Origin of the sequence: Limibacillus halophilus, from assembly GCF_014191775.1 — a bacterium.
In the GTDB taxonomy this organism is placed as follows: domain Bacteria; phylum Pseudomonadota; class Alphaproteobacteria; order Kiloniellales; family CECT-8803; genus Limibacillus; species Limibacillus halophilus.
Map to the genome: position 1 here is coordinate 1 of NZ_JACHXA010000007.1, position 57,296 is coordinate 57,296.

The 57,296-nt window shown below is 57.8% G+C and carries 53 protein-coding genes and 1 pseudogene (1 of these 54 running past the window's edge); 27 read left to right on the top strand and 27 right to left on the bottom strand.

What is annotated here, in order from left to right:
• Window positions 1-329 precede the first annotated feature (329 nt).
• From FHR98_RS12060 to hutC, 7 genes and pseudogenes are all read right to left on the bottom strand, one after another.
• Window positions 330-1,940 carry an amidohydrolase gene (locus FHR98_RS12060; RefSeq protein WP_183416959.1) on the bottom strand — a complete coding sequence of 537 codons (1,611 nt, stop codon included), beginning with the start codon at window positions 1,938-1,940 and terminating at the stop codon, window positions 330-332.
• Window positions 1,941-2,442: 502 nt separating this feature from the next.
• A complete protein-coding gene (gene lhpI / locus FHR98_RS12065; protein WP_183416960.1) occupies window positions 2,443-4,119 on the bottom strand; it encodes a cis-3-hydroxy-L-proline dehydratase in 1,677 nt (558 codons plus the stop codon).
• A gap of 88 nt (window positions 4,120-4,207) precedes the next feature.
• A complete protein-coding gene (locus FHR98_RS12070; RefSeq protein WP_183416961.1) occupies window positions 4,208-5,140 on the bottom strand; it encodes a dihydrodipicolinate synthase family protein in 933 nt (310 codons plus the stop codon).
• 96 nt (window positions 5,141-5,236) lie between these two features.
• Window positions 5,237-5,848: pseudogene (locus FHR98_RS12075) on the bottom strand (amino acid ABC transporter ATP-binding protein); the annotation flags it as partial.
• Window positions 5,849-5,892: 44 nt separating this feature from the next.
• Complete coding sequence (hutU, locus tag FHR98_RS12080) at window positions 5,893-7,590, bottom strand: urocanate hydratase (RefSeq protein WP_183416962.1); 1,698 nt, start codon at window positions 7,588-7,590, stop codon at window positions 5,893-5,895.
• Between the two features lie 85 nt (window positions 7,591-7,675).
• The gene (gene hutH, locus FHR98_RS12085) at window positions 7,676-9,205 is read right to left on the bottom strand and encodes a histidine ammonia-lyase (RefSeq protein WP_183416963.1); all 1,530 of its coding nucleotides are present in this window, start codon (window positions 9,203-9,205) and stop codon (window positions 7,676-7,678) included.
• Window positions 9,206-9,459: 254 nt separating this feature from the next.
• Window positions 9,460-10,152, bottom strand: a complete 693-nt coding sequence (gene hutC / locus FHR98_RS12090) for a histidine utilization transcriptional repressor HutC (RefSeq protein WP_183416964.1) — start codon at window positions 10,150-10,152, stop codon at window positions 9,460-9,462.
• A gap of 214 nt (window positions 10,153-10,366) precedes the next feature.
• Between hutC and FHR98_RS12095 the strand changes: the two genes are divergently transcribed.
• The 7 genes from FHR98_RS12095 (at window position 10,367) to FHR98_RS12125 (ending at window position 17,868) form a co-directional block, all read left to right on the top strand.
• A complete protein-coding gene (locus tag FHR98_RS12095; protein ID WP_183416965.1) occupies window positions 10,367-10,933 on the top strand; it encodes a HutD/Ves family protein in 567 nt (188 codons plus the stop codon).
• A gap of 137 nt (window positions 10,934-11,070) precedes the next feature.
• Entirely contained in the window at window positions 11,071-11,223 is a 153-nt protein-coding gene (locus FHR98_RS12100) for a hypothetical protein (protein WP_183416966.1), read from the top strand.
• A gap of 38 nt (window positions 11,224-11,261) precedes the next feature.
• Window positions 11,262-12,785: an HAL/PAL/TAL family ammonia-lyase gene (locus FHR98_RS12105; RefSeq protein WP_183416967.1), complete on the top strand. Its 1,524-nt coding sequence runs from the start codon at window positions 11,262-11,264 to the stop codon at window positions 12,783-12,785.
• Window positions 12,786-12,905: 120 nt separating this feature from the next.
• The gene (locus FHR98_RS12110; RefSeq protein WP_183416968.1) at window positions 12,906-14,006 is read left to right on the top strand and encodes a TRAP transporter substrate-binding protein; all 1,101 of its coding nucleotides are present in this window, start codon (window positions 12,906-12,908) and stop codon (window positions 14,004-14,006) included.
• A gap of 75 nt (window positions 14,007-14,081) precedes the next feature.
• Window positions 14,082-14,585, top strand: coding sequence for a TRAP transporter small permease subunit (locus tag FHR98_RS12115; RefSeq protein ID WP_183416969.1), 504 nt, complete (start codon window positions 14,082-14,084; stop codon window positions 14,583-14,585).
• A gap of 17 nt (window positions 14,586-14,602) precedes the next feature.
• Window positions 14,603-16,132, top strand: coding sequence for a TRAP transporter large permease (locus FHR98_RS12120; protein ID WP_322091255.1), 1,530 nt, complete (start codon window positions 14,603-14,605; stop codon window positions 16,130-16,132).
• Window positions 16,133-16,239: 107 nt separating this feature from the next.
• Window positions 16,240-17,868, top strand: coding sequence for an MFS transporter (locus tag FHR98_RS12125; protein WP_183416970.1), 1,629 nt, complete (start codon window positions 16,240-16,242; stop codon window positions 17,866-17,868).
• A gap of 44 nt (window positions 17,869-17,912) precedes the next feature.
• On the opposite strand, the gene FHR98_RS12130 is transcribed toward FHR98_RS12125, so the two are convergent.
• Window positions 17,913-18,593, bottom strand: coding sequence for a TetR/AcrR family transcriptional regulator (locus FHR98_RS12130; RefSeq protein ID WP_183416971.1), 681 nt, complete (start codon window positions 18,591-18,593; stop codon window positions 17,913-17,915).
• 751 nt (window positions 18,594-19,344) lie between these two features.
• On the opposite strand from FHR98_RS12130, the gene ftcD reads away from it, so the two are divergent.
• The 4 genes from ftcD (at window position 19,345) to FHR98_RS12150 (ending at window position 23,467) form a co-directional block, all read left to right on the top strand.
• Complete coding sequence (gene ftcD, locus FHR98_RS12135; RefSeq protein ID WP_183416972.1) at window positions 19,345-20,286, top strand: glutamate formimidoyltransferase; 942 nt, start codon at window positions 19,345-19,347, stop codon at window positions 20,284-20,286.
• A gap of 128 nt (window positions 20,287-20,414) precedes the next feature.
• Window positions 20,415-22,025, top strand: coding sequence for a trimethylamine N-oxide permease (locus FHR98_RS12140; RefSeq protein ID WP_221205878.1), 1,611 nt, complete (start codon window positions 20,415-20,417; stop codon window positions 22,023-22,025).
• Window positions 22,026-22,114: 89 nt separating this feature from the next.
• Window positions 22,115-22,741 carry a cyclodeaminase/cyclohydrolase family protein gene (locus FHR98_RS12145; RefSeq protein WP_183416973.1) on the top strand — a complete coding sequence of 209 codons (627 nt, stop codon included), beginning with the start codon at window positions 22,115-22,117 and terminating at the stop codon, window positions 22,739-22,741.
• Between the two features lie 144 nt (window positions 22,742-22,885).
• A complete protein-coding gene (locus FHR98_RS12150) occupies window positions 22,886-23,467 on the top strand; it encodes an XRE family transcriptional regulator (protein WP_183416974.1) in 582 nt (193 codons plus the stop codon).
• A 7-nt stretch (window positions 23,468-23,474) separates the two neighbouring features.
• Here the strand turns inward: FHR98_RS12150 and FHR98_RS12155 are convergent, their stop codons facing one another.
• The 5 genes from FHR98_RS12155 to FHR98_RS12175 form a co-directional block, all read right to left on the bottom strand.
• On the bottom strand, window positions 23,475-24,242 hold the full coding sequence (locus FHR98_RS12155) for an SDR family NAD(P)-dependent oxidoreductase (RefSeq protein WP_183416975.1): 768 nt from the start codon (window positions 24,240-24,242) through the stop codon (window positions 23,475-23,477).
• Between the two features lie 77 nt (window positions 24,243-24,319).
• Window positions 24,320-25,834: a sodium/proline symporter PutP gene (gene putP, locus FHR98_RS12160; RefSeq protein WP_246377806.1), complete on the bottom strand. Its 1,515-nt coding sequence runs from the start codon at window positions 25,832-25,834 to the stop codon at window positions 24,320-24,322.
• A 45-nt stretch (window positions 25,835-25,879) separates the two neighbouring features.
• The gene (locus FHR98_RS12165) at window positions 25,880-26,581 is read right to left on the bottom strand and encodes an acetoacetate decarboxylase family protein (protein ID WP_183416976.1); all 702 of its coding nucleotides are present in this window, start codon (window positions 26,579-26,581) and stop codon (window positions 25,880-25,882) included.
• A gap of 253 nt (window positions 26,582-26,834) precedes the next feature.
• Window positions 26,835-27,386, bottom strand: a complete 552-nt coding sequence (locus FHR98_RS12170) for a redoxin domain-containing protein (RefSeq protein ID WP_183416977.1) — start codon at window positions 27,384-27,386, stop codon at window positions 26,835-26,837.
• Between the two features lie 20 nt (window positions 27,387-27,406).
• Window positions 27,407-28,156, bottom strand: a complete 750-nt coding sequence (locus FHR98_RS12175; RefSeq protein WP_183416978.1) for a hypothetical protein — start codon at window positions 28,154-28,156, stop codon at window positions 27,407-27,409.
• A 91-nt stretch (window positions 28,157-28,247) separates the two neighbouring features.
• On the opposite strand from FHR98_RS12175, the gene FHR98_RS12180 reads away from it, so the two are divergent.
• Entirely contained in the window at window positions 28,248-28,811 is a 564-nt protein-coding gene (locus tag FHR98_RS12180; protein WP_183416979.1) for a MarR family winged helix-turn-helix transcriptional regulator, read from the top strand.
• Between the two features lie 140 nt (window positions 28,812-28,951).
• Here FHR98_RS12180 and FHR98_RS16800 read toward each other — a convergent pair whose 3' ends face one another.
• From FHR98_RS16800 to FHR98_RS12195, 3 genes are all read right to left on the bottom strand, one after another.
• Window positions 28,952-30,811, bottom strand: a complete 1,860-nt coding sequence (locus tag FHR98_RS16800; RefSeq protein WP_183416980.1) for an adenylate/guanylate cyclase domain-containing protein — start codon at window positions 30,809-30,811, stop codon at window positions 28,952-28,954.
• Between the two features lie 91 nt (window positions 30,812-30,902).
• Window positions 30,903-32,216 carry a type I glutamate--ammonia ligase gene (locus tag FHR98_RS12190; RefSeq protein ID WP_183416981.1) on the bottom strand — a complete coding sequence of 438 codons (1,314 nt, stop codon included), beginning with the start codon at window positions 32,214-32,216 and terminating at the stop codon, window positions 30,903-30,905.
• A gap of 15 nt (window positions 32,217-32,231) precedes the next feature.
• Window positions 32,232-33,089: a MurR/RpiR family transcriptional regulator gene (locus tag FHR98_RS12195; protein ID WP_183416982.1), complete on the bottom strand. Its 858-nt coding sequence runs from the start codon at window positions 33,087-33,089 to the stop codon at window positions 32,232-32,234.
• Window positions 33,090-33,271: 182 nt separating this feature from the next.
• Here FHR98_RS12195 and FHR98_RS12200 point away from each other — a divergent pair, with 182 nt between their 5' ends.
• The 9 genes from FHR98_RS12200 (at window position 33,272) to FHR98_RS12240 (ending at window position 41,465) form a co-directional block, all read left to right on the top strand.
• A complete protein-coding gene (locus FHR98_RS12200) occupies window positions 33,272-34,066 on the top strand; it encodes an N-formylglutamate amidohydrolase (protein ID WP_183416983.1) in 795 nt (264 codons plus the stop codon).
• 12 nt (window positions 34,067-34,078) lie between these two features.
• Window positions 34,079-34,732, top strand: a complete 654-nt coding sequence (locus tag FHR98_RS12205) for a cysteine hydrolase family protein (protein ID WP_183416984.1) — start codon at window positions 34,079-34,081, stop codon at window positions 34,730-34,732.
• Between the two features lie 134 nt (window positions 34,733-34,866).
• Window positions 34,867-36,039 (top strand): ABC transporter substrate-binding protein, encoded by a 1,173-nt coding sequence (locus tag FHR98_RS12210; RefSeq protein WP_183416985.1) that lies wholly within the window; start codon window positions 34,867-34,869, stop codon window positions 36,037-36,039.
• 53 nt (window positions 36,040-36,092) lie between these two features.
• Window positions 36,093-36,827 carry an ABC transporter ATP-binding protein gene (locus tag FHR98_RS12215; RefSeq protein ID WP_183416986.1) on the top strand — a complete coding sequence of 245 codons (735 nt, stop codon included), beginning with the start codon at window positions 36,093-36,095 and terminating at the stop codon, window positions 36,825-36,827.
• Window positions 36,820-37,527, top strand: coding sequence for an ABC transporter ATP-binding protein (locus FHR98_RS12220; RefSeq protein WP_183416987.1), 708 nt, complete (start codon window positions 36,820-36,822; stop codon window positions 37,525-37,527). The genes FHR98_RS12215 and FHR98_RS12220 overlap by 8 nt, the downstream gene beginning before the upstream one ends.
• A 4-nt stretch (window positions 37,528-37,531) precedes the next feature.
• Window positions 37,532-38,422 carry a branched-chain amino acid ABC transporter permease gene (locus FHR98_RS12225; protein ID WP_183416988.1) on the top strand — a complete coding sequence of 297 codons (891 nt, stop codon included), beginning with the start codon at window positions 37,532-37,534 and terminating at the stop codon, window positions 38,420-38,422.
• Window positions 38,423-38,429: 7 nt separating this feature from the next.
• A complete protein-coding gene (locus tag FHR98_RS12230) occupies window positions 38,430-39,458 on the top strand; it encodes a branched-chain amino acid ABC transporter permease (RefSeq protein ID WP_183416989.1) in 1,029 nt (342 codons plus the stop codon).
• On the top strand, window positions 39,455-40,123 hold the full coding sequence (locus FHR98_RS12235; RefSeq protein ID WP_183416990.1) for a cysteine hydrolase family protein: 669 nt from the start codon (window positions 39,455-39,457) through the stop codon (window positions 40,121-40,123). The genes FHR98_RS12230 and FHR98_RS12235 overlap by 4 nt, the downstream gene beginning before the upstream one ends.
• 25 nt (window positions 40,124-40,148) lie before the next feature.
• On the top strand, window positions 40,149-41,465 hold the full coding sequence (locus FHR98_RS12240; protein WP_183416991.1) for an aspartate aminotransferase family protein: 1,317 nt from the start codon (window positions 40,149-40,151) through the stop codon (window positions 41,463-41,465).
• Between the two features lie 22 nt (window positions 41,466-41,487).
• Here FHR98_RS12240 and FHR98_RS12245 read toward each other — a convergent pair whose 3' ends face one another.
• Together FHR98_RS12245 and FHR98_RS12250 are read right to left on the bottom strand one after the other, a co-directional pair.
• Entirely contained in the window at window positions 41,488-42,588 is a 1,101-nt protein-coding gene (locus tag FHR98_RS12245; RefSeq protein WP_183416992.1) for a WD40/YVTN/BNR-like repeat-containing protein, read from the bottom strand.
• A 2-nt stretch (window positions 42,589-42,590) separates the two neighbouring features.
• On the bottom strand, window positions 42,591-42,860 hold the full coding sequence (locus tag FHR98_RS12250) for a MoaD/ThiS family protein (protein WP_183416993.1): 270 nt from the start codon (window positions 42,858-42,860) through the stop codon (window positions 42,591-42,593).
• Window positions 42,861-42,971: 111 nt separating this feature from the next.
• On the opposite strand from FHR98_RS12250, the gene FHR98_RS12255 reads away from it, so the two are divergent.
• A complete protein-coding gene (locus FHR98_RS12255; RefSeq protein ID WP_183416994.1) occupies window positions 42,972-43,310 on the top strand; it encodes a hypothetical protein in 339 nt (112 codons plus the stop codon).
• Here FHR98_RS12255 and FHR98_RS12260 read toward each other — a convergent pair.
• The 4 genes from FHR98_RS12260 to FHR98_RS12275 form a co-directional block, all read right to left on the bottom strand.
• The gene (locus FHR98_RS12260; RefSeq protein ID WP_183416995.1) at window positions 43,307-45,976 is read right to left on the bottom strand and encodes a sensor histidine kinase; all 2,670 of its coding nucleotides are present in this window, start codon (window positions 45,974-45,976) and stop codon (window positions 43,307-43,309) included. The genes FHR98_RS12255 and FHR98_RS12260 overlap by 4 nt on opposite strands.
• Entirely contained in the window at window positions 45,976-46,254 is a 279-nt protein-coding gene (locus tag FHR98_RS12265; RefSeq protein ID WP_183416996.1) for a hypothetical protein, read from the bottom strand. Before FHR98_RS12265 ends, FHR98_RS12260 begins: the two co-directional genes overlap by 1 nt.
• A 20-nt stretch (window positions 46,255-46,274) precedes the next feature.
• Window positions 46,275-46,652 carry a response regulator transcription factor gene (locus tag FHR98_RS12270; protein ID WP_183416997.1) on the bottom strand — a complete coding sequence of 126 codons (378 nt, stop codon included), beginning with the start codon at window positions 46,650-46,652 and terminating at the stop codon, window positions 46,275-46,277.
• 127 nt (window positions 46,653-46,779) lie between these two features.
• Window positions 46,780-48,171, bottom strand: coding sequence for an XRE family transcriptional regulator (locus FHR98_RS12275; RefSeq protein ID WP_183416998.1), 1,392 nt, complete (start codon window positions 48,169-48,171; stop codon window positions 46,780-46,782).
• 234 nt (window positions 48,172-48,405) lie between these two features.
• Here FHR98_RS12275 and FHR98_RS12280 point away from each other — a divergent pair, with 234 nt between their 5' ends.
• The 5 genes from FHR98_RS12280 (at window position 48,406) to FHR98_RS12300 (ending at window position 53,600) form a co-directional block, all read left to right on the top strand.
• Window positions 48,406-49,755 (top strand): substrate-binding protein, encoded by a 1,350-nt coding sequence (locus FHR98_RS12280; protein ID WP_183416999.1) that lies wholly within the window; start codon window positions 48,406-48,408, stop codon window positions 49,753-49,755.
• 71 nt (window positions 49,756-49,826) lie between these two features.
• The gene (locus FHR98_RS12285; RefSeq protein ID WP_183417000.1) at window positions 49,827-50,855 is read left to right on the top strand and encodes a branched-chain amino acid ABC transporter permease; all 1,029 of its coding nucleotides are present in this window, start codon (window positions 49,827-49,829) and stop codon (window positions 50,853-50,855) included.
• A 3-nt stretch (window positions 50,856-50,858) separates the two neighbouring features.
• Window positions 50,859-52,037, top strand: coding sequence for a branched-chain amino acid ABC transporter permease (locus FHR98_RS12290; RefSeq protein WP_183417001.1), 1,179 nt, complete (start codon window positions 50,859-50,861; stop codon window positions 52,035-52,037).
• An 11-nt stretch (window positions 52,038-52,048) separates the two neighbouring features.
• Complete coding sequence (locus FHR98_RS12295) at window positions 52,049-52,804, top strand: ABC transporter ATP-binding protein (protein ID WP_183417002.1); 756 nt, start codon at window positions 52,049-52,051, stop codon at window positions 52,802-52,804.
• A gap of 40 nt (window positions 52,805-52,844) precedes the next feature.
• Window positions 52,845-53,600 carry an ABC transporter ATP-binding protein gene (locus FHR98_RS12300; RefSeq protein WP_183417003.1) on the top strand — a complete coding sequence of 252 codons (756 nt, stop codon included), beginning with the start codon at window positions 52,845-52,847 and terminating at the stop codon, window positions 53,598-53,600.
• 160 nt (window positions 53,601-53,760) lie between these two features.
• Here FHR98_RS12300 and FHR98_RS12305 read toward each other — a convergent pair whose 3' ends face one another.
• The 5 genes from FHR98_RS12305 to FHR98_RS12325 form a co-directional block, all read right to left on the bottom strand.
• Window positions 53,761-54,633: a DUF2189 domain-containing protein gene (locus FHR98_RS12305; protein ID WP_183417004.1), complete on the bottom strand. Its 873-nt coding sequence runs from the start codon at window positions 54,631-54,633 to the stop codon at window positions 53,761-53,763.
• Between the two features lie 347 nt (window positions 54,634-54,980).
• Complete coding sequence (locus tag FHR98_RS12310; protein WP_183417005.1) at window positions 54,981-55,346, bottom strand: cytochrome C oxidase subunit IV family protein; 366 nt, start codon at window positions 55,344-55,346, stop codon at window positions 54,981-54,983.
• An 11-nt stretch (window positions 55,347-55,357) separates the two neighbouring features.
• Window positions 55,358-56,083: a heme-copper oxidase subunit III family protein gene (locus tag FHR98_RS12315; protein ID WP_183417006.1), complete on the bottom strand. Its 726-nt coding sequence runs from the start codon at window positions 56,081-56,083 to the stop codon at window positions 55,358-55,360.
• A gap of 15 nt (window positions 56,084-56,098) precedes the next feature.
• Entirely contained in the window at window positions 56,099-56,752 is a 654-nt protein-coding gene (locus FHR98_RS12320; RefSeq protein ID WP_183417007.1) for a cytochrome c oxidase subunit 3, read from the bottom strand.
• A gap of 71 nt (window positions 56,753-56,823) precedes the next feature.
• On the bottom strand, window positions 56,824-57,296 hold the 3' end of the coding sequence (locus tag FHR98_RS12325; protein ID WP_183417008.1) for a cytochrome c oxidase subunit I. It continues 1,309 nt past the right edge of the window; only the last 473 of its 1,782 coding nucleotides appear in the window; its start codon lies beyond the right edge, outside the window — the gene reads right to left on this strand; it ends in the stop codon at window positions 56,824-56,826.

The following is a 57,296-nucleotide window of genomic DNA, read 5'->3' on the forward strand; positions in this document are numbered from 1 at the left end:
CTTCATGTGGATGGCTCCTTCCCTCTGTTGGTTCCAAACAGCACCAGCATGGCACATTGCGATGCCGTTCGGGTGGAGCCGTCCACACCATCAGATAAACGCGAACCAGTCTCGATAGAGCACGACTGAGCTATTTTTCAAGCAGCGATGAGGCCGCGCCACTCGGCTAGAGCAGCAGCACGGCTTAGCTTGAAAGTGGCTCGAGAGGAGAGGCTGCGTTCCCTTGTTGTAGAGGTTGTAGAAGGCGGCGTGGATGTCGGTAAACTTCTGCAACTTTCACATTCGTCTGAAGCGGGCCATTGCTCTAGCTGCGGACAGAGTTCGGAGGGCTAAGCTGAGTAGATGACTTTGCCGTCCATCATCACGAGACGAACGTCGGTTCTCAGAAGAGCCCCCGGGCCTTCGGCAAAGAAATCTCGATCAAGCACGACAATGTCCGCAGCCATTCCCGCTTTCAATGTGCCGGTGATGGTTTCAAGGTGTGCCGACCAGGCGGGTTCACGCGTGCCGTGGCGGATCGCCTCCTCCATAGGCAAAGCCCAATCGGGCCGATGCGGCTTGATCGCATCGTCACTAGGAGACTTGCGGGTCGACGCGATGTACATGTTCGGTAACGCCTCGTACGGTGCCGTCGGCGTGTCCGTACCAAATGCCAGCGGCGCACCGGCCTTCAGGTATAGCGGCCACGCGAACCCGTTGGCGCCTCGTTCAGGGCCCAACTTCTCTAACCAGTTGTCTAGGTAAGCCGGGTCGACATGAACCGGCTGCATCGACGCGGTGATGCCCAGCCTGCCGATCCTCACAATCTGGTCTTCCCGAGCGTACTCCAGGTGTTCGATCCGGTGGCGTCGACCGGACGTTCCGTTGACCTTCGCTGCGTTCTCGATCGCATTGATGGCATCGTCGATCGTCGCATCGCCGATGGCGTGGATGGCAACTTGCAATCCTTCTTTGTCGGCTGCCGCGACCATCGACGTCAGAGCCTTGGCAGGCCAGATTGCTTCGCAGTTGGTGCCGTCGGTATAGGGTTGGCTCAGCGCTGCCGTGCAGCCGTCGATGGTTCCGTCGCCAATGAACTTGATGCCGGTGACCCGCAGTATGTCTCCCTGGTGCTGCCCGGCGAGTTCCGCAGCACGCGCTACCTGCGCCAGCTCCTCGTCCAAGTTCCCAGTCCGCCACATGATGATATGGCCGATGACCCGTGCCGAAAGTTTGCCCGCCGCCTGCAACCGGGCCACGGATTCAAGCACCTGCTCTTCGAGGGCCATCTCGACAATTGAAGTGATTCCAGCCCGCGCGAACGCGCTGAGAGCTTCCAATACCTGCTGGTCGAGTTCATCTTCCGACACGGTGTTCAGGAGCGGCCAAACCATGTTCGACGTCACCGTCTCCTGCAGCCAGCCGGTAGCCTCGCCGGTTTCGGGATCGCGCACGATCTCGCCGCCGACAGGATTGGGCGTCTCGTCATTGATGCCGAGTTCCTCAAGCGCCGCCGAATTCACCCAAGTCGAGTGGAAGTCAAACGCGTCTAGGTATACCGGCCGATCCGGGACAATATCGTCGAGCATTGTCTTGTCAGGCCGACCGTTTGGCACATCGCCATGAACCCAGGCGGTGCCAAGAACTCTTGGCGCATCGGGGTTCTCGTAGGCCCATTGGCGTACTCGACGGCGAATCTCTTCAAGGCTTCCCGCGCCACGCAGCTGCGCCTTGCGCATCGCCGCGCCGGTCATCGCGAGATGAGCATGGCCATCCACGAACCCCGGTAAAATCAGACCGCCCGCTGCATCGATCCGTTTGCTATCGACCCCTGCCGCCGAAGTCGCCCCGTCCGAATCGCCTACATAGACGATCTTGCCGTCCTGGATCACGACCGCTTCCGCCCAAGGCTTTTCCGAGTCCGCTGTAAACACCCGGCCGCCCGCGATCAGAACACTCATTCCCGGCATGACCACCTCGTCCCCTTCAGTTCCCAAGCCTCTAGACAGATACGCTATCGGCGCAGGTAAGATTGTTCAATTGTCCGACTGGTGGAGGGTCCATCACGACCACGGGGAGAAATAGGCTAGGGGCCATCTGCCGATGTTCGCGGCGAGACGGCGAATCGCCGCTCCGAATTGGATTGCGGGGATCGAATTCGAGAGCCAAGCGCGGAACGTCCGCATTCCCTGCAATCACAAGTCAGTTCCCTGCTCGCGCAAAATTTCCCTGGTGTCAGGGCAAACTTGCTTGAGCCGAGGTGAGGTGGGTTTGTAGCCTTAGCGGATGAAAAATCCGTTCCGCTCTTTCAACTCATCGCCGGAAGTGATCCGCCTGACGGTTATGCTGTATATCCGCTATCGCTCCGCCAGGTGGAGGATATCCAGTTCGACCGTCACATTCCCTCCCGCGAAACCTTCAAGCAGGACCGCTCGGCCGCTTTGGCGGCGTTCTGGCGGATGTTTACTCCAGCCAAGTCGGCAGGTTGGCTGGCGCCTTGCCGTTTTGGGCTGCACGGGCGCAGTCCGCAAGGCTGCCAAAGCGCACCTCGCGACCGCAGAGGCCTGGAGCGTAATGAGCGTACTTGCCGGAGTTGGTCATCAAGACGCGCGCTTGCGGCGGAAAAACGGGTTCAGAGATGGAACACCAGCAAATGTCGGGGATCAATTGAACGCCTGCCTTCTCCAACCGGGCGGCAAGACCTTGATCTCGTGCCGTAGCAAGGGTCTCCCGACCTAGGGTTATGATCACCGAAACTGCGGGGTGGCGCCGACGGCCCTCCATAAGCGCGGCGAACTTGCGAGTCTCGGCCAAAGAAAAATGAGGGCTTCCCAAAGACACGAGATCGACGTCTCCACCACCGGCATTAAATCCCTTCCAGGCGCGGGCGAGATCGGCGCGGGTAATGCGAACACAATCGGCATCGTCCGTTGCGGGCCGGTTACCCTCGGGAGTGATTCCCGCCACATGAAGCATCGGCGCCGCCGAGGTGGTGCCGAATGCCGCGCAAAGGGCTCTCAGGTCATCTTCCGACGGCGCGGTGGTTTCCAGGCCCTTCAGGACCGGAATCCTATCGGGTGATAGCTGTCCGGCCAGCCATCCCAGCAGCGGCCACAAGGCATCATCGTATCCTGCGGGCAGTTCAACCTCGATCTTGCGGTGCGCTGCCCTGTTCGCTTCCAGATAGACACCGGCGTGCGGCGCCCGCCCGGTCAGAGCGATACAGAGGTCCAGGAAATCCGGGTGCTTTGCCGTCCGCGCGCCGAGGACGCTGTTGGCATAGATTACCGCATTCGATTCCGACCAACCGATGGCCTCGCCTTCCAACGGCCTGTCATCCAAATGGTAGGGTGCGCAGGTGAAGCTCGGCCGTGCGCCCATCTGCACATAAGCGTCGGCCAGCTGACTGGCCGGCAACCCGAACTCGGGCGGCACCTTCTGGCTCCGCCAATTGACGTAGTCCACCGAGATCGCGTTCATAGTCGTTGGTACGACGACCTTTGCGTTCATCTCCGCCATTGCGGCGGCGAAACGCAGGTTGGCGGGACTGGCATAAATGCAGCCGTCGATGTGGACACGGGTCACGTCAATCAACCGATCAGCACCCTGCAAGGCAGCCATGGCGCACAGTGTCTCCATGGCGAACTTCGCTGCCGGGCCGCGTGCGCCACTCAGGAGGGAGCGATCGCCGGCTGTCAGGTTCAGGTCTGACGCGGACAGAGGCGCGAGCGGCAAGGATAAACCATCGCCCTCGACGGCGGTTTCGGTAATGCGAAGGTATGGAACCTTGGATAGCGCCTCGTACTCCCGCTCGGGGACTCGTAAGACCGCCAGGGGGCGCTCGAACATTCTCCCGGCAATCATCGCCCCCAGGGTGAGGATGTCCTCATCCTCCTTGAAGACCAGCGCCGCAGGCGCATTGCCGTTCAGGGCGAGCTCCAGCAGGACGCCGCTGCCCGTACAGGAGCCGCGGCTGGTAGGCATCAGGACGACACACCCGGTTAGAAGTTGACCGTGTTGGTCGTGGTGGGCATCGATAACACGGCCTGTTTCCGGATCGACTCCACCCCAGAAACTCAGTCCATCGGAGCAGGTCAAAACCGGGCCTTCGACCGCAGCGGGAACGATCAGCTGTGCCATGTGGAGTGCCTTGCTTGTCGTCCGCAAGCCAGGTGCGAGCGGGTCGGGTTGGACGCGGACGGGGCTATGACGCCGCCATCGTGTTTTTTCATCTGGCCCAGGCCGCATACCAATCTCTGAACAGGCGGTGCTGCTGCTCCAGATACTTGCGCTGGCTGTCGCTCAGCGCGTCGGTCTCGTTGAAGTGCGTTGCATAGTTCGCATGACCCTCCAGAACCATGAGGTGCTTATAATAAAGTACCAGATCCGGGCCTTCGTCGAAGGTGGAGAGAACATGCAGTGCATCGTCCAGTTGACGCGCCTTGACGCGAGCCTCCGGGTCGCCCGCCGCGGCTTTCTCGCTAAGCGCCACCAGGTGCAACACCTCTTTCGGCAAGGCGTTCCCGACCCCGGTAATCGCGCCCTTTGCGCCGCAATTCACGAAGCCGTGGTAAACCTGGGTATCAACGCCGATCATCAGGATAAGATCGTCGTCCTTCGACGTGATGTTCTCGGCCGCGTAGCGCATATCTGCAGCGCCGCCGAATTCCTTGAAGCCCACCATGTTCGAATGTTTGGCGCGCAATTCGAAGAACAGATCGGCACGCGTAGCAAACCCGTAGTAGGGGCTATTATAAATGATCGCCGGAATCTCCGGGGCCGCGTTCAGGATGCTCTCGAAGTGCGCCCGCTGAGCCGCTACCGAGGAGCCCCGCGAGAGGACACGCGGAATCACCATCAGGCCTTGAGCGCCGACACGCGCGGCATGCGCGGCATGAGCCGTGGCGCTGGCCGTGTTGACTGCTCCGGTGCCGACGATCGTCGGAATCCCTGCTTCGACGAGGCGGGTCACGCCTTCTTGGCGCTGACTGTCGGTCAGCAGCGGCCAGTCGCCCATCGACCCGCAATAGACCACCGCAGACATGCCCTCGGCGATCAGCTCCCGTCCCCGTTGGACAAGGGCGTCAAAATCGGGGCTGCGATCTGCGTTGCAGGGGGTCATCAACGCTGGAATGCAGCCCGTGAAAATCTTGTTGTCCATCACGTAGTCCTCTTTTGCTAACTTTGTTTTCAGCGATACGCGCCGCTGCCATTAATCTGCCTGCTGCCCGCAAGCCCGAGGTGTCGCGCGGGCGTTCTAACGAATCTTGGACAGGAATCTCCTTGTATGCTCTGACTGAGCATCGCTGAAGATCTGTTGAGGTGGCCCAATCTCTTCCATGATTCCTTCATGGAAGTAGGCAACGCGGTCGGAAACGTCCCTTGCGAAGCCCATTTCGTGGGTGACGCAAATCATCGTCATGCCCTCTTCAGCGAGCAAACGCATAGTATCGAGCACCTCACCCACCAACTCCGGATCGAGGGCTGAGGTAGCCTCGTCGAAAAGCATATAGTCCGGCTCCATTGCCAGCGCCCTGGCGATCGCCAAACGCTGTTGCTGTCCGCCGGAGAGGGCACCCGGATAACTATGAATTTTATGGCTAAGCCCGACGTGGTCAAGTTGTTTGAGGGCCAGATCGCGGGCATCCTTCTTGGATAACCCCCTGACAATCCTTGGCGAAACGGCGACGTTCTCGAGCGTTGTCAGATGCGGAAAGCTGTTCCATTGCTGGAACACCATACCGAGCTTTTGGCGCAATTTATTCAGGTTGGTGTTTTTTGCGTGTACTTTGACGCCGTCGACTCTGATCGAGCTGCTCTGGATCGGCTCTAGACCGTTGATGCAGTAAAGCAGGGTGGATTTTCCCGATCCGGACTTTCCCGCCTTTCACGGACAAGTGCGCAATCTCACCATCACTTCAGGATCGCTGGCAGGTTCAACTTGTGCTCACGCGCGCAATCGATGGCGATGTCATAACCTGCGTCGGCATGGCGCATGACCCCAGTGGCGGGGTCGTTCCACAAAACGTTGCCGATGCGCCGGTCGGCGTCCTCGCTGCCGTCGCAACAGATCACCATGCCCGAGTGTTGGCTAAATCCCATGCCGACGCCGCCGCCATGATGCAGGCTGACCCAGGTCGCGCCGCTTGCGCAGTTGAGAAGAGCGTTGAGCAGCGGCCAGTCCGAAACCGCATCGGAGCCGTCCTTCATGGCTTCGGTTTCTCGGTTGGGCGAGGCCACGGAACCCGAATCCAGATGGTCGCGGCCGATTACGACAGGTGCCTTCAGTTCGCCCTTGCGCACCATTTCGTTGAAGGCCAGTCCGGCGCGGTGCCGGTCGCCGAGCCCAATCCAACAGATGCGCGCCGGCAGGCCTTGGAAGGCAATCCTTTCGCGCGCCATGTCGAGCCAGTTGTGCAGGTGGCCGTTGTCGGGAAACAGCTCCTTCATCTTCGCATCGGTTTTGTAAATGTCCTCGGGGTCGCCGGAAAGCGCACACCAGCGGAAGGGCCCGATGCCTTTGCAAAACAAAGGCCGGATGTAAGCCGGGACAAACCCCGGGAAGGCAAAGGCATTCTCCAAGCCTTCTTCCTTGGCCACCTGACGGATGTTGTTGCCGTAGTCGAGTGTCGGCACGCCGGCGCTCCAGAAATCCACCATTGCAGCGACGTGCGCCTTCATGCTGGCGCGGGCGGCCTTCTCAACACTCTTGGGGTCGCTTTCCTGCTTGGCGCGCCATTCCGAAACGCTCCAACCCAAAGGCAGGTATCCATGGACCGGGTCGTGGGCGCTGGTTTGATCGGTGACGATATCTGGGCGTCCATTGGGGACCGAAGCATCGCCTGTCTTCATGCGGCGGACGAGTTCCGGAAAGATCTCGGCGGCGTTTCCAATGAGGGCCACCGACTTCGCCTCGCCTTTGGCAGTCCAGTCCGCGATCATCGACAGGGCTGCGTCGAGGTCTTGCGCCTTGGCGTCGCAGTAGCGGGTGCGGATGCGGAAATCGGCCCGTGTTTCGTCACACTCGACGGCCAGACAGCAAGCCCCTGCCATGACCGCGGCCAGGGGTTGCGCTCCCCCCATGCCGCCAAGGCCCGCAGTCAGAATCCATTTGCCTGTCAGGTCACCGTCGTAGTGCTGACGACCAGCTTCGGCGAAGGTCTCGTAAGTGCCCTGCACGATACCTTGGGTGCCGATGTAGATCCACGATCCGGCGGTCATCTGGCCGTACATGGCCAGTCCCTTCTTATCCAACTCGTTGAAATGCTCCCAGGTTGCCCAATGCGGGACCAGGTTCGAGTTGGCGATCAACACGCGCGGCGCATCCTTGTGCGTGCGGAACACGCCGACAGGCTTGCCCGACTGCACGAGCAGGGTCTCGGTATCCTCCAGGTCCCGCAAGCAAGCGACGATCTGGTCGAAGTCGTCCCATGTGCGCGCCGCACGGCCGATGCCGCCGTAGACCACCAGCTCGTGCGGATTCTCCGCAACATCGGGATGTAGGTTGTTCATCAGCATCCGAAGGGGCGCTTCCGTCAGCCAACTTTTTGCGGTGATCTCGGTTCCGGTTGCGGGAAAGATGTCGCGGACGTTGTGGCGAGGGTTGGTCATGCTGTCCTCCGATCAGGCTCGTTCTAGCCGACGCTGCGGTTGTGATGGTTTGTTGAGTTTGCTGCAAAGAGGTAAACCGACATGCTCATCCCCCAAGCTCCGGCAAACTGAGGTCGTGGGTGAGGCGACCGTCGGCGATCATCGCCGCAGCGCTGGCGATATCATCGGCCAAGTAGCGGTCTTCGGTAACGCGAGGCGCTTCGCTGCGCAGTCGCCCCATCACGCCCTGGAGCGTGGTGCTGGTGTTCAGCGGCGCGCGAAACTCGATGCCTTGAGCGGCGCACATGGCCTCCACGCCAAGAATGACGTTCAGGTTGGCGTTCATCCGGTGCAGCCGCCGGGCGGCATGGGCGGCCATGCTGACGTGATCTTCCTGGTTGGCCGAGGTCGGGGTGGAATCGGTGGAGCAGGCGTGGGCTAGGTGCTTGTTCTCGCTCATCAGCGCCGCCGTCGTCACTTCGGCAATCATCAGACCCGAGTTGAGCCCCGGATCGGGTGTTAGAAACGGCGGCAGGTCGAAGCTGAGCGTCGGGTCCACCATCAAGGCGACGCGGCGCTGCGCAATAGCACCGATCTCGGCCACCGCCAGCGCGATCTGGTCGGCCGCGAAAGCGACGGGTTCGGCATGAAAATTGCCGCCGGAGACGATCAGCCCTTCCTCAACGAGGACCAGTGGATTGTCGGTCACGGCATTGGCCTCGACCTCCAGCGTCCGGCCTGCGAAACGCAATAGGTCGATCGCAGCACCCGTTACCTGCGGTTGGCAGCGGATGCAGTAGGGGTCCTGGACCCGGGTATCGCCTTCCCGGTGGCTTTCGCGAATCTCACTACCCGCCATCAAGGCCGTTTGCGCGCGGGCCACGTCGATCTGGCCCGGATGACCTCGTAACGTGTGGATCGCATCCACCAACGGAGCGGTGGAGCCCATGATGGCGTCGGTGGATAGAGCCGCCGTGACGACTGAGGCGCGGGCGTTGGCCCAGGCGCCGAACAGGCCAACGAGCGCGCAGGCCGTCGAAAACTGGGTGCCGTTGATAAGTGCCAAACCTTCCTTCGGTCCGAGCACGATAGGCGACAGTCCGGCGCGCTTCAGGGCCTCTGCGGCCAGGAGCTCCTCGCCGTCATGGGTTGCCCGGCCTTCACCCAGCATGGCCGCAGCCATGTGCGCCAGCGGCGCCAGATCGCCGGAGGCGCCAACCGAACCTTGATCGGGGACAACGGGCATGACCCCTGCGGCCAGCATATCCTCCAGCAAGCGAACCGTCTCCCAAGCCACGCCCGAAGCGCCGCGTCCCAGGCTGAGGAGCTTCAGCGCCATCATCAGCCGTGTCGTCGCCTGGTCGAGCGCTTGGCCCACACCGCAGCAGTGACTGAGAATCAAATTGCGTTGCAGCTTCGCCGTGTCCTTTGCCGCGATCTTGACGCTGGCAAGCTTGCCGAAGCCGGTGTTCACGCCATAGATAGCGGCATCGCCTGCCGCCGCGTCACGGACCAACTTGGCAGCGGCCTCAATGCCTGCGCGGGCCGATTCATCGAGCCGTATGGGGCCTGTCCCACGCCAGATCGCCTCCAGCGTCTCCAGTGTCGCCTGACCGGGCACGAGCGTGAGCGTCATGTGGTTCCTCCAAAACACGGGCTATGGAGCAGGTCGTGTTAACCAGGTTCCATAGCGCTGGTCACAGCGCAGACCGAAGATGCGGTTCGTGGTCAAAGTGACTGAGGCATTCCTCAGCCGATCTTAGCCTTTGCTCGGCGAAAGAAAACAAGGCCATATTATTTGATCTTTTGTGTTTTATGTCTGCACATAATAATTTGTCAACACAGAATTGATTGACCTTCCCTTTGGCGTTGTCTGTCCCGGGACCGGTATCAGTAGCGGGTGGTCATGCGATATCCGCGCTGATGGACAAGCCGTACGTAGGTAACCGCGCTTTCCCTCCACCAGGTCGAGCGCTCGACCTGCATCAGAGGATCCCCGATCGCACAGCCAAGGTTGTCGGCTAGCGCAGTGTCTGCAGCCGTGGCCGAGAAACTTATCTCGACGTCCGAAAAAGGAATCGTGGCAACCAGCCACTCGTTTGGCCCGACTTTGGAGAAATCGACCGTGCGTGCTTGGGGCAAGGCGGAGAGATTGATCCAGCGATCCTCGACTTGGTAGGGATTGCCGTCAGCGAAGTGCAAACAAACCAGGTGCCGGACCTTTGCCTTTGGGTCGAGCCGCATCCGCGCACGCAACCAGTCTGCCGCGGCAACAACCTCGGACTGGACGAGGGCATAGCGGTAGGTTGAGCCCTGCTCTTCGATCTGCTGTCGTACAATCGGGATATCGAACTTCGCTTGCCGCAGAGGCGACAATCGAACCCGGGTGCCAGCCTTGCGTTTACGCTCGATCAGACCGTCCTCGGCCAGTTCACGCATGGCTCGGTTCACCGTGGCGCGCGCCGCGCCGTAGTGTTCCGCCAAATCCGACTCGTTGGGAACCAGGCTTCCCGGCTTCCATTCGCCTTGCGTGATTCGACGCAGAATATCGGCCTTTATTTCGCGATAGGTCCCTGCCGTCATCCGTCTCTCCACCTTGGTCACAGACAGTGAAACAGCCAAGTTTTTCTTCTCGCTTTCGGTCTGCCTCTACGGTTCGGCCCATATGTTGAGTGACAGCCTTACACGATAAAATCAGACATAAGCTAAGCTAAGTCCAGACAATACAAACCGTGTGGACGTTTCCCCGCCGCTTATGGCCTAATCGGTGCGTTAATTGGCGTACAGGGGCGCAAGCATGCAACTTCTCCGGTTTGCGAGCTATCGCAGGATGCCTTGGAAAAACGGTGGTGGCATAACGCGTGAGATAGCAGCCTTTCCAGAGGGTGCCGACCTAGCCGATTTCGAATGGCGGATCAGCATGGCGGACGTAGCCAGTGACGGACCTTTCTCGCGCTTCGAGGGAGTGGATCGGACCTTATGTGTTCTTGAAGGTTCGATTGAGTTGACCCTTCAAGGCGGCAAGGCCGTGGTGCTTGATCCAAACTCCGCCCCGCTTGGCTTCCCGGCGGATGAGGATGTCGTCGCTCGGCTTCCAGGCGGCCCCGTCAGGGACTTCAATGTCATGACGAGGCGCAAGGCTGCTAAACACCGGGTCGAGTCCTTGGAGATTAATGGTAAAACCGTGCTGAACCGGGAAGCAAAGACATTAGCGATTGTCTGTGCATCCGGAACCGTTGCGCTGAGCGGCAGTGGTGGAGAAGCAAATCTGGAGGCGTTGGATTGCCTGCTGTTTGATCGCGATAGCGTAGATTCAGTTCATGCCGAAGGGCGCGGTAAACTCATTGTAGCCAGGATTCTATAGAACCATACCTTCATGACATCGAACCGCTTGTTCCAAAACAGGGCAGCAGGGTAGCTATGCCGGGATGGGCCGCGACGACGGAAGGACCGGCCTAAATCACTACAATGTTCCAGCCGTCGGCATTGGGAGGGTGGCTCATGTCACGGTTCTTGCGTCAAACATGCGGTTCGGTAGAGCTTGCAGCCGCTAGAACGATCATTCGGTCGCCGGTCATCTACGTACGGAATATTCTTAAGTACTATGTAACCTACAGACTCTATCAGGACCGCATTGAGGGCCTGCGGCAATGATTGCCGCGCTTCGGTGAAATTGTTTTGGGGGCAAAGTCATGATCGTGCTGGACGGTGAGCATCTAACAATTGGCGATGTGGTCGCCATCGCTCGGAAAGGGGACCAATTGGCCCTAGCCGCAAGCGCGGCGGAGAAGGTCCGCGCGGGCGCCGACTATTTGACCGATCTGGTCGCCCAGGGACATCCCATCTACGGTCTGACGACCGGCTTTGGGGCGCTTGACGGCTTTGCCGTCGGGCCGGACAAGGTGCGTAACCTTCAGCACAATCTATTGCGCAGCCATGCCGCCGGCGTTGGGCGGCCGATGGAGCCCGAGGCGGTTCGCGCAATGATGGCAATCCGGGTCAATGTTTTGGGAACCGGTTTGACCGGAATCTCCCCTGAAACCCTGGATGCTCTGATAGCGATGGTGAACGCCGGTATCGTGCCGTTGGTGCCCGAGCGTGGCTCGGTCGGCGCCTGCGGCGATCTTGCACCGCTTGCGCATATGGCTCTGCCGCTGATTGGCGAGGGGCGGGCGCGTCTTGGTAGCGGCGACTTCGAGGCGGCCAAGGGCGTGATGGCGCGGGCGGGCATCCCTTTACCGACGGTCGCTGGCCGCGACGGCATCGCGTTGATCAACGGCACGGAGCAGACGACGGGCATTGGTTGCTTGGCCGCCTATGACGCTGGACGGCTGATCCAAGTAGCGGAAGCCGTTGCGGCGCTCTCGTTGGAAGCGTTAGGGGCGGTTGCCGATAGCTTTGACGAGCGGGTTGCCTTGGCCAAGCCCCACCCGGGCCAGATTGCCACTTCAAGCCGTTTACGTGCGTTGACGGACGGTTCCAAAGCGGTCCTGCCGCCGCGCCCCGAACGGATGCGCGATGCGCTGAGTCTGCGCTGCATCCCTCAAGTCCTTGGCGCGACACGGGATGCGCTCGCCCATTGCTGGCGGACGCTTGAAATCGAGATCAATGCCGCCAATGACAACCCGCTGTTTGGGGTGGCCGATGGCTTCGTCACCTCCAACTCCGGGAACTTCCATGGCCAGGCGGCGGCGGAGGTGCTCGACTATTTGGCCAATGCGGTAACGTCCGCCGCGGCGATTTCGGAACGTCGTGCCGCGCGGCTTGTCGATCCGCACCACAATGGCGGCCTTCCGGCCTTTCTGATTCATCCAGACTCAGCGCCGGGCGAAAACTCTGGGTTCATGATCGCCCAATACACGGCGGCATCGCTGATTGCTGAGATGAGGATGCGAGCCGTACCCGCGGCAATTCAGACCATCCCGACGTGCGCAAACACCGAGGACCATGTGCCGATGGCGCCGCTTGCGGCGCGCCGGGTTGCCTTTGTGGTTTCCACGGCATTCGACGTGGTGGCGATCGAAGCATTGCTGGCGGCGCAGGCCTGCGATATCCGTGGCTTGAAGCCCGCGCCTCTGTTGCAACCGCTTTACCAGGCAGTTCGCGATGTGGTGCCGACAATGCTTCGCGACCGTCTCATGGCCGAGGATATAACTGCGGTACGAAAAGCCCTGCGTGATAGCGGCGTTGCCGGTCCAGATTGGACGTCACACTGAAGGCGGCGAGGCGGCGTTATGGCTGGCCGCGTTGAATCGGCGCTCTTGCCAGCGGAAAGTGGCCGTTGATAATGCCGAGGGTAACAGGGTGCACCAAGATCAAAAGAAAGGGAGAGTGTGATGACGACGACAAGACGTAAGTTTCTGGCTGGCGCCGGTGTTGCCGGTGCTGCGGCAGCATCGGCAACCTTCCCCATGCCTGCGATCGCGCAAGGCAAGATGCAGTGGAAAATGGTAACGGCTTGGCCGAAGAACCTGCCGGGTCCAGGTGTTGCCGCCCAAATGCTTGCTGATCGCATCACCACGCTTTCCAGCGGGCGTATCGAGGTTAAGCTTTTCGCCGCCGGAGAACTGGTCCCGGGGCGGGGTGTCTTTGACGCCGTCTCCGAAGGGACCGCTGAGCTTTATCACGCGGTTCCTGCTTACTGGGGGTCTAAGTCCAAGGGTATTGAGCTTTTCGGATCCCAACCCTTCGGTCTGCGCGCCGACGAGCAGTTTGGTTGGATGGCCCACGGCGGCGGGCAGGCGCTTTACGACGAGATGTACGCACGCTTCAACCTCAAGCCGTTCCTTTGCGGCAATTCCGGACCGCAGTGGCAGGGTTGGTTCCGCAAGGAGATCAACTCGGTCGATGACCTGAAGGGCTTGAAGTTCCGTACGGCCGGTCTGGCTTCAGACATGTATGCCAGAATCGGCATGGCGGTGCAGGCCATGGGCGGCCGCGACATGTTCCAGGCTCTGCAGTCGGGCGCGCTGGATGCCGGCGAGTTCATTGGGCCTTGGTCGGATAGCGCACTCGGTTTCTATCAGATCGCCAAATACTACTATTGGCCGGGCGTCGGCGAGCCGTCTTCGGCGGAGGAATGCGGCATCAACATGAAGGTTTACAATGATTTGCCGGATGATCTGAAGGGTGCGGTCGGCTTTGCCTGTGAAAGCCTCTACAACCCGGTTTGGACCGAGTACACGACGAAGCACGCTTTGGCGCTTCAGCAGCTTGTCGCCGAGCAGGGCGTGCAGGTTCGTAAACTGCCGGATGACGTCATTGTCGCGTTGGGCAATGCCGCAGGCGAAGTGATGGCGGAACTGCGAGAGGACAATGACGAGCTGGTTAAGCGCATCATGGAAAGCTTCCTCGCTTATCGCGCATCGATCAGCGAGTACATGACCTATGCCGACAATGGGCAGATGAACGCCCGTGCGTTGAACTACAAGTACTAAGGTGTAGAGTGCCGGAGGGGCCAGCGCGGTGGGAATCCGCGCTGGCACGCCGGACTTGCGCGTAGGGGAGGGGCTGTGAACAGAACCGCAGACAGGCTCGACATGGTCAATCGCCTCGTTGGCAGCATCGTCCGATGGGCAGCCCTTATCATGGTGCTGACGCAGTTTGCGATCGTGCTGCTACGTTATGTTTTCAGCATCAGTTTTGTCGCGGTCAACGAGAGCGTGCTTTACCTGCATTCCGCGTTGTTCATGTTGGGTGCGGGATATACCTTGCTGGTCGATGGGCATGTCAGAGTCGACATTTTTTACGCCAAAGCAAACGCACGCTGGCAAGCGGCGATCGATCTGTTCGGGCACGTCTTTCTCCTGATACCGTCGATGTCGTTGCTGCTCTACTGGTCCTGGCCGTCGGTGCGCAATGCCTGGGCGATCCTGGAGGGTCCAATTTCGGTTGGGGGTATACCGGCTTCCTTCTTGTTGAAATCACTGATACCGGCTTTTTGCGTACTCCTGTTAATCCAGTCACTGGCCTGTCTGATGCGCAATATAGCGCGTCTGCAAGAGAGACAATCTTGACCCTACCTCTTGATCTCATGATGTTTGCGGCGCTGATCGCCTGCATACTTCTCGGCTTTCCGGTTTCTTTCAGCATAGCGGGGGTGGCAACGCTCTTCGCTGTTCTCGGCTGGGTTTTCGGGGTAATGGACATCTCCTTGCTAGGCGCTTTGGGTCAGCGCGTCTTCGGATTGCTTACCAACACAGTTTTGATCGCCATACCGCTATTTGTTCTGATGGGCGTGATCCTCCAACAAAGCCATATAGCCGAGGATCTCTTGGAGACCATGGGCCGGTTGTTCGGCCGACTGCGCGGCGGGCTGGGCGTGTCCGTGGTGCTCGTCGGGGCCTTGTTGGCAGCGTCTACAGGGATCGTGGGAGCGACCGTCATTGCAATGGGGATGATTGCGTTGCCAACCATGCTGCGCAATCGCTACAACCCGGAGCTGGCGTCTGGCATCGTTTGCACGGCGGGTACCCTTGGCCAGATCATCCCGCCGTCAACGCTTCTGATCATCTTGTCCGACGTGATGTCCAATGCCTACCAGCAGGCGCAGTTCGCACAAGGTAAGTTCACTGTCGAGACCATTTCGGTAGGGCAGATTTTCGCCGGTGCTTTGCTGCCTGGCTTGACCCTTGTGGTGATCTACATTCTCTACGTTTTAGGGCGCGCATGGCTTTTGCCCAACGATGCGCCGGCGGCGGTGCAACTGGATGACAAGCCATCGGCTTTGGAGGTCGCTATCGCCGTCCTGCCGCCGGTACTGCTGATTGTTGCAGTGCTAGGCGCGATTCTTGGTGGCGTGGCGACGCCCACCGAGGCCGCTTCGGTCGGGGCTATCGGAGCACTTTTAATGGCCGGACATAGGCTGGGCGCCAAACCTTGGTTGATATTGGCGGGGGCAGGAAGCTTATTGTTACTGGGCATTGTGTCGGGTCTGGCGCCCGTACATCTGCAGCGAAGCGATGCAGGGACCTCGGATTGGGTGCAAGGCGGCCTCTATGCAATGTTGGCTCTGCTTGGGATGGTGGCCATCGTGGCGGCCTTGAAGCGCGCCTGGACCGCCGACATTCTTAAGCCTGCTCTGACATCGACGATGACCGTTACCTCGATGATCTTTGCAACCATTCTGACCGCCAGCATGTTCTCGCTGGTCTTTGTCGGATTAGGGGGCGAGGCGCGCATCGAGCAAATTTTGACCGCCATGCCGGGCGGCGCCACCGGCGCCCTGATTTTTTGCATGGCCCTTATTTTCGTCCTGGGCTTCTTCTTGGATTTTGTTGAGATCACGGTCATCGTGCTGCCGCTGATTGCACCGATGCTGATTCTGATGGGGCATGACCCCATATGGTTGGCGATCCTGATCGCGATCAATTTGCAGACATCGTTCCTGACGCCGCCCTTTGGCTTCTCGCTCTTCTATCTTCGAGGCGCGGCCCCGCCGGAGATAACGACAGGGCAGATCTATGCGGGGGTCGCGCCGTTTATTCTGCTGCAAATCGTTGGTGTCGCCATTATTTGGATGATTCCGGCCATCCCCACCTGGCTCCCTTCTATCGTGTTCTGAGTCGCAACCTTTTGCCACTGCCGGGGTGCTGCAGCGGATAAAAGCCTTTGACAGGCTGTAGTGGCCCGCTAGCGTTCGTTTGGTTTACTCGCTTGGAGGTCTATTCGGTGCCTCAGCACACTTCACCCCTGACGCTGTTCCGGAACCAGACGTTCCGGATGCTTTGGATCGCTGCGCTTGCATCGAATTTCGGAGGACTGGTGCAGGCGGTGGGTGCAGCCTGGATGATGACGACCCTTTCTGATTCCCCCAGCATGGTGGCGCTGGTGCAGGGCTCGATCACCCTGCCTATTATGATCTTCTCGCTGTTGGCCGGTGTTTTCGCCGATAACTTTGACCGGCGGAGGGTCATGCTGATCGCTCAGTGCTTTATGCTGGGTGTGTCTATCATGTTGGCGCTGATGGCCTTTGAAGGTTGGCTTTCGCCGTGGCTGCTTCTTGCCTTCACCTTCCTGATTGGTTGCGGCACCGCGCTGCATAACCCGTCGTGGCAAGCCTCGATGGGGGATATCGTGTCGCGGGAGGATTTGCCGTCAGCGGTGGCCTTGAACAGCATGGGATTCAATCTGATGCGCAGCGTTGGGCCTGCGGTTGGCGGCGCCATCGTGGCCATCGCAGGCGCCGCAACCGCCTTCGCGGTAAATGCGCTTAGTTATGTTGCCATTATCGCCGCACTGTTCCGCTGGAGGCCGCCGCCGCCCAAACGGCACCTGCCACGCGAGCCTTTCGGTAGCGCCTTTTCGGCAGGATTGCGTTATGTCGCAATGTCGCCAAACCTGATTCGTGTGATTGTTCGAGGTTTCGTCTTCGGCCTCTCGGCAATCGTCGTTTTGGCGCTGTTACCACTGGTGGTGCGCGATATTCTACTGGGTAAGGCGTTTATTTACGGCGTCATGTTGGGTTGTTTTGGCGTTGGTGCTGTCGGCGGTGCCTTGCTGAACGCGCGCTTGCGGGAACGCTTCGCCAACGAAAAGATAGCGCGTGGCGCATTTCTGGCGTTCGCCGCCAGCAGCGTATTGCTCGCATTCAGTTCAAATTATGTCGTGAGTGGAGCCGCCTTGTTTGTGGCCGGGGCATGCTGGGTCGTCGCCCTTTCGATGTTCAACGTCACAATCCAGCTTTCAACGCCGCGCTGGGTGGTGGGCCGGGCACTCGCGCTCTATCAGACCGGGACCTTCGGCGGCATGGCGGCCGGCAGTTGGATTTGGGGGGCGGTTGCCGAGAACTTCGGCGCCGATCAATCCCTGCTGGTTTCGGCCATAGTGCTTGTGTTTGGTGCGTTAATCGGCTTGCGGTTACCCTTGCCGGAGTTCGGGATGCTCAATCTCGACCCGCTCAACCAGTTTCGCGAGCCGGCCCTGCGATTGGACCTGACGCAGCGGAGCGGTCCGATCATGATCATGGTCGATTATGTGATCGACCAAGAGGATGTGCCGGAGTTTCTGTCAGCGATGAGCCTTCGGCGCAGAATCCGTATTCGTGACGGCGCCCAGCAATGGGCGCTCCTGCGCGATCTGGAGAATCCCGATATCTGGACGGAAAGTTATCACGTGCCGACTTGGGTTGAGTACGTGCGTCACAACGAACGTAGGACACAGGCCGACGAAGAGGCCTATGCGCGCATTCGCGCCCTACACAGAGGCCCGGAGAAACCCAGGGTGCACCGCATGATTGAACGGCAAACCGTGCCGCAGCATGATGATACGCCGCTTAAGCCGGAGAGCGGAGGCAGATAGTTTCCGATCGGTCCACGGACTCTGCCGGTCCGAAGAATCAACCGCTAGACAGAATTCTGCCGGAGGGTGCGTTTTTCGACGTCGTATCCTAGATGAAGCCATAGGGTTTTCTTGAACTCGGCCACGGTCCCGGTCATGTCGAAATCGTCAAGGATGAGTGATCGTGCCAAAACGCCGTCCAGGCTGGCTGAAATCATCGTGGCCACCGCGGCGGGCTCGACTTTTCTGAAGATGCCCTTCTCGATTCCCTCGCGTATGAACTTCTCGAGGATTTCTCCCTCGTGCCGGTAGAATCGCTCCACCGGCTCGTTGGCATCGGGCAAAATTTCCATCAAACCCTTCAGGTCGAGACTGATTTTCACCACATTGCGCAAGCGCTTATGCAGAACAACGTGAACATCAAACCACGCGCCAATCGCATCGGCGGCGTTGTCATAGTTCTTGCTGTCGCTATGGCTGCTGAAAAGCTCGAAGGCTTCGTCGATGGCATTCTCGATAGCAGCACGGAAGAGCTGCTCTTTACTTTCGTAATAGTAATAGATCATCGCGCTGTTGATGCCCGCAGCGCGACTGATATCCCGAATGGTCACGGACGCAAAATGGCGCTCTGCGAAAAGGTCCAGTGCAATGCGAGCAAGGTCGTTGGCTCCGGGGCTGGCTTGATCAGCGCTCCTTCTGCCAAGCCTGGGCTCGGTCTTTCTCTTTTCTTTCGTGCTTCGAACCATTCTCACTTAGCTTCCGAAATAGAAATTGACTACCATCATGACCCTTGGAGACTGGCGGTTCGTGGGGCCCTGGCCCAACCGCCCACTTATCCAGAGTCAGTATAGGTCTTTGTCTCCGAAATTACCGGGTTGTTAAAAACGATCATTGTGAACACGCCAAGCGCGAACCGCACTCCGACTTTTTGCTTATGATTGCCAAGCGGTCAACCCGGATTGTTGGTGTGGGAGTCATCGTCCTTTCTCAGCCGCCTTTCAATCGGTCAGAATCGAGAAGGTCGTGACGCCGGTATCATCCACTCCAAGTCGGCGCCAAGGCCTTCATTTCGAGCTGCGGGTGCGTTGGAAACCGGCTTAGCCGCAAGCAAGTATCGCTGCTTGCCCCTGCCGGGCGACGTCCGTCGCTATTACCTTCCTTGCCATTTTCTCGATCAGGATTGAGAGCTTTCGGCCTCTTCGGTTGCGATCAATTGCCGCTATCGGGAGGGGAATATGACGTGGGCGCGCGGGCTGACCATCAAGAGCAAAAGCGGAGGGGTGAAATTTTTATCGAAGTTAAATAACTGATTGATTAAATCATAATTGAAGCTAGTCTGATTGTCGGTGGCTCGAACGGGGCCGCTCCGAAGGGGGAAAATTCAATGCGGAATGGGCGCCGCTCGACACGATTGGGGATGCCAGTGTGTCCGGGCAAGAAAGAGAAGCGAACAGCGCAGCGCTCGAACTGCATAAGTAAGATCCAGGAGGACATTTGATGGCTCAGTACATCCTTTCAGACCCAAATTTCAGCGATGGCACCCGCAAGGAAGTCATCGAACAGATTGTCAATCCGTTTCGCGACCGCAAGGGCGTCAAGCTCATCGGTTATGAGCCGGACGCAGATTTTGATCGCCTGCCCGTCGAGGTTTTGGGCCGTCCCGAGGCCGTTCGAGAGGCATTGCTGGAGTCCGCGGCGAAGGCCTACGAACTCATTGACATGGAACAGCAGCACGGCCGCCACCCACGTATCGGAGCCGTCGACACGATTGAGATTTATCCGGCAAAAGACATCACGGTAGAAGAGTGTCGGGACTTTGCCGAGGAGCTTGGTAAAGAACTATTCAAGCGCCACGGCGTTCCTATTTACTTCACCGGCAAGAATGCCCGTAAGCCGGAGAATGAAGGCCTGACCTTCATCCGCAAGGGCAACTACGAAGGTCTTCGGGATGTTGTCGAAACGGACCCGAACAGGGCACCCGACCTTGGGCCGGCGAAGCTGCATCCGACGGCCGGAGCCACCATTGTTGGCGCATTGGACGAACATGACGCTTACTTCAACGTGGTGCTCGATACGACGGACCTGGCGATCGCCAAGAAGCTGGCCAGCTACGTGCGTGGCAGGACCGGTGGCTTCACAAATATCCAGGGCGTTATTGGCTTGCCGCAGACACACCGTCGAACTGGAAAGGCTTGCACGATTGTTTCCTGCGAGGTCAGCAATCCGCTCAAGACACCTCTGCACCGCATTTACAATCTGCTCAAGTCGGAAGCCGCGCGATACGGCGTCAATGTGATAGCGGGCCAAGTTTGCGGAACCATCGCAGCCGAAGTTCTTGTGCAGACTGCGGAATGGTATCTGCAGCTCGAAGCCATCAATGGGCCCTGGGATTACAAATCCCAGATCCTGGAAAACCACCTTCTCGAGCTGGAGGGCTGACCACCCGCTTGGGCTCGACTCTATCCATTAACCCGTGACTCAGACAGCTCCCGAGAAAAATAAGAGCTTCAACGCCGAGAATCCGGGGCTGTCTGGTTACAATCATCGGGACTGGGGAGGACCGAAAAATGGAAACCGTACTACCACAGCAGGGCGGGGTCGCTCGGCAGGAAGCCGAGTCTGGCCCCCAAATGAGGCGTGACGTCAATTGGTGGCAAGTCGTGTTTATTGCAGCAGGCTCACCGGCGTTGGTTATGTTCAGTCTTGGCGGCATCTCGGCCGTTACAGGCACAATCTCACCATTAGTTTGGTTCGTTTCGGTCATGATCGGCTTCGTGGCGATTTTCACCTACGCGGAAATTGCCGGGATGCACCCCAATAAATCAGGGGGTACAGCGGTTTACGGCGCGACGGCCTGGGTTCGATACAGCAAGATCATTGCGCCCATGTCCATTTGGTCAAATTGGTTGGCCTGGAGCCCGATCCTGGCAATTGGATCGGGTTTGGGCTCAGGATACCTGTTATCCATCTTTCTGCCGGCCGACCACGCGCTGAATACCTGGCAACTGACACTCATCGATCTCGGATTCTTGAAGAATGATCTCTCGATCCGAATCAATACGCAGTTCATCGTCGGTACGGTCTTGATGGTGATTGTCTGGAGTATCCAGCACGCTGGTATTTCCAGAACAGCCCGTGTTCAGATCATCTTGACCCTAGGTGGGATCATTCCCCTGATGTTTGTCACGATCATTCCGCTGATCGTCGGCAAGGTCGAGATGAGCAACTTCACGCCTTTCGTACCGCTCAATGGCGAGTGGAATCTTGATGGCTGGGGCTTGATGTTGGGCGGCATGTTCCTGGCTGCCTGGTCTGCTTATGCGGCTGAGAATGCCGTTTGCTACATGAGCGAAATGAAGGACCCCAGACGTGAGGGCGCTAAAGCCATTATCTGGTCCGGCGTGCTTTGCGTCGTGCTCTATTCGCTCGTCCCATTTGTGTTCCAAGGGGTTCTTGGCACTGAGTACATGCTTTCTCCGGGGATTGTGACCGGTGAGGGCGTCGGCGTAGCGCTGGCCAGTATGATCGGCGGCGGCACGATTATCGGAAAAATCGTCGTCGTTATGCTGACCTTCACACTATTCCTGGCGATCATGACGGCAATGGCTGGGTCTTCCCGGACTCTCTACCAGGGCGGACATGATGGTTGGATGCCCAAATTCCTCGACAATCTGAATGAGAATGGGGTGCCGACGCGCGCGATGTGGACGGACCTTGCGTTCAACGCATTGCTTCTCTTGATGTCCGACTATCTATTCGTCCTGGCGGTCTCGGCCGTCAATTACGTTCTGTTCCACTACCTGAATCTGAACGCGGGGTGGATTCATCGGATCGACAATGCACGTGCAACACGGCCTTATCGGGCACCATTCCTGCTGTTCGTGGGAGGCATCGCCCTGGCCTATGTGAATGCCTTCCTGATTGGTGCGGGTGCCAATCTGTGGGGCAACTCGATCCTGTTCATCGGACTCGTCGCCGCCTTCATTTCCACGCCTTTGTTCTGGTATCGGCACCATGTCGTGGACAAGGGCAAGTTTCCAGAACACATGCTTGCCGACTTGATTCCGGAGGGGGAAGACGACGTGGGGCCGACAAAGGCCGGGAATCTCCCGTACCTGGCCTTAGCCGGCGGCGTTGTGGCGATGATGGCCGGTTATGTCACCTTCTGGCTGGTTTAGTTAGGAAATGACTGTTGGTCTCGGTTTTGGAGGCGCCCGAAAGAGCGCCTCCATCACCACAGGTAATCAAACAAACTAGAGGCTTTAAAATGCTCGTGAAACATACCGTTGAAGAATTCAGTAGGGTATTGGCTTCGGACGCTCCGGCGCCTGGCGGCGGAAGTGTTGCAGCCTTATCTGGTGCGCTGGGCGCCGATTTGGTCACTATGGTTTGCAATCTGAGTATCGGGCGCGAGAACTTTGAAGCGCACAGCGACGAGTTGAAGCGTTCTTTGGCAAAAGCCCAGGCACTTTCAGCCAGTCTTCTCCAACGTGTCGATCTTGATACCGAAGCTTTCACCGGTGTTATGAAGGCTTTCAAGATGCCAAAAGCAACGGATGAGGAGAAGCTTGCCCGCAGTTCTGCGATACAGGCAGGGTACCAGGATGCAATTCAATCGCCGCTCGGGATTGCCCGCGAGTGTGTTGCGGTTCTGGAACTTGCAGAAGGCCTGTTGGGGCGCTCCAATCCCAACGCCCTGAGCGACTTGGGGGTGGCTGCGCAACAGGCTTATGCCGGCCTTGAAGGGGCAATCATGAACGTCAGGATCAATATCCCGAGTATCAAAGACGCGGCCTTTGTTCAGGCGGCATCATCAGAGGTTGAAGAGCTTCTCGGCAAGGGTTCGGCAATTTCTGAGCGTGTGCACGGCTACGTCACCGCGAACCTGACTTGAGGATTTAGTTCTTGTTGCCCCGGCCCCAGGGTCGGGGGCAAGTCATTCGCCATCAAGCACGCACCAATACCTTTCTCTAATGCATCGCCTGACATCGCAGTGTGACCGCGCTATCTTCGGTTTGATTTTGAGGGGACCGATTGAATGAGCGATCCATTGGGTGATGCCGCCGATTCCTTTGCGCTTAATATCGGCAAGCGCATTCGTTATTTTCGAGGGCTCCGAGGCCTGTCGCTTTCAGAACTGTCGAGACAGTCGAGTATCGCCAAGGGCACCCTGTCCCGCCTCGAATCGGGCCAGGGAAACCCTACGATTATGACCCTTGCATCCTTGGCTTTGGTTCTCGATGTCACGCCGAGCGATTTCATCCAATCTATGCCTGGATCATCAACTTCGGACGCCCGCTCACTCGCGGGTCCCGGACTGCAAATGCTGTTCATACATCGCACGGTATCGAACGCTGTGTGGGAACTGTACGAAACAACAATACCGGCACTAAAGGAGCCAATCGTCTCTAAGACACACAGAGGCGTTGAGCACCTGTTGATGTTGGACGGCGAGGCGGAGGTTGGGCCGATCAATGGACCTGTGTGGATTAAGAGCGGTCAGCACACGTCCTTCGCCGGGGATGTGCCGCATCTCTATTGGTCACCCAAAGGCCCGTCGCGCCTTTACTTAATGATGGAGTATCCCCTATCGGAATCCTCGCAAGACGATAAACCGTAAAGTGCGGTTACCAGATTACCCAACCACCATCCACATTGAGAGTATGGCCGGTAATATATGATGCGGCGGCAGAGGCTAAGAACACCACGGCGCCAGCAATTTCGTCAGGCTGACCAACCCGCTTCATTGGAATTTTTGCAGTAGTCAGATGCTCGAAGTAGGTGGGGTCGGTCAAGTAGCGGCGCGTCATTTCGGTGTCAATGTACCCTGGGGCAATGGCATTGACGCGGATGCCCGCCCCGGCCATCTCAACAGCGAAGTTCTTGGTGATTTGAATAACTGCAGCCTTGGTGCCGTCATAAGCCGAGGAGATGGGGCCATCCACCACCATGCCGCCGATGGACGCGATGTTGACGATTGCGCCGCCCATTGACCGTTTGATCATTGACCGGCAGACGTGCTGACTCATTTCATAGACAGCGCGAAAGTTAACCTGAACAGTGATGTCAAACTCTCGTAAGTCATAGTCAAGAGCTGCCCCCGGGCGGGATAGGCCTGCGTTGTTGACCAGGATATCTATGCCTTCGAAGTGTTGATCGCAGAACGCAACTGCGTCCCGGATAGAGTCGCTATCTGTTACATCCAAGCTCCTGACGATGATCTCGGTATCTACGCCGTCACGCGTTGTGGGGACCTGTTCCATCGTGTCGATATTCAGGTCCGTTGCGATCACACGCGCACCAGCCTCGGCTAACGCCACCACTTGAGCGCGGCCAAGCCCCCCACCCGCGCCAGTTACGAGGGCGGTTTTGCCCTCCAAGCTGAAAGCCTTCATTTTAAGCCTTTCTCGCATTGCGATGTTTGGCGGCCCTTACTCAGACAGACCGCCAAACATCGTTTGATATAGGTAATCTACGACGCACGAACCGCGTCCGACGAGCCAACATGGGTAATGGCTTGTTCGGACGGTAGCGATGCCTTCGTAATTTTGCTAACTGCGAAAACCAGGATCCCGCTCAAGAAGAAGGCAGGCACCATTTCATAAAGGCCAAAGGGCGTGCCCATTTGCTTCCAAGCCACAACGGCGATAGCGCCGGAAAGCATCCCGACCAACGCACCGTTCCTGGTTACTCCCTTCCAGTAGAGCGAAATAAGGATCAGGGGTCCGAATGCGGCTCCAAAACCGGCCCAAGCATAGCCGACCAATCCCAAGACGCTGCCGCCTTGCAACGCTAGGATGAATGCGATGAGCGCAACGACAACTATCAAAGCCCGGCCGATCCATACCAGCTGGTTCTGTGATGCATTACGATTGAGCAGCGCGCGATAGATATCCTCGGTGAGCGCCGACGACGTAACCAGCAACTGAGAATCCGCAGTGGACATGATCGCCGCGAGTACGGCTGCCAGCATGATGCCGCCGATCCAAGGGTTCATGACCGCCCCTGTAAGGGCTAGGAACACTTTTTCGGGGTCATCTAGTGGCGTTTCAAAGTAAACGATACCAGCCAATCCAACAAGCAAGGCACCGAACATGGAAACCAGGACCCAAGTCATGCCGATTCGGCGGGCTGCCGGAATCTGCTCAGGGGATCGAATGCCCATGAAGCGAGCAAGGATGTGCGGTTGACCAAAATAACCCAGTCCCCAGGCCATGCTGGAGACGATAGCAATCAATCCGAAAGTCCCGCCAGCGCTCCAAGTACCGCTCACGGCGTCGAAAGAAGTTTGGCTGCCAAGTGCTAGCAACGTCGGTTCGCGGGCTTCAATGCCTTCGACAAGGTTACTGAATCCACCAACAGCGAACACGGCAATCAAGGGGACGACGACTAGCGCAAAAACCATCAACAATCCCTGCACCACGTCAGTGTAACTTACGGCGAGAAAGCCACCAATGAAGGTATAGACGACGACAACGGCAACGCTGAGCGCCACGGCCGTTGTGAACTCGACGCCAAAAACCTCACCGAATAGGAGGCCACCGGCAACAAGGCCGGAAGAAACATAAAGCGTGTAGAAAATAAGAATAATAATGGCTGAAAAAATACGTAGCACCCGTGTCCTATCTTCAAAGCGGTACTCAAAAAATGCGGAGATGGTCAGGGCATCATTTGCTTGCTCGGTGTAAACCCGCAGTCGCGCAGCCAGAAATTTCCAAGACAGATAGATGCCTACAGCAAGGCCGAATATCATCCAGACGGCGTCGAGTCCCGCAGCATAGGCCCAGCCTGGAAGACCGAGGAGCAACCACCCGCTACTGTCGCTCGCATGAGCACTCAATGCCGCTGTCGTGCTGTTCAGTCGGCGTCCGCCCAGAATGAAGTCGCCAAGCGTGTTTGTACTCCGGTAGCAGTAAATGCCAATGAACACCATCAACGCCAGATAGGCGCCAAAGGTGATGAGTGCAGGAAATGACATTCCAGACATGTGTAACCTCCCCATTCACATGATGACTATGCGGAACCCGTGGCTTTAGTTATTCAGGTCCGCAACGATTGAGCCGTTGCCCAACAGGAAATCGACAACCGTGATCTCGGCGCCGACGATGGCCTTGACGCCAATTTTGGGCAAAGGGTCGTCGTCGTTGCCGCCGAGCGTCAGCGTGGCAGAACCCGGGATTGTCTCTTTGAGTTTGATGTCGCCAAGGTCGTTTCGAATGACTTGGTAATAGTCGAACCCAGAACCATCCGCGGCGGCAAAGGTTTTGATCTGCAAGCGTGGATGCATGACTGGCTTTTCGAAGGCAACATCGCTGGGCGTGAAGGTCACATCGATCAGCGTTGCCCCGCGACGCACGACTTTGCCGGTGGTGCCGTCTCGGCCTAATGTGACCTCTGCAATCTTCTTGGGATAACCCCAAATTTCCCGACCCGCCGCCAAGGAGTCGTCCGACGAGACGTATTCTAGCGCTACATGCGCGCCTACGATGCTGTCATACCGCGCCGGAATGACCAGGCCGGCTTCCGTGTAACTTCCGAGGGGGCCAGCGTCTGGAGCGTCCATAACGAAGACCTCGCAAGTGTCGCCAACCAATTCAAACTCATCGGGCAAAAACCGGGTTAGCGCTGCCGGGTCGCATTGGCAAAAGACGCTAATCTTGCGGACGTTCCTGTAGTGATAGGGTAGTTCGGCGTAAAGCGGCGCGATGTGTGGCGTAGAAAAGGGTCTTTGCATATCGGGACGAACTCCGGTCAATAGAATCGTTCATTAAAATGAACGATAACCGAAGCTGACGTCAAGCGATTCCGAAAAAACGGAATGCGAGCGTTTACCAGGCAACCCCTTACGGTCTAAACGAACTCTCGACTAAGGGTCTTTCTTACTCATCTTCCAGCCTACCAGACTTATTCCTACCATCAAACCGTGATGGCCGAAAATGATCGCCCAGTCATGCGTATGGGCCGATAGGATGTTCAGAGACGAACCGCTAGCCCTTGGATACTTGGCAGCCGTCGTCATCGCATAGAGCGTCGTGAGAGTCCTTGGAGCTGCTTGGCACGAAATCCCGTTGGGTCTCGGCCATCAGCGTAGCGATTTCCGCACCGATGCGCAGCTCGGATACCTGGCCAAAGTAATGCGCCCTCAAGGAACCGGCAGGGTCTATCAACAGCAGACTGGGGGTGCCGCGCATTTGGTAGGATTGCATGGTTTTGGGCATGCCGGCCTCGCCCGCCTGATCGACACCGACGGGAAAGGTTAATCGATACTCATACAGGAATGCTTCGAGGGAGACAGGAGTCATCGCTGCGTGATGTTCGAAGACGCTGTGTAGGCCAATGACAGAAACTTTGTCTTTCGGAAAGGTGTCATGGATTGCCTGGGCCAGCGGCAATCCATGGCTCACACAACCGGGACAAAGCATCTGAAAGGCTTCGATGACCACCACTTTGCCCAGGAGAGCGGCCAAGTCGAGGTCTTTGTCCGTGTTGAACCAACGTGAAACTTGAAGGGCTGGGGCTTGCGGGCTGGACGCAGGCATGGGGTCATCCTCTAAAGCAGTCAATCGATCTTGCCGGGCAAGCTAAGGTCATTGGAGGCAATATCAAAGATATCAACGACGCAGAGCAAGGGCGCATGGACGTTGGCGTTCACACGCAGGGCCGCCGTTACCCCGTCGTAGGCGGCGCCGGTTATCAGATCTGGCTCGGCGAAAGCCACTGTGACCGTGATTTCCGGACCATCGAACAGGGGTGTGAAACCCGGGCTATCTATGAAGATCGGCAAGCCGGGCCAAGTTGCTGGCATTCGGGGTGTCTCGCCGGCAGGGATGTCACGCACAGCCAAGGCACCGGGGCCGCAGGCCTCGGTTGGTGTAAGGACGACCCAGTGGCTGTGCCATTTTGTGCCATCGTTCGTCGGGTCGCCGTCGCCGTCTTCGTCGTAAAGTGGCGTGTCGTCGAAATCTGGATGGCTTGTTGCCGCCAAGGCGAGGATGCCGGTTTTCCCTTCGAAGCCGACCGTCGCGGGGTCTAGCGACGTAGGCCAGACGTAGGACAGTACCGCGGCGCCACCCAACGCACCGGCGGGTGTAGGTATTTCTGATCCGGCAAGGCCATTCGTTGTCATGCGGAAAGTTACCATCCGGCCATCCTGATGGGCGTGGGCGGCGAGGATATCGAAGGCCATCGGCTTGGACGAATCCGCCGCGGACGTCACCGCGTCAGGCTTATCTATGGCATGGCTGCCATCGGCCATGGCCGGAGTTGCGACCAACACTACGGCGAGGGCACTCAAGGGTAGGCTCTTCATGTCTGGCTCCTAAAGGATTCAATCGGTTCAGCATTAATAGTAGCGAGTCGATATTATTGCAAATGAAATTTCGACTCGCTATAAATTTGTCATGGCAAACGATTCACCTGCGCAGATACGCTCTTTGATCGATCGTCTCGCTCGTCTCGATGCCGCCGAGGCCTGGTTAGGCGATCTCAATCCGGCGCAGGTTGCCGCCTTGAGCTACCTTTCGCGAGCAAACAGGTTCTCCCGCTCCCCGTCCCAGGTCGCCGACTATCTTGGAGCAACGCGCGGCACCACGTCTCAAACGCTCAAGGTGCTGCAGCGAAAAGGGTACTTGGTGGAGCAGCGGTCGCTTTCCGACCGCCGCAGCATTTCCTATTCGGTCTCGCGTGAGGGTCAGGCCCTCGTGGGTGACGAAGCGCCGATCGAAGCGGTCTTGCGGTGTCTGGATGGCGCTCAGGCCGCCGCGATTGAACACACTTTACGTGAGATACTTCAGGCCTTGCTGGACAAGCGGGGCGGGCGCGCTTTCGGCGTTTGCCGAACCTGCCGCTATCACCAGAAACGCGGCGCGGGCGGGTTTTGCACCTTGCTTTCAGAGCCGCTGAAGGAAGAGGAGACCACACAAATCTGTTTTGAACACAAAGCGCCTCAACCTGCCCATAATTGATAGCGCACGAACATCTTCCTTCCGACGTTACGCTGATCGCCAGAAAACTTCGGGGATTCCTAAGCCGGGGTGGCAAGCAGGCGGGACTAGCCGACCCCGGTGCTGGAATAGCCCGAAGGGGCCGGACAGACCCTATAGTCTCAGTTTCGCCGTAAGAGCTCGTAAACCCGCAACTCTTCGAGCTTTCCTTTGACTCGCTGCATCCCTTTGTCTTCAAGGCTGAAATCCGCGGTCAGGGAATCGGCGATGTTTTCGCTGACAAGCACAATGGATTCGGCTTGGGGGTTAACAATCTTTCCCAAGCCTTCCAGCCTTTGCGTGGTGTTAACCGCATCGCCGACGATCGTGTAGTTTATGCGCTCCGGGGCGCCGATATCACCGACGACGACCGGACCTGCGTGAATGCCGATTCTTATGCGGACCGGCCTCAAGCCCTGTTTGATGCGGTGCTGATTGTCGGCGGCAATCGCTTTTCGGATCTCCAAAGCAGCCCGTGCGGCTGAAACAGCAGGGTTGTCCACGTGACCCGGCGCGCCCCAGAAAGCCATGACGGCATCCCCGATATACTTATCGATTGTACCGCCTTCACGCTCTATGCAAGCGGATACCAGCGTGAGGTGCTGATTGATGAAATCGGCAACCTCGTTCGCCGACAGGCTTTCACAGGTTTCCGTGAAGCTGGCGATATCGGTGAACATGATCGCCAGTTCCTTTTCCTCGGTGCCTGCACCGACCCGCCCTTCCTTGATCAGCACGTTCACAAGGCTATGCGGCACGTATCGGCCGAAGGCCATTAACCCTTCCAGCATGGCGTTGAACGAACGGGATAGCTCGTTGACCTCGCGAAACGAGGTAATGGGGAGTTGGTTCACTTCGCCGAAATCGAGGCGGCCTATTTTGGCTGCTTCAACGGCGGCGCGCCGGATTGGGCGCGAGACATAGGCTCCAAGGATGGCTGCAGCCACCAGGGAAAGGGCAAGAACGACCAACGCCGCGCCCATTGCCCAGTAGAAGATGCGCAAGGGCGCATCCACGGCGCTCTTCAAGCTGTAAGCTCCTACCGTCAACGGCAGATTATTGAAACCGGCAACCTCTCGCGAAACGATCAGGTACGGCTTTCGTCCGACCATTGTTTCGCGCGCCACGGCGCCGGGGGGCGGCGTGATCAGGAAGGCACCGCTGGCTTCGGGTATATCATTGTAGTCAGTGATGACCCCATCGGAGAACTCGTTGAGCAACGGCAGCGGCACGTCTGGAGTCTGTCCGCCAAACCCATTGATCAGGAAGGGGTGTGCCAGGACATAGTCGTGATCATAAAGGATAAACGCCGTATAGCGCGGCGGATCGCTGAGCCTCGCGGTAAGCCTGGAAAGTGAACCGGTTGAAACCGTGGCGATGACGACACCGATCAGGTCTTCACGCACCCAAACGGGCACGCGATAGGTCAAGAATGTCGTGTTGGCTTCTGGTATGAACACCGGTCTGCCCCAATGGGGGCGAACGAAAGCGTCGACGTCGGCCAGCACGGAAGAAAAAGCAGGGTCGTGGGAAAGGTCCAGCGTGTTGACTGCGACGGATCCGCCGCCGTCATCCCGGACAGCCCGCAGTGCATGTCCTTCCGGGTCCGAAATCAAAAGCGCGGTAATCTGAGGCGCTGCGGCGAAGGCGCCAGCGGCGAAATCCTGCAGCGCCGGATCGGAAATTTCATAGCGTTTATCACTGAGCGCACTGGCTACATACTTTGCTTGAAAAATAGCGGCGTTCAGATGATCGCGTAACTCGGCTTCCTCGGTTGCCAGCGCCCGCTCGATCAAACGGCTTGCAAACTCCCTGATGATGCCGCGTCCGGTATACCACTGTAACGCTTGTACGGCACTGACAGCGACCAATACGAAGATACCAAAGCTCAAGATCAAGGCTGGCATTAGCGGCATTCCGCGAAGCCGTTCCGCGCCATTGGTCTTGCCGGAAACTGAAGGCTGTTTTCTCGCCTTGGTCACTTTGTATCGGCTCCCTTGCCCGTCTGTCCGGCTTACACCTCACCGGACACCCCCTCCGTCTGGTGCCTTTAACGGGACTCCCAACCCGCCATCAATAGACTTCTTCATAGGCTGCGCAAACCGCCGATTGATCACGGTCGGCAAGAAAAGCGATTTCCCCCTTCTTATGCTGAAGATAGAGATCGGCAAAACCCTTGGGGAACCAACCTTTAACCACCGAATTGGCGTAGAACCGCTCGAGGGCCTCGGGAAGAGATTGCGGCAGACGGGTGTAGCCGCGCACCGCCAGCGCGGCCGCGTCCAGCAAGGATAGGTCCTCTTCCGTCGCTTCGGGAACTTCCAGGCCTTCCTCAATGCCTTGGACGCCTGCATGCACGATGGCGGCAAGCTGAAGATGGGGGCTGGCTGCGGCGTCAGCGGCGCGAAACTCGAAATTGAACTGTGCAGCCCTGTCGATGTCGCTCATGTCGGAAACCGGGCAGATTCGAACCGACGCCTCTCGATCCCGGAAGCCCAGGTTGTTGAAAGCCGCACTCCAGCGATGCGGCGTCAAACGCAGGTAGGAAACGACACTGGGTGCGGTGATTGCCAGGATACTGTCGAGATACTTGAGCACCCCGGCAACAAACTGCCCCGCCGGCCGGGTCAGGCCATGCTTGCCCTCGGGGTCGTAGGTGGCATGTTTGCCGTTCCGGTCAAAAAAGCTCATGTGGATATGAACGCCGTTGCCAACACTGGCCGGATCGCGGATCGGCGTGAAGGTTACCTCGCGATCCAGGCGCTGTGCGGTGGCGCGTGTCAACTCGCGCAGGATCGTCGATTGATCGGCAATGGCCAAGCCGTGTTGGGGCCCCATCGTGACCTCATACTGGCCTGGCCCATACTCCTTCATGAAGGTGTCCGGTTCGATACCGGTCTTGGCGAGGGCAGCCACCAGTAGTTCAGCGAACTCGCGCTCGGCGCGGAACCCGGACAGCGTATAGGCGTCTCCCAGCGGGTGATTCTGCCCTTTGAACTGAAACTCATGCTCGAAGGCACCATAAAGCGACAAGCCGCCGACGTCCTTCAGGCGCGCCAAAGCGGTGCGGAGCATCGCACGCGTGCAGAACTCCCAGGGGTCGCCGTTTGTATGTCTTATGTCACCCAAGGCAAAATGCTCGACGGGCCCACCGTCTTCGAAATCCACCCGTACGCGTGCATCCGGATCCGGGATGAGTACAAGATCGCCAAGCGATCCGAACGGACTGGATGCCAAGAGATCGAAGCAAGTGATTTGAATGTTGGTCGGTGTCCAGCCGACGCCACGGCGTAACCGTTTATCGAACTGGCTGGCCGGAAATCCCTTGCCGCGAACCTTGCCGGCGATATCGGTACAGCAAGCAACGATCATTTCTTCAGGCGTCATCTTGTCCTCGTATGGTTATTCTTGGCTGCCGCTGGGCGGCGATAATCTCAGGCTGTCCCAGGCTTCGATCCGCTTACGGGTCTCGGGCCAATTGACTTCCGATACTTTGACGATCAAGGCTTCGACAAAGGCGATGGCGCAAGCAACGGTATCCCATGCGGTGCCGCTTTCGATGGGTAAGGCAACCACAAGATCGCTGTGTCTTGCGATCGGCGACATCCACTTGTCGGTAATCAGAATTATCGTTGGGTTGCGTCGAGATGCGACGGTCGCCGCAAGGCGCTCAAGATCGGGTTGATAACGCCGGAAATCAAACAAAATGAAAACGTCACGCTTGCGCATGCGCAGAATGTCGTCCGGCCAGCGCTCTTGATTGCCAGCCAAGTGATAAATATTCGGGCGAATCTGGCGCAAGTGGACTGACAGGAAGGTCGCGATACTGTCGCTTATGCGTCCGCCAAGCAAAAATACGCTTCGCGACGGGTCCGCGAGCAGCCGCAAGATTGAGTTGAACTGGTCCTGCGGAACACTGCTGGCCATTTCCGCGACCTGCTCGGCAATACGTTTGGCGTAGTCGCCCAGGAAGGACTCGTCCTGGCCACTGTGCTCGCTTGCCATCAGATCCAGTGGGGAGCGTTGTCCTTCACGCAGTTCGCCGATCAACTGGCGCTGAAATTCCTGATAGCCGCCAAACCCGACTTTGCTGACGAAGCGTGTGATCGACGGTGCGCTGACGCCCGTTTGCGCGGCGAGTTCCTGAATTGTCTGCAATCCGGCAAAGGGGTAATCGGCAAGAATTGCGCTCGCGATCTTCCGTTCGCTGGCGGTAAGCTTTGTGCCATCTCGTCGAACGATGTCACGAACCGTCGCCATTTCCTCCCGATCCCCATCCGGTATGCTTTCTGACCCGCTTTAAGGTTGAATTATCAATCATGAAAATTATCAGTCAATTTAAAAAACATCGTTGACTATGAGCGGAAAATTTCTTCCACTTCCTTCTGTTGTCTTGGCGCTCAGGCCATATCTGTGAATCTCTTAAGCAGGCACCGATAGCCATGTTGCAAACAGTTCAGGCAGAAGCTTTGTTTTTGACAGCGGACGACCCTGATCCTGTTGGCACGATCAATGCCGAAGGTGGCTCTCCGTTTTTTCTGACCTGCGAGCACGCCGGTCGTCTCGTGCCGGCGCGGCTTGGTGATCTGGGCGTGGCGACGGCGGAGATGGAGCGCCATATCGCTTACGACCTCGGTGCCCTGGCATTGGCCGAGCGGCTTTCCGTGATATTGGACGCTTCCCTGATAGTACAGCGCTACAGCAGGCTGGTGGTCGATTGTAACCGGCCTTTCGAAGCGCCTGGCTGCATCCCCACCGTCAGTGACGGAACGGAAGTACCGCGAAATCAGAACATCTCAGCGCAGGAGCGCCGTCAGCGCTATGCGGAGATTCACCAACCTTTCCACAACGCCATTCGCGATGCGCTGGATGAACGTAATCGGCGGGGTGTGCCGGGTGTTCTCGTATCCGTGCATAGCTTTACTCCCTGCCTGTCGGTCAGCGGCAGCCCGCGCCCTTGGCATCTTGGCGCGCTGTCCAATCGCGACAACCGATTCGCGCGGGCATTTCTCAACGCTTTTCAGCAAGACAATCCTGAGATCGTCTGTGCGCACAATGAACCCTACAAGGTCTCCGATCAGACCGACTTTACAATTCCGGTACATGGCGAACGCCGTGGTCTGCCACATATCCTGTTGGAAGTGCGCAACGATTTGATCGTCGACCCGCAGGATCAGGCCGACTGGGCCGAGCGGATCGCCAAGGCTTTGGGCACTGCAAAACAATCGCAGCTTTGAAAGATGACGAGAATGGCCGCTGAATTTCCGACGACCCGCGATATAGCACTCGACCCCAAGGCTTCAGGTATCTTGTTTATCGATGTGCAGAATTTTTCCTCAGGACCGGAAGGCGGCGAATTCAAGGACGTGCCACCTGACGAGGTGACCAAGACGTACGGTTACTTTTTCGACCAGGCCAAGACCGTCGCCATTCCAAATATGCAAAAGCTCCAAGCGGCTTGCCGAAAGGCGGGGGTCGAGGTTCTTTATACGACCATCGAAAGCCTGACAAAGGACGGCCGCGACCGCAGCCTTGATTACAAGATCACCGGTTTCAATGTGCCGAAGGGTTCTTGGGATGGTAAGGTCATCGACGAGATTGCGCCCACAGATGACGAGATAGTTCTGCCGAAGTCGTCCTCTAGCGTCTTTATCTCGACCAACATCGATTACCTATTGAGAAATCTGGGCATACGGCAGCTTGTTCTTTGCGGTTTTCTAACGGATCAATGTGTTGAATCCGCTGTGCGCGATGCGTGTGATTTAGGATACCTGGTAACCTTGGTGCCGGATGCTTGTGCCACGATCACACCGGAGCGGCAGGAAATGTCACTGCGGGCGATCAAGGGCTATTGCAGGCAGGTAAGTACCGACGCCTTGATAAGGGAGATTGAAGGCCGATAGAGGCCGGACGACCGAAAGCGCCACGGGATTTGTGAAACGCTTTCGATAGAGTGGGTTGAATGCGCCAGAACGAGAAGAGAGGCTCGGCGTTGCAGCCCGGTGGTGAAGCCAATGGATAGGACAGGGAGAGTCATATGAGAAACAAAGCAACATGGTTCGTAGCATCGGCAGCCGCGCTGTTGATAGCGACCACGTCTCAAGCGGCCGAGGATAAGATCATTATCGGCGGTGCGCTTTCGCTGACCGGTGTTCAGGCACCCCTAGACACGCCGGGCCTGCAGGGCGCGGAAGTGGCAGTGAAATACCTGAACGACAACGGCGGCCTGCTGGGTAAGCAGATCGAGTTTATCAACATCGACGGCAAATCCGATCCTGTGACGGTCGGCAACGTTGCGGTCGAATTGATCGATAAGGGTGCCGAATTGATCGTAGCGCCTTGCGATTTCGACTTCGGCGGTCCGGCCAGCCGCGAGGCTCAGGCCTCCGGGTTAGTCGGTATCTCGACCTGCGCATCGGATCCGCTCTATAGCTCTTGGTCGCTGGGCGACAAGCAGTTCACCCTCTCCATGTGGAATACCACGATGGGCGCGGTGGCGGCCGATTACGCCTTTAAGGAGCGGGGCTGGAAGACGGCCTATGTCGTGACCGACCAGTTCATCGCCTACACCAAATCCCTATCGAAGTATTTTGTCGCGCAGTTCGAGGCGAACGGCGGTGAGATCATCTTGGAAGACACCTACACAAACGGCGATAACAACTTCTCGGCGCAACTCGCCCGCCTGCAGGCGCTCGGCAAAAAGCCGGACGTGATTTTCCTTTCCTCCTATGGACAGGACATCGGCGCCATTATCCGCGCGTTACGTGAAGTGGGTTACGACGCCCCTGTTCTGGGCGGTGACGCCTATGACGACCCGGCCATGCACGAGGCTTTGGGCGATAAACTCGGAAACGATGTCTACTTCGTAACCCACACGTGGATGGGCCCCGAAGCGCATCCCGACATGCCCAAGTTCATCGATCTCTTCACCCAGATGTACGGCAACGCACCCGATACGTCTTTTGTGTCGACCGGGTGGGACACGATTATGCTGTTGGCGGCCGCCGTCGAAGCGGCGGGCACAACGGATGGCGACGCCGTGGCCAAGGCGCTGGAAGAGGGTGAGTTCGATCTTCTGACAGGCAAGCTTGATTACGGGACCGCAGAGGAAGGTCACGTACCGAACAAGGCCGCCGTTTTGGTTGAGCTAAAGGGCGGTAAGCCGACTTTCGTTGGTTGGCGCAAGCCGGAAAGCATTCCTGCACCTTGACGAGGGATGACGCCGGGAGCTTCGTGTTCCCGGCGTCTTTTTCCGGGGACTAAATGTCGAATTCTACTTTGATCGCTGAGGATGTTTCGGTGGAGTTTTCCGGCCTGCGTGCGCTGGACGGCGTGACATTGAAACTCGATCCTGGCGAAATCGTCGGTCTGATCGGCCCAAACGGATCGGGCAAGACTACCCTGATCAATGCCATCACCGGACAGGTACCGTTGGCCGGCGGCGAAGTGCGGTTGGGCGAAGCGAAGTTGTCGGGACTATCGCCACGGAGTATCGCATTAAAGGGGATTGCCCGTTCATTCCAGATCGTGCGGCTTTTCAATAATCTGACGGTTATCGAGAACATCGAGAGCGCGGCGCTGGCGCACGGTGATGGGCTCCGCAAGGCGCGTCAAAAAGCGGCGGGATTGCTGGAGGAGTTTGGCCTAACGGCCCTGTCCGACGCTCTGGCTGTGGGATTAAGTTACGGCGACAAACGCCGCGTGGAGATCGCGCGCGCTTTGGCTGCCGAACCGGGGTTCTTGCTGCTCGATGAACCGGCAGCGGGTATGAACGAGGCGGAAACGGAAAAACTGCTCCACACATTACAAGGACTGCCGCGCGAGCGCGGTCTGGGGCTGCTGATCATCGATCATGACATGAGCTTGATGATGCGCTTGTGTGACAGGCTGCATGTCCTGGCCTCCGGCGGCACGATCGCCACGGGAACCGCTGAGGAAGTGCGGCGAAACCCGGCCGTGATCGAAGCCTATCTGGGATCGGAGGCGGTCGATGCTTGAGGTCCGTGATTTACAGGTGCGCTACGGCGCGATCCGCGCTGTCCATGGCGTTTCGCTGGAAGCCGCCGACGGCGAGTTGGTGGCTTTATTGGGCGCCAACGGCGCGGGCAAGTCCTCGACTCTGATGTGTATCGCCGGGGCGTTGAAGGCCGCGGGCGGCTCGATCCGTTTGGGCGCGGAGGACGTCACGGGCGCCAGCCCGGAGGCGAAGGTACGCAAAGGCGTGGCAACCGTTCCGGAAACCCGCGATGTCTTTCCAGACTTGACGGTCGAGGAGAATTTGACCTTGGGCGCCTATATCCGGCGCGCAGACACCAACGGCGTGCGTGAAGACCGAGAGAAGATGCTGACGCTGTTCCCTCGCTTGGCGGAACGTTCGGCGCAACCTGCTGGTACCTTGTCCGGTGGTGAGCAGCAGATGCTTGTGATCGCGCGCGCGATGATGTCACGCCCGAAGTTGCTCTTGCTTGACGAACCCTCGCTGGGACTGGCGCCGGTTGTCGTCGACCAGATTTTCGAGATGATCGCAGCATTGAAGCAATCCGGACTGACCATTCTTTTGGTCGAGCAGAACGTCGCCAAGGCTCTGTCGGTAGCCGACAGAGCCTATGTGATGCGGTTGGGTGCGATAGCAGCCTCTGGCAGTGCTGCCGAGATCGGCGCTGCCACCGACCTCAGTGCACTCTATCTGGGAGGTTGAGCGCGTGACCTTCACCATCCAGTTCATTATCGATGTTCTGAGCCTGGGCGGGGCTTATGCGCTGATGGCTTTGGGGCTGGTCATCGTATATGGCATCTTGCGTCTCGTGAACTTTGCCTATGGCGAGTTGATCATGGTCGCCGGCTATACGATGTATATGGTTGGCGGCACCGGCTTGCCTTGGTTGGTCATGGCTTTGATCGCGGTGATTATGGCGATTACTGCCGGCATCGCGACGGACTACGTGGCCTTTCGACCGGTCAGGGATAAATCCGTGACGGCCGTTCTCATCACCTCTTTTGCCTTTTCGGCCTTGCTGCAGAACGCGGCGTTGTTGTTCATCTCGCCCCGACCGCGGACGGTTCCGCTGCCGGAAATTTTCTCGCAGACCGTTCAGATTGCAGGCGTCATCACGCCCCTCCGCAATCTGATTACAATAGCGGCTTCGGTTATATTGCTGGCGCTCTTCGCATTCCTCATGCGCCGGACCGTGTTGGGCATTGCCATGCGGGCGGCGGCAACGAATTTCACTATGGCCCGGATGCTGGGAGTCCCCGCGAATCTCATCATCACTTCTGCCTTTGCGATCAGCGGTTTCCTGGCCGGCGTGGTCGGACTGTTGTGGATCGGCCGGATTGGCACGGTGGTGCCGGGGATCGGTCTGGGTCCGCTTCTTGTTGCTTTCATAGCTACGGTGATTGGCGGCATGCGCAGTCTTCCGGGTGCGGTCATCGGCGGTTTTCTGCTGGCGATGATCGACACAACGCTCAACTACACCTTGCCGCAGGATCTCCTGAAGTTTCGAGACGCCTTCACCTTCAGTCTGGTCATCATGATCCTGCTGTGGCGTCCCGAAGGTTTGATGAAGGGCCCGGCGTCGGGTCAACGAACATGAGGGCCTCATGAACCGCAACCTGCTGACATTGCTGATACTCAGCAGCCTGATCGGCCTGACGGTGCTGGCCAGCGAAGCGGTGGGAATCCGGCTCTACGACCGTGTCGCTACCAATCTTTGCATATCGTTGGTTTTGGTGCTGGGGTTGCAGGTCTTCATGGGCAACTCGGGCATTCTTTCCTTCGCGCACATAGGCTTTATGGGAATCGGCGCATACACGTCTGCGGTTCTGACCATTCCGGCCCAGATGAAAGGCATGGCGTTACCCGATCTCTATCCATTCCTGCAAGGCGTGGCCCTGTCACCCTACATCGCCATTGCCATCGGCGGCGCGGTGGCCGCGTTTGTCGCCGCAGCCATCTCCTATCCTCTGATGCGCCTTTCCGACGCGGCTGCGGTCATCACGTCGTTCGCCCTATTGGTCGTTCTCTATACGGTCATGACGCACTGGAGTCAGGTAACAAACGGACCGCGGACTCTGTTTGGCTTGCCTAAGGCAACGGACCTCAATCTGGCGGCGCTCGTTGCCGTACTTGCGTTGGGCGGGGCTCTGGCCTTCAAGGAATCAGCCACCGGAAAACTCCTGAGGGCAAGCCGGGACGATGAAACCGCGGCGGCCGCCGTCGGCGCTCACATTCCACACCTTCGCTGGCGCGCCTTTATCTTGGCGGCTTTCTTCGCTGGCGTTGGCGGCGCCTTATGGGGCCACTTCATTACCTCATTCTCGCCGAAAGCTTTTTACCTGAAAGAAACTTTCCTGATTCTTTCGATGCTGGTGATCGGGGGCGCAAACACGGTCACCGGTGCGGTGGTTGGCGCTTTCATCGTGACTGGCGCCTATGAAAGCCTGCGTGGGATGGAAAGCATGATGAACGACGCCAAAGTCATGGACGAGCCGGTCGTGGGTCTGACGGAAATAGTCCTGGCCATCGCCATGATAGCGATCCTCGCTTTGCGCCCGGGCGGGTTGTTCCCGACCCGTGAGATCGGCGCGTTGTTGTTCCGGAAGAAGACGAAAACGGAGAAAACCTCATGAGTTGGAAAACTGCCCATCGCTCGTTCTACTACGCCAACGCGGAGGAACCGGAGGACATTCGGCTCGATCCGAAGACCACGGCGCTGCTGGTGATCGACCTCCAGGAAACCTATATGGAGGACAAGGATACGCCGGAGGAAACGGCGCGCTGGCAGCCTTTCTACGACCGTATGCGCAAGACGGTGATCCCCAATAACGCGCGACTGATCGCAGAGTGCCGGGCACGGGGCGTGGAGGTAATTTTCGCGCGGATCGCCTGCATGAAATTGGACGGCCGTGACCGTTCCCTCAGTCAGAAGAAACCGGGCTTTAACTATCTGTTGCTGCCGAAGGATCGACCCGACGGTCAGGTGATCAAGGAGATCGCTCCCCAAGACGACGAGATCACCATCATCAAGACCACCGATAGCGCGCTGACCGGCACCAACCTGCGTTTGGTCCTGCACAACATGGGGATCAAGGATGTTATCTGCTCCGGTATTTTCACCGATCAGTGTGTCGCATCGACGGTGCGGAGTTTGGCTGATGAGAGCTTTGGCGTGGTGGTGGTCGAGGACTGTTGTGCCGCCGCTACGATGGAACTGCACAACCATGAACTCGATATCATCAACATGATTTATTGCCACGTCGTCCATCTCGATGAAGTTCTCGAGTTCTTCGATTGACGCTACTTGCATCGGGAGGTGCAGCGTGACGGGTTTGTACGAGCGGGATAAGCGATCTCTTTCGACCCTGTCCAACCTGCGGTTCTTCCCGCAGTCGATTACGGGTGGCAAAGGCAGTTATCTGATCGCGGAGGACGGCCGGCGGCTGCTCGACTTCTCGGCTTCCTGGGGGGCGGCCAGTCTCGGCCATTCCCATCCCGCCCTGGCGGCGGCGGTTGCGGGGGCCTTGAAGGATCAAGCGGGTGCCAGTCACCTTTCCACCGCTAACCTTCCGGCTGTCGAGCTGGCTGAAAAGCTGCTTGCTTTGGTGCCGGATCGGGCCGCGGGCAGGGTTTGGCTGGGCCATTCCGGCTCCGACGCAAATGAAACGGTGGCGCGTGCCGTGCTGGCCGCGACGGGACGCTCACGTATTCTTTCCTTTAAGGGCGCATACCACGGTGGCACCAGCGGATCGATGGCCGTGTCCGGGCACCCGGTGCAACAAGGTGTTCCCAAAGCGGCCGGCCTCAGCCTGATACCCTTCCCCGACGGGTATCGGGATGGTGGTGAGGCAGCAGCGGCGCAGGCAGCGCTCGATCATCTCCGAGCGCTTCTGGATGGCCCCGTTCCGCCAAATGAAGTTGCCGCGCTTTTCCTTGAGCCGATCCAATCGGATGGCGGCATGATTGTTCCGCCGGATGGTTATTTCCAAGAGGTTGAAGCGCTTTGTCGTCGGCACGGCATTTTGATCGTGGCCGACGAAGTCAAGGTAGGGTTGGGCCGGAGCGGGCGGTTCCATGCCTTTGAGCACCTTGGGATTCAGCCTGACATCGTTGTCTTCGGCAAGGGGCTGGGGGGTGGTCTTCCGGTTTCCGCCGCTGTGGGCCCTGAAGCGATCATGAATCACAGCGCGGCCTTCTCTTTCCAGACAGTCCATGGAAACCCGGTTTGTGCAGCGGCCGCCAAGGCAGTGCTGGAAACCATCGAGCGGGACTCGCTGGTTGAGCAGGCGGCAGAGGTTGGGCTGCACCTCAAGGGACTTCTGGAACGATTGCAGGAAAAGCACGCTTTAGTGGGTGACGTTCGAGGGCGTGGCCTGGCGCTTGGCGTCGAACTGGTGACAGACCGTCAAACCAAGGAGGCGGCAAAGACGGCAACCGCGTTGACCGTTTATCGCGCGTTCGAACTTGGCCTTATTCTGTATTATGTCGGGGTCAGTTCAAATGTGTTGGAGTTCACGCCCCCGCTGACGCTGACCAAGGAAGAGGCGACGGCTGGAGTCGCCCTGCTGGATCAGGCTCTAAGCGACGTAGCGGCAGGCCGCGTCGATCAAAAGAAGGTCGCCGCCTTCGCAGGTTGGTGATGGCGTTGTTCCCCGGAGATTCTCAGGCAAAACAAACGCCGTAGATCGGCGGCAAGGTATTAGTCACCGCGCGCCAGCTATCGCCTTGGTCTTCACTGACCCAAAGGCCCCCGGTCGTTGAGCCGAATGCCAGGCGATCTCCGCTGCTATCGATGGCAAGGGCGTGCCGGTAAACCAGATCGTACGCATGGACCTGGGGCAAACCCTTTGTCAGGGCCTCGAAGCTTTTGCCGCCGTCGCGCGTGCGGGTCACTACCAACTTCCCGCCCTTTGGAATGCGCTTCTCGTCCTTGATCTCCGGTACGAACCAGGCTGTATCCGGGTCTTGCGGGTGGACCACGACCGGGAACCCGAATGTGGAAGGCTCGACGTTGGTGATCTCCGTGAAATTCTGACCCTCGTCGGACGATACGAAGATTCCGTTGTGGTGCTGTACCCACATGCGCCATGGGGCTGCCGGGCAGAGCACGAGGCGATGAACATCTTGGGCGATAGGATCATGGGTCAATTTCGGTGGCACGTACTCCGCGCGCATGCCATGGCCACGTTGCGACCAGTTTTTGCCTGCGTCCTCGGTGAACCATATGCCTCCGGTCGACACGGCAACCCAGAGCCGTTTTGAATCCGTGGGATCGAGACAGATGGAATGAATGCCGGGCAGGTCTGCGCCGCCACCGGCCCATTGCTTGCGCAAGGGATGATCCCAGAGCGGCCGCACAAGATCCCAACTATCTCCATGATCCGGGCTATGAAACAGGCCGCCGGGAAGTGTGCCGCACCAAAGGACGCCCGGTTCATCCGCACCACCGCTTTCGAGCGCCCAGATACGGTTTGTGCTCCATTCCAAAGGACGGCCCCACATGTCGAATTCTTCGTGGCCGTCGGGCTTCGGCGGATAGGTGGGCACAGCAATTTCGGCCCAACGATCCTTGGCCCGGCGGTGGAGCTTGACCCCGAAGTGGCCGTGGTCGAGCGCGGCGTAACAGCAACCATCCCGCGGGTCGACGAGGGCCAGCGAAACGTTGTCGCCCAGAAAATCGACGTCGCTTACCGCCCAAACGCCTGCATCGCGTTTAACCGTAAAAAGACCCTTCCGGGTCGACAGAAGAAGTTTGTCGCTCATGCTCAGCCTCCCGAGAGGGCTTGTATGACGTGAATCTGGCTGGTGGAATCCACCTTGTCGCTGAGGTGCACACGGTCGCGTATGGCCTGACCGTCGATAAAAATCGTCATATGCTTCCGAAGGCACGATTGATCATCCAGGATATAGCTGCGCGCTGCCGGGTTCTCAGAAAAAACCCGTTCAAGAACTTCCCCAACCGTCGCGCCCTCGGCCACGCTGGTGGGGCAGGCTACATGCCTTTGAATGTTGGCTGTGAAGAATATCGTGGCCATCGTTCGCATTCCCCCGCAGCTCTGGCCTTCCTGGGTCCTGGATGCCGAAAGCAAGCTATCATGGTAAAGTCGCGGTCATGAGTGCGCGGTTTTCTCTACCAGTGAAACGCTATGGACTCCCAGCACGCACGTTTGATCAAGAAAATTCGCCGGATTTTTCCGGAAAGGAGCAGCGAAACCATCTTTGCAGCACTGCGGAGCTATGGCGTGGAGCCGCATGAGCGAGAGCCCTATCGCGTGTATCTGGCGATCCTAAAGCTTAGCGAGGAAGATCATCTTTCGGACGTCTCGTTCTATCTGAAAGTGGCAAAGCAGGACCATCGCGACGTTCTGGCTTGGGCAGAGTATCCGAATCAAACCAAGCTTGGACCTAATGCAGATTCCGAGGAGAGAGCGGAAAGCGTGCGAAAGGATGAAGCGCAATATCAAGCGTGGCTCGAAAAAACCTAAGTGTCGGCAAGAGCCAAGCTCACCCGAAAAAAAGTGCTGTCGTCGGCAAGAAACTCAATCGTCAGGTCGCCGCCCATCGTACGCATGATCGCTCGACTTATGGGCAACCCCAGCCCAGCGCCTTGATCTCGTTCCGCGCGGCGGCCGCGGGTAAACTTCTCGAACATGGCCACTGCTTCATCGCGACCGACCCCACCGCCGTTGTCGATGACATCGATATTCAAGCGGCCAGCGACAACCTGAGGTTTGAGCTTGATCCAAGGATTGTCTGCGTCGTTGTACTTGACTGCATTGGTCAAGAGGTTGATCAAAACCTGACAGAGACGATCTTCGTTGGCGCGGACGCGCACCTTTTCAGCAACCGGCTGTGATTCGACGGTCACACCGCTTTTGCGTGCGAAACCGGACACCGTGGCAATCGCCGTGTCGATGGCGTTGCCGGGATCGATCGGACTGAGCGCCAAGTCGAGCGTTCCAGCTTCAAGGCGGCTAATATCGAGAATCTCATCCAAAAGACGGGTCAAGCGCAGGCATTCTTCATGAATGATGGCGATGAAGCGCTGGCGCTCCGCCTCATCCACTGGTTCAGCACTCAAAAGTATTTCGGAGAACGACCGGATCGAGGTCATGGGCGTGCGCAATTCATGGCTGACTTGGTTGAGAAACTCGTCCTTGCGCGCATCAAGGCTGCGCAACCGCTCGTTCGCATCCCTAAGTTGGCGCGCTGCGCGCTCCAGTTCGGTGGACTTCTCGGATAGCTGGCGCGAGGTTTCGATCAATCGTTGGGTCTCGTCGGCGATATTGATCAACTCGGTGATACCAATCATTTCCTGACCGGCTATGCGGCTGACCATGGCATGTGCCGAGGCCGCCCCCACCGAGCCTGACAATTCACGCTCGAGTCGCGTTATAACCGCATCGTTGGGCGAGGGCAGTCCATCCACCGTGCCCTCGCTTCGGGCCATCTCGTCAAACAGTGCGCGGGCCGGTTCCGCACCAAGAATACGCTGCGCCAGTACGAAGAGATCCTCAGATGTCGCCTTACCGCCGACGAAACGCGGGGTTTCACCGCTGGCCGAGCGGAACACGTCGACGAAAAGTGCGCCCTGCAGGCGTTCAAGCGGTCGCATGTCCGACAGTCCTGAAACGATAAGAAAAAGGAGTGTGTTGGTCCCCAAGCTCCAAATAAGAGCATGGGTGAGCGGCTCGACATCCTGCAGCCCGAGCAGCGCTTCTGGGCGAAGCAGGTCGATACCCCAAGGTCCAACTTCGAGCATTGTTGCGATTTGAGGGAAATCGCCCCCGAAACTGGGTAGGAAAAGCGTATAGGCCCATAGGAAAAAGCCGAATCCGAGGCCGACGAGCGCGCCCATTCGCGTCGCACCACGCCAGAAAATCCCACCAACAAGACTCGGCAGAAACTGCGCGACACCGACGAAGGCGATCAAGCCAATGGCCGCCAGGGCGTCGGACCCGCCGCTGAACTGGAAGTAAAGAAATCCAAGACCCAAAACCAAGGCGATGCTGATACGGCGCGTCGTCAACAGCAGATTGCGCACATCACCGCTGACTTGATGCTGGGCCGAGAAGAAGTGCAGGGCAATGGGCATGACAACATGGTTGGATAGCATGGTCGATACGGCGATTGCCGCCACGATCACCATTGAAGCTGCTGAGGAGAAGCCGCCTAGAAAAGCCAGAAGCGCAAGGTCCTGCCGTCCGGATTGCAGTGGCAAAGTCAGCACGAACAGGTCCGGATTTGATCCACTTGGTAAGAATTTCAGACCGGCGATTGCGATCGGCATGATGAAAATGCTCATACCGAAGAGGTATAGAGGGAACAGCCACGACGCAGTTGCCAGATGCTTTTCCTCGACGTTCTCGACGACCGTGATCTGAAACTGACGAGGCAGGCATATTATGGCGCTGGCAGAAAGGAAAGTCAGGACGATCCAGCGCGACCCAAAAACACCCTCCTGACCATAAATAACCTCGTCCGGGACATTGGCGAAAATCTCACGCCAGCCGCCGGCCAGGCCGTAAACCGCGTACACTCCGATCACAATCAAGGCGACCAGTTTGATTACGGCCTCCACTGCGATGGCCGCGACGACACCGTGGTGCCGTTCGTTTGCATCAAGGTTGCGAGTGCCGAACAGGATGGTGAAAAGCGCCATGCCTGCAGCGATCCAAAACGCGGTTGTGGTGCTATCCGCCCCGCCGGCAACAACCTGATAGCTTCGTGTGACGGACTGTAACTGCAGGGCGATGTATGGTGTGATCGCCATTACCGAAATCACGGTAACCAGAACCGCCAGACTCGAACTTTTCCCATAACGCGACGAGATCAAGTCGGCGATCGAGGTGATACGATGGACTCGCCCGATCCGAACCAGTTTGCGCAGCAGCCACCACCAGCCGATAAAAACCAATGTTGGTCCCAGGTAGATGGTGACGAACTCCAACCCGTTTCGAGCCGCGGATCCCACCGCACCAAAAAACGTCCAGGAGGTGCAGTAAACGGAGATCGAGAGGGTGTAGATCAAAGGTGAGCGTAACCAGTGGAGCCGACCGCGCCGCGAACGTCGATCGACGACGAACGCGAGGGCGAAGAGCAGGACGACATAGCCTAGGCAGATGATCAGGATGAGATCGACGGACAGCATCAGGCGGAGGTCTTCTGATTGTCCTGAAGGTCTTCGGCGGTCGCGCTGCCGTCATTTGGGTCACTCAAATTCCGAGACAGCAATGCGGCGACCGCGATCAAACCAGCCCATACCGCGAACACATAGACCCAGACACCGGGCAGGCCGAATAGCGTCAAATCCAACGGGAATATCTTTGCTATTGGCGGGGTCAAGAGCAGTAGCCCGACGAACGGCAGGATTAACGCCCGGTCCCGGGACTTGCTGTGCCTCAAAGTGCGATCTGGAATACGGGCCATGTTTGCGACACCAGTCGGATTTATTTGGAAACGGCGCCCGCGAGGCGCTCCACTGCGGCGATGACCTCCGCATTCGAGAAGGGTTTCGTGATGTATAGGTTGGCGCCACACTCGAAGGCCGTTTCACGATCTTCGCGCTGGCCTTTTGCCGTCAGCATAATCACCGGCAGGTGCTGGCCGCGCTTGTCCGCACGCAAACGGCGTAGAATTTCAAAACCGTCTAGTCCGGCAAGCATTACATCAAGAATCATGACATCCGGCGAATCGGTCAGTGCCGCCTCCAGTGCGGCCTGACCATCCATCTCCGTGGTCACGATGAACCCTGCTCGCGCAAAAAGAAACGTCAGAGATTCAACAATATTCGGCTCGTCCTCGGCCAATAGAACACGTTTGGGCATCGTGCTGGCCTTCCTCCCATCTTAATGTTGCCCTAAATTTCTTGGGTTTTGATTTTGTATTCTGGGCAGGATGGTAGGCGATCATTTCGCCGATGTCTTCAATGGAAAGATCCAAACTGCTGAAGGACTACCCTGCAAAGGGGTCTTCGACCCGATGCCCGCAATCTTTGCGTGGGCAGATTCGGCAGGCAGGCCCGACCTCTTCGACCGGTACCATGGGGCCAGGCGCATAGATCGTCTTGCGCGCATCCGCTTCACTCATGACCAGCATATCGGTGACATAGTGTCGGGGTTTGCCAAAACCGGTCGGTCCGATATTGCGGGCCCTTGCAAGGAACACGAAACGGGCTCCCGTGGGAAAAAGCGCGCGCTGTCGAATGACGGCTTCCGGCGACTGTTGAGCTCGGTAGAGAACCCACAGAGGGCAGGCGGAGGCGTAGCGAGGTGCAACCAATCCGGCAAGGCTGCGCATTTCTAGAATCGTGCCGGCGGCATTTGCGCAGAGATAGCCGAATTGAGGAACCGTGTCCTCTCGCGGTAAGGCCGTTAGGCGCCGACAGACTGTTTCAATATCGAGCGAAAAGGAGTCAGCCAATGCCTCAATATCGTAACCAAGCAACTCTGCCGTCGGTTGGAAGGAATCTATTGGTGCAAGGATTGCAGCGACGGCGTAGTTAACGAGGAGTTCGCGTGCACGGTTGCGCGCCGTAAGGGTTTCCAGTTCGGGCTGACCGTCGACAATGCCCTCTATCAGATCGCAAAGTTTTTCTTCGGCCAAAACGCGGGCTTTCTCGTAGCGTGGCTTCGGCAGGGAGTCGCTGATGACGCCCAGGTTGCGTGCTGCGTCTTCAATCTCCTCGAAAAAGTTGTCGCGCGCATCAAAAAGCGCATCAACTTCGTCCAGGGGCGTCAGATTCCGGTCGGTCTCCTCGACTTTATCGAAATAGGCGGCAAGGGCCTCACCGATTGAAGAAAGGGTGCGGCTCTCATCATGGATCATGCTGAGAAAACGGTCCCGGTCCACAACGGAGATATCCGGGAAATCCTTCAAAATCTCTGCGGCCGACCGGATGGCGGCAATTCGGGTCAACATGCGATGAACGGTTTCACCAAGAAATGGGTCGTGAGTTAACCGGTCCGCGAGCGCACGGGCGGCCTCCGTTGCCTCGTGTTCGGATCGGGATAGCGCCGCGATGGCGCGCGACCAACCGGGATAACGCCCGATCAACTCGTCTACACTTTCGGACTCGACCTCGATGCCCTGGAGTTCGGGCGCATAGGCGATTTCCTCAAGGGCTTCCAGCAATCGATACTCGGCTGCGCCGTCGAGTTGGTCCAACTCCAATCCTAAAGCTTCCGCCGCGCGGCGAAGCAAGCTTCCAGCAATGCCTCTTTTGTTATGTTCGATCAGGTTGAGGTAGGAGGGCGAGATGTCCAACTTTTGGGCCAACGCCACTTGCGTGATACCTAACGACCGGCGCCGCTCCCTAAGCCTCGTACCGACCATCACTTTTGGCATCGCGCTTTCCCAGTATTCCCAGCGGTTTAGTTTGCTATCTGTAAAAAAATTTACAGATTAACGTTTTCTGCTGTCTAAATATTGACAGAAATTATCAATCATTTCAATTGGTTATTGTTGCATTGACAAAACAAGATCATCCTATCCTTGGCGCAGATAGCGCCCATTGAGTGGGGTCGGGCCCAAGAAGACGGCGCCACCAGCTAATTCAAACATAATCTTGGGAGGATATTGATGACTACGTTTTCCACGAGCCGACGTGGGCTGCTCAAGGGCGGTGCCGCGCTGGGATTGGGTTTTGCTGCGCCGACAATTCTGACGAGCAAAGCCTTTGCCGCCAGTTATACCAACGAGCCCAAAGGCTCCACGGTCACCTTCGGTTTCAACGTTCCGCAAACGGGTGCCTACGCCGACGAGGGCGCCGACGAACTGCGCGCCTATGAATTGGCCGTAGAGCATCTGAATGGTGAGGGTGACGGTGGAATGATGGGTACTTTCTCGTCCAAAGCGCTGAAAGGCAATGGCGTGCTTGGAAAGAAGGTTGTGTATGTCACCGGTGATACGCAGACCAAGTCCGATGCCGCGCGCGCTTCCGCCAGGCGCATGATCGAAGCCGATGGCGCCATCATGGTTACCGGTGGTTCCTCGTCCGGCGTTGCGGTTGCCGTTCAGGGCCTCTGTCAGGAAGTTGGCGTTATTTTCATGGCCGGTTTGACGCACTCCAACGATACGACGGGCAAAGACCGAAAAGCCAACGGCTTCCGCCATTTCTTCAATGCCTACATGTCCGGTGCCGCGCTGGCGCCTGTGTTGAAGTCAAACTACGGGAGCGACCGCAAAGCCTACCATCTGACGGCCGACTACACCTGGGGCTGGACGCAGGAAGAATCCATTGCCGCCGCCACCGAGGCGTTGGGTTGGGAGACCGTCAATAAGGTTCGCACGCCATTGGGAGCAGGTGATTTCTCGCAGTACATCACGCCCGTCCTGAACTCCGGTGCTGACGTCCTGATCCTCAATCACTATGGCCGTGATATGGTGAACTCGCTTACCCAGGCGGTTCAGTTTGGCCTGCGCGACAAACAGGTGAATGGCAAGAATTTTGAAATTGTCGTGCCGCTTTACTCGCGCCTGATGGCTCAAGGCGCAGGCAAGAACGTGAACGGCATCTTCGGGTCGACGAACTGGCACTGGTCGTTGCAGGACGAAGCCTCGCAGGCGTTCGTAAAGTCCTTCGGTCAGAAGTATGGCTTCCCGCCCAGCCAGGCGGCGCACACCTGCTATTCCCAGGCGATCCTTTATGCCGATGCTTGTGAGCGTGCGGGCACCTTCAACCCCTGCGGCGTTGTCGAGGCGTTAGAGGACTTTGAGTTCGATGGGCTTGGCAACGGTCCGACACTCTATCGCGGCGCTGATCACCAGTGCTTCAAGGACGTGTTGGTGGTGAAAGGTAAGGAAAACCCAAGCTCGCAGTTCGACCTGCTCGAAGTGGTCGAGGTTGTGCCTGTGGCAAATGTGACCTACGCCCCGGATCACCCAATGTTTGCGGGTGGCGACCTGGGTTCGTGCAACGCCGGCGTCTGATTGTAAGAAGCCCAGTTGAGACCGGTCGCCCGATCGGGCGGCCGGTCGTTCCCACGGCCGAGGTTTAAAAAATGGATGCGATTCTTCTGCAGATCCTAAACGGCTTCGACAAGGGTAGTGCCTATGCGTTGATAGCCCTGGGCTTGACACTCATTTTCGGAACCTTGGGTGTCGTTAATTTTGCTCACGGCGCCTTGTTTATGCTCGGTGCGTTTTGCGCTGTAGCGGTAAACAAGCTTCTGTCGCTCGATATTGTCACCTTGAGCGAGACGCAGACGACAGCGTGGGGTACGCCGCTGGAAATCCGAACGCCTTATGCCGAGGTCTGGTTCGGCGAAATCGGTTCGGTCCTGGTCGATTACTCGGTGCCGCTTTCCATCCTTGTAGCGATACCGGTGATGTTGATCATCGGCGTGGTCATGGAGCGCGGCCTCATCAAGCATTTTTACAAGCGCCCCCACGCCGAGCAGATTTTGGTGACCTTCGGGCTGGCAATTGTGCTCCAGGAGATCATCAAGGCTTGGTTCGGCGCAAACCCAATCCCGCAACCCGCGCCAGGATCACTTAGAGGGATGATTGATTTCGGTGCGGCTGTCGGGTTTGAAGCGGGCAGCGTCGTTTATCCTTTGTGGCGGCTCGTTTACTTCCTTTTTGCCTTTGTCATCATTGGGGCAGTCTTTGCGTTCTTGCAGTTCACCACCCTCGGCATGGTAATTCGCGCCGGTATGGCAGATCGCGAAACGGTCGGGTTGCTGGGCATAGATATTGATAAGCGCTTTACGCTTGTGTTCGGAATCGCGGCCGTGGTCGCAGGCCTGGCAGGCGTCATGTACACACCGATTCTCAGTCCCGACTATCACCTTGGGATGGATTTCCTGGTTCTCAGTTTTGTGGTCGTCGTCGTTGGCGGCATGGGGTCGTTGTCGGGCGCGGTTCTGGCGGGCTTCTTGCTGGGTATTCTCCAGAGCTTCGCATCAATGAACGAGATTAAGCAGGTCATACCGGGTATCGATCAAATTATTATCTACCTTGTAGCCGTCGTTGTGCTCTTGGCCAGACCGCGTGGTCTTCTGGGGCGCAAGGGCGTGATGGAGAGCTAGAACATGATAGAAAAAACCTCTCCACGTGCGGACCGAATTCTCCTCCTGGCGTTTGTTGCAGCGGTTCTGCTCGGTCCGATTCTCCTTGCGCCCTTCGGCGCTGGTTACCCGGACCTTTTGCAGAAGTTTGCTATATTCGGCATCTTCGCAATCGGCTTTAACATCCTCTTCGGCCTCACCGGATATTTGTCATTCGGGCACGCTGCTTTCCTGGGCGTCGGCTCCTATGCGGCGGTTTGGTCCTTCAAGCTGTTGTCGATGAATGTCGTGCCCGCGGTGATCTTCGCGGTGATCGTGGCGGGTCTTTTCTCAGCCGTCATCGGCTATATCTCTCTGCGGCGATCCGGCATTTACTTTTCGATTCTGACGCTGGCCTTTGCACAGATGTCGTACAATCTAGCCTATTCGGTTCTGACACCGATCACCAACGGCGAGACCGGACTGCAGATCACGCTCGGCGATCCTCGAGTTCTTGACAGCGTTTCCAACGATGGTGGCCTGCCGGTCACCAATCTCTTCGGCTTGGCAATGAACCAGACCTGGGAGACAGCTTTGCTCGGGATGACCCTGCATTTCAACGCCGGGTTCTATTTCTGCGCGTTGTTGCTCATTGCCGCCTTTTATATCTCGATGCGGATTTTCCGATCACCGTTCGGCATGATGCTGCGGGCGGTGAAATCGAATCAGAACCGTATGAGCTACACGGGGCTAAATATTCGTCCCTATATGCTGTCGGCCTTCATGATTTCCGGCATGTATGCCGGCCTTGCAGGTGGGTTGTTGGCGGCGACGGACCCGCTGGCTGGTGCTGAACGGATGCAGTGGACCGCGTCGGGAGAGGTTGTGCTGATGACCATTCTAGGTGGCGCCGGCACCTTGATCGGTCCGGTGCTCGGTGCGGGAATCATCAAGTACGCGGAGAATGTCTTCTCTTCCTTCAACGATCAGATACTCGCCGGTTTCTTTGACTTCCTACCTGATTCCCTGGCTTCGGCATTGGTTTGGGCTGCAAGCGCCTTCGTTGGCGATGGCTGGCAACTGACCTTGGGGATCATCTTCATGGTGATCGTCACCTTCCTTCCAGGCGGCTTGATGGAAGGCGTCAACCGGATTCGGAAGTGGCATGAACAGCGCCAAAGGGGCAATGACTTGTCCTCTTGCAGCGCCAAACCGGCTGAGTGAGGAGACGAAGGATGGCAATTCTCTCCGTACGCAACGTCAACAAGAACTTTGGCGGTTTGGCCGCGCTTGCCGACGTCAACCTGAAGGTTGAGGAAGGCATGGTCCATGCCATCATTGGTCCCAACGGCGCTGGCAAGTCGACATTGCTGAACTGTTTTGTCGGCCGGCTCGATCCGGATACCGGCTCAGTCGACTTCGACGGTACCTCGCTCCTCGGTCTCAAACCGCACGAGATCAATCAGGCCGGCATCAGCCGGGTCTTTCAGACACCTGAGATTTTCGGCGAGCTGACTTTGGTTGAAAACGTCATGATCTCCGCTTTCGCCAAACGTGACGGGGCCTTCAAGCTTAATGGTTGGCGGGAAGTGTGGCGCGCGCAAGACATACATGGGCTTGCCATGGAGACCCTCTCCGATCTTGGACTTGCGGGGTTTTCCCTCAATAACGCCGGACAGCTTTCGCGGGGCGACAAGCGTCGCCTGGAACTGGCCATGTGTCTGGTTCAAAAACCCAAATTGCTACTGCTGGATGAGCCGACTGCGGGCATGGCCCGCGCAGATACGAACCGTACCATCAGCCTGCTCAAGGAAATCGCCGGGCGGGGCATCACCATGATTGTCATCGAGCACGACATGCATGTGGTGTTCTCTCTCGCGGATCGGATTTCAGTGCTATCACAGGGCACGATAATCGCCGAGGACCTGCCCGAGAAAATCAAGGGGAACCCGCGCGTGCAGGAGGCCTATCTCGGTGGGGCACATTTATGAGCACCACAAGATCGATGCAATGCCGGAAGGGAGGAACGCGATGAGTCCGTCCGCAGCCAGCGCGACAATCGGGGCCAAAGAAGCCTCGGATCCCGCTTACGTCTCAGTGCGTGGCATTCACGCATACTATAACGAGAGTTACATCGTACAAGGTGTCAGCTTTGACATTCGCGAGGGTGAGATCGTGGCGCTTTTGGGGCGCAACGGTGCTGGAAAAACCTCCACCCTGCGGACTCTGGCAAGAGTCGACAATCCCGCTTTGCGGCAAGGAGAGATATGGCTCGACCAGAAACCTCTGCACCAGATGAAAGCCTTTGAGGCGGCGCAAAGCGGTATCGGATTGGTCCCAGAAGATCGCCGCATTATCTCGGGCCTGACGGTCGAGGAAAACCTGCAGCTTGCCCAGATTGCGCCGCCGAAAGGTTGGTCGATCGAACGGGTGTATGAACTCTTCCCTCGTTTGGCAGAGCGTCGGCGGCAGGATGGTGTCACGATGTCTGGCGGCGAGCAGCAAATGCTGGCGATCGCCCGCGCGTTGGTGCGTGACGTCAAGCTGCTCCTTCTTGACGAACCCTACGAGGGGCTGGCTCCGGTTATCGTACAGGAGATCGAAAAGACTCTACAGCAGATCAAGGGTCTGAGCATGACGACTATCATCGTCGAGCAAAACGCGATTGCGGCGCTGAACCTGGCAGACCGAGCTATTATTCTTGATATGGGCCAGATTGTTTTCGACGGCACTGCAACAGAGGTTCTCGAGAACGCCGAACTACGCCAGGAATACCTTGCGATCTGATCGAACCCGCGAACAATTGTTTCGTGATCCCAACGCACGGCCTTTGTCGAACAACAGAAGAAGCTTGCCCGAATCATCGGCGCGTGGGAACGCAATACTAGGGAGAAGGCTAAGAGGGTTCGAAAAGGGGCCGGCGTGAAAAACAGCCGGCCCCTCTTTTCTAGTGCCCGACGACCTTTCGATAGAGGTGCCAGGTCGCATGCCCCAACAAGGGCATGACGATGATCAAACCCAAAAGGGCGGGCAGTGAGCCGAGGACCAAGCTACCGGCCACGATCATGCCCCACACCGCCATGGTTTTTGGGTTGGCGCGGACAGCACGAACCGAGGTTTCAATGGCTTTGTTTACGCCGACGTTCTTGTCTAGCAGCAGAGGAAAGGACACGACGCTGATCGTCAGAACGAGAAGCGCAAAAAGGAACCCGATGCCAAACCCGAAGATGATCATTGCCCAACCAGCGGAGGTCGTGAAGACATCCTGTATGAAGGCGCCAATTGCAACGGGTGGCTCCGGCCCCAAAGTCGCCGCGTAGACCGCATAGGCAGCGCCCAGCCAAACCAGAAAAATACCAAGCAGAACGAGACCTAGGGCGATAATGGAGGTGAAAGCCGGTGCGCGAATTACACCAAAAGCATCGAGCCAGGTGACCTTGTCGCCTCGTTCCCGACGGCGGCTGATTTCATAGAGCCCCACCGCCGCCACCGGCCCAATCAAAGCAAACCCTGAAAGTAGCGGGAAAAGGAGCGGCAGCATGTCGTAGCCGAACAGCAACCGCGATAGCACCAGACCGGCTACCGGATAAATGATGCATACGAAGATGATATCCGTTCGGTAAGCACCCAGGTCGGCGAACCCTTTGACCAGTGCGTCCTTCAAATCGACGATTTCGATACGCCTGATTGTTAATTCGGATTGTTTGGCTTCGTCGGGGTGGCGCAAATTGTGATCGGCTTTTTCGATCACGCCACCTACGGCTTTGACTTCATCCATGACCCACTCGATTGGATTGCGGATGTGGTCTTTCGAGTCCATATCGCTCCTCCCGAACTTTCTGGTTGGTGACCTTTGTCGGACCGCTGATCGAACAGAACCATTTTTGTCGATCCTGGCGGCGGCGAAGCCCACCTTGTCTTGAAGCTTACCTCAATTCTCGACCGTCGTCCTCAGCTATCCGGTTTCCATAAGTCAGCCATGCCGAGCGGCTTGGGTTTGCTGGTGTTTCAATAGGGTAAGCCAAAGACATGCAAGACCCAAAGACTCCAGCTAAGGGCAGCGGCACCGCCCATCGTTGCCGCCACCGCCATGCCGACGATACTGCGATCCTTCACTGCTAATTCTCGCGCTGGCTCAACGGAGCACGCGGTCGGTCCTTCAAAAGATCAACCTCCTGCGCCAAAGAACAGATGGCGCGTGAACAGAGTGTGCTCCGATTCAATCGCCATGATGCCGACAAAAACCAACACCGCCAGCGGTGGCACGAGGATCGCATAGATCAGCGCCAGCCGCTCCCAGACCATATGCATGAAGACCGCGACGATAAGACCTGCTTTTAGCATCATGAAAATCAGGATGAGCGTCCATCGCAGATACCCTTCGAACTGGAAGTAATCGACCATGTAGGAAAGAGCGCTGAGGACGAAGAGCCAGCCCCAGACCACAAAGTAAACCTTTAGCGGGTGATGCTGGCCATGATCCGGAGCCGCTTGGTTCGCGGTTCCCGGCGAAGAATGTGCGGCTTGTGTCATATCATCCCCCCTCACCAAAGATAAAAGAATGCAAAAATAAACACCCAAACCAGATCGACGAAGTGCCAGTAGAGGCCCATAACCTCGACGGACTCGTAGTTGCCTTTCCGGCTGGTGAAAAATCCCTTTTTCTCTTCGTCGTATTCGCCGCGCCACACCTTGCGCGCGACGATCAACAAGAAGATCACGCCGATGGTCACGTGAGTCCCGTGAAAGCCGGTGACCATGAAGAAGATCGATCCGAACTGCGGTGCGCCCCAGGGATTGCCCCAAGGACGCACGCCCTCATGGATAAGCTTAGTCCACTCGAAGGCCTGCATGCCGACGAAGGTGGCTCCAAGCCCTGCGGTGACCAGCAGCAATATCAGGGTCGCGCGCCTGTTCTTGCGATAGCCGTAGTTGACCGCCAGCGCCATGGTGCCGCTGCTGCTGATCAGGACGAAGGTCATGATGGCGATCAGGATCAGAGGGATGGACTCGCCGGCGATGGTGAGGGCGAACACCTCGCTCGTATTGGGCCAGGGCTCGACCGTCGACATGCGCACTGTCATGTAGGCGATCAGGAAGCAACTGAAGATGAAGGTATCGCTCAGTAGGAAGATCCACATCATGGCCTTGTGCCATGACGCCGTCTTGAAGGATCGCTGATCCGCAGACCAGTCAGCTACGAAGCCTCGTCCACCAGGTTGTAGCGCCGCGGAGGCCGCGGCATGAGGTGTCGAAGAGGATTCTGCCATGTCAGGTCTCCCAGTCTATCTAAGTCCACAAAGGACGAGCAGAGCGTTCAGGTTGTCGTTGTCCGAGAACAGCAAGCCAAAGAGGATCAACCAAATGATGAGAAGGAAATGCCAGTAAGTCGCGCACAGGCGGATTCGAAGGGCCATGTCCTGCGTGTTCGGGCTCCGCCAAAGCACTTTGGCGGTTCGCCTCCAGGCTACCAGCCCACCCATCATGTGCAGCGCATGCAGTGCGGTGATGAGATAGAAGAATGCGACCGCAGGGTTGGTGATATCGAATTCAACAGAGGCGATCATCTGTCTCCAGGCTAGGAGTTGCCCAATCAGGAAGGCGACGGCGAAGAGCCCGGCCACAAGCATACCAACCTTCGCATTGTCCACGCGATCGCGGCGAATGCTGAACAGAGACCACTGAAAAGCAATGCTGCTTTGGATCAACAGCCCCGTATTGAACCACAGAATCCACTGGGATGGCGTCGGGCGCCAATCCTCGAAGAGCATGCGGTCTGCGTAGGTGATGACCAGGAGCGCGAACAAAACCGAAGCAATACAGAGGAACATCCGAAGCCCGACCGTGGCAGCCGACAAATCAAAGCTCCGCCCCCCGTCAATCGCGGGGTTATCGGATCCTACCCATGGCTTTTCCACAAGTTGGTGGAAGATGTTCATGTTGCCTGCTCCTTGGTTATGCCACTCCTGGGGTTATGCCACTTCCGGCTTACGCCTAATCTTGAGCATCGCTACTCCGCCGCACCCCCTCGAACCGCGCTGGGCGGCATGTTCTGGGGCAGGAAGTCGTCCTTGGCTCCGGGCACGCTGTAGTCGTATGGCCAGCGATAAACGACCGGCAACTCATCGCCCCAGTTGCCGTGTCCAGGGGGCGTTTCCGGCGTCTGCCATTCTAGCGAGGCTGCATTCCAAGGATTGCCGCCAGCCGGTTTACCTTTGCGCAAGCTCCATACCAGATTGAACAGGAACATGATCTGCACGGCACCGACGATGAAGGCGGCAATGCTGACGAACTCGTTAATGGTCACGACGGAATGGGAGATGAAAGGCATGTCGCCCAGCTCATGATAGCGGCGCGGAACACCCATCAACCCGAGGTAATGCAACGGCAGGAAGATCGCGTAGGCACCCAGGAACGTCACCCAGAAATGTATCTGGCCCATCGTCTCGTCGAGCATCCTTCCAGTGATCTTCGGATACCAGT

Bases quoted from the DNA above. Each gene is read 5' to 3' on its own strand.
- FHR98_RS12060 (WP_183416959.1), bottom strand. From the start codon at position 1,940: ATGAGTGTTCTGATCGCGGGCGGCCGGGTGTTTACAGCGGACTCGGAA.
- lhpI (WP_183416960.1), bottom strand. From the start codon at position 4,119: ATGGCACAGCTGATCGTTCCCGCTGCGGTCGAAGGCCCGGTTTTGACC.
- FHR98_RS12070 (WP_183416961.1), bottom strand. From the start codon at position 5,140: ATGGACAACAAGATTTTCACGGGCTGCATTCCAGCGTTGATGACCCCC.
- hutU (WP_183416962.1), bottom strand. From the start codon at position 7,590: ATGACCAACCCTCGCCACAACGTCCGCGACATCTTTCCCGCAACCGGA.
- hutH (WP_183416963.1), bottom strand. From the start codon at position 9,205: ATGACGCTCACGCTCGTGCCCGGTCAGGCGACACTGGAGACGCTGGAG.
- hutC (WP_183416964.1), bottom strand. From the start codon at position 10,152: ATGACGGCAGGGACCTATCGCGAAATAAAGGCCGATATTCTGCGTCGA.
- FHR98_RS12095 (WP_183416965.1), top strand. From the start codon at position 10,367: ATGCAACTTCTCCGGTTTGCGAGCTATCGCAGGATGCCTTGGAAAAAC.
- FHR98_RS12100 (WP_183416966.1), top strand. From the start codon at position 11,071: ATGTCACGGTTCTTGCGTCAAACATGCGGTTCGGTAGAGCTTGCAGCC.
- FHR98_RS12105 (WP_183416967.1), top strand. From the start codon at position 11,262: ATGATCGTGCTGGACGGTGAGCATCTAACAATTGGCGATGTGGTCGCC.
- FHR98_RS12110 (WP_183416968.1), top strand. From the start codon at position 12,906: ATGACGACGACAAGACGTAAGTTTCTGGCTGGCGCCGGTGTTGCCGGT.
- FHR98_RS12120 (WP_322091255.1), top strand. From the start codon at position 14,603: ATGATGTTTGCGGCGCTGATCGCCTGCATACTTCTCGGCTTTCCGGTT.
- FHR98_RS12130 (WP_183416971.1), bottom strand. From the start codon at position 18,593: ATGGTTCGAAGCACGAAAGAAAAGAGAAAGACCGAGCCCAGGCTTGGC.
- ftcD (WP_183416972.1), top strand. From the start codon at position 19,345: ATGGCTCAGTACATCCTTTCAGACCCAAATTTCAGCGATGGCACCCGC.
- FHR98_RS12140 (WP_221205878.1), top strand. From the start codon at position 20,415: ATGGAAACCGTACTACCACAGCAGGGCGGGGTCGCTCGGCAGGAAGCC.
- FHR98_RS12145 (WP_183416973.1), top strand. From the start codon at position 22,115: ATGCTCGTGAAACATACCGTTGAAGAATTCAGTAGGGTATTGGCTTCG.
- FHR98_RS12150 (WP_183416974.1), top strand. From the start codon at position 22,886: ATGAGCGATCCATTGGGTGATGCCGCCGATTCCTTTGCGCTTAATATC.
- FHR98_RS12155 (WP_183416975.1), bottom strand. From the start codon at position 24,242: ATGAAGGCTTTCAGCTTGGAGGGCAAAACCGCCCTCGTAACTGGCGCG.
- putP (WP_246377806.1), bottom strand. From the start codon at position 25,834: ATGTCTGGAATGTCATTTCCTGCACTCATCACCTTTGGCGCCTATCTG.
- FHR98_RS12165 (WP_183416976.1), bottom strand. From the start codon at position 26,581: ATGCAAAGACCCTTTTCTACGCCACACATCGCGCCGCTTTACGCCGAA.
- FHR98_RS12170 (WP_183416977.1), bottom strand. From the start codon at position 27,386: ATGCCTGCGTCCAGCCCGCAAGCCCCAGCCCTTCAAGTTTCACGTTGG.
- FHR98_RS12175 (WP_183416978.1), bottom strand. From the start codon at position 28,156: ATGAAGAGCCTACCCTTGAGTGCCCTCGCCGTAGTGTTGGTCGCAACT.
- FHR98_RS12180 (WP_183416979.1), top strand. From the start codon at position 28,248: ATGGCAAACGATTCACCTGCGCAGATACGCTCTTTGATCGATCGTCTC.
- FHR98_RS12190 (WP_183416981.1), bottom strand. From the start codon at position 32,216: ATGACGCCTGAAGAAATGATCGTTGCTTGCTGTACCGATATCGCCGGC.
- FHR98_RS12195 (WP_183416982.1), bottom strand. From the start codon at position 33,089: ATGGCGACGGTTCGTGACATCGTTCGACGAGATGGCACAAAGCTTACC.
- FHR98_RS12200 (WP_183416983.1), top strand. From the start codon at position 33,272: ATGTTGCAAACAGTTCAGGCAGAAGCTTTGTTTTTGACAGCGGACGAC.
- FHR98_RS12205 (WP_183416984.1), top strand. From the start codon at position 34,079: ATGGCCGCTGAATTTCCGACGACCCGCGATATAGCACTCGACCCCAAG.
- FHR98_RS12210 (WP_183416985.1), top strand. From the start codon at position 34,867: ATGAGAAACAAAGCAACATGGTTCGTAGCATCGGCAGCCGCGCTGTTG.
- FHR98_RS12215 (WP_183416986.1), top strand. From the start codon at position 36,093: ATGTCGAATTCTACTTTGATCGCTGAGGATGTTTCGGTGGAGTTTTCC.
- FHR98_RS12220 (WP_183416987.1), top strand. From the start codon at position 36,820: ATGCTTGAGGTCCGTGATTTACAGGTGCGCTACGGCGCGATCCGCGCT.
- FHR98_RS12230 (WP_183416989.1), top strand. From the start codon at position 38,430: ATGAACCGCAACCTGCTGACATTGCTGATACTCAGCAGCCTGATCGGC.
- FHR98_RS12235 (WP_183416990.1), top strand. From the start codon at position 39,455: ATGAGTTGGAAAACTGCCCATCGCTCGTTCTACTACGCCAACGCGGAG.
- FHR98_RS12245 (WP_183416992.1), bottom strand. From the start codon at position 42,588: ATGAGCGACAAACTTCTTCTGTCGACCCGGAAGGGTCTTTTTACGGTT.
- FHR98_RS12250 (WP_183416993.1), bottom strand. From the start codon at position 42,860: ATGGCCACGATATTCTTCACAGCCAACATTCAAAGGCATGTAGCCTGC.
- FHR98_RS12255 (WP_183416994.1), top strand. From the start codon at position 42,972: ATGGACTCCCAGCACGCACGTTTGATCAAGAAAATTCGCCGGATTTTT.
- FHR98_RS12260 (WP_183416995.1), bottom strand. From the start codon at position 45,976: ATGCTGTCCGTCGATCTCATCCTGATCATCTGCCTAGGCTATGTCGTC.
- FHR98_RS12265 (WP_183416996.1), bottom strand. From the start codon at position 46,254: ATGGCCCGTATTCCAGATCGCACTTTGAGGCACAGCAAGTCCCGGGAC.
- FHR98_RS12270 (WP_183416997.1), bottom strand. From the start codon at position 46,652: ATGCCCAAACGTGTTCTATTGGCCGAGGACGAGCCGAATATTGTTGAA.
- FHR98_RS12275 (WP_183416998.1), bottom strand. From the start codon at position 48,171: ATGCCAAAAGTGATGGTCGGTACGAGGCTTAGGGAGCGGCGCCGGTCG.
- FHR98_RS12280 (WP_183416999.1), top strand. From the start codon at position 48,406: ATGACTACGTTTTCCACGAGCCGACGTGGGCTGCTCAAGGGCGGTGCC.
- FHR98_RS12285 (WP_183417000.1), top strand. From the start codon at position 49,827: ATGGATGCGATTCTTCTGCAGATCCTAAACGGCTTCGACAAGGGTAGT.
- FHR98_RS12290 (WP_183417001.1), top strand. From the start codon at position 50,859: ATGATAGAAAAAACCTCTCCACGTGCGGACCGAATTCTCCTCCTGGCG.
- FHR98_RS12295 (WP_183417002.1), top strand. From the start codon at position 52,049: ATGGCAATTCTCTCCGTACGCAACGTCAACAAGAACTTTGGCGGTTTG.
- FHR98_RS12300 (WP_183417003.1), top strand. From the start codon at position 52,845: ATGAGTCCGTCCGCAGCCAGCGCGACAATCGGGGCCAAAGAAGCCTCG.
- FHR98_RS12305 (WP_183417004.1), bottom strand. From the start codon at position 54,633: ATGGACTCGAAAGACCACATCCGCAATCCAATCGAGTGGGTCATGGAT.
- FHR98_RS12310 (WP_183417005.1), bottom strand. From the start codon at position 55,346: ATGACACAAGCCGCACATTCTTCGCCGGGAACCGCGAACCAAGCGGCT.
- FHR98_RS12315 (WP_183417006.1), bottom strand. From the start codon at position 56,083: ATGGCAGAATCCTCTTCGACACCTCATGCCGCGGCCTCCGCGGCGCTA.
- FHR98_RS12320 (WP_183417007.1), bottom strand. From the start codon at position 56,752: ATGAACATCTTCCACCAACTTGTGGAAAAGCCATGGGTAGGATCCGAT.